Source organism: Flavobacterium sp., from assembly GCF_031423415.1.
Lineage (GTDB): Bacteria > Bacteroidota > Bacteroidia > Flavobacteriales > Flavobacteriaceae > Flavobacterium.
The window spans coordinates 1-57,671 of record NZ_JANPFL010000152.1; the positions used below are offsets into that span (position 1 = coordinate 1).

48 protein-coding genes and 1 tRNA gene (1 of these 49 running past the window's edge) are annotated in these 57,671 nt (G+C 35.3%); 15 read left to right on the forward strand and 34 right to left on the reverse strand.

Annotated features, from left to right (window positions below; genetic code table 11):
• The 3 genes from RMO83_RS13410 to RMO83_RS13420 all read right to left on the reverse strand — a co-directional run.
• Window positions 1–375 (reverse strand): hypothetical protein (locus tag RMO83_RS13410; RefSeq protein WP_310560209.1); only part of this gene is annotated, 375 nt, incomplete at its 3' end.
• 408 nt (window positions 376–783) lie between these two features.
• Window positions 784–2,292: a family 16 glycosylhydrolase gene (locus tag RMO83_RS13415; RefSeq protein WP_310560210.1), complete on the reverse strand. Its 1,509-nt coding sequence runs from the start codon at window positions 2,290–2,292 to the stop codon at window positions 784–786.
• 315 nt (window positions 2,293–2,607) lie between these two features.
• Window positions 2,608–3,888 (reverse strand): family 16 glycosylhydrolase, encoded by a 1,281-nt coding sequence (locus RMO83_RS13420; RefSeq protein ID WP_310560211.1) that lies wholly within the window; start codon window positions 3,886–3,888, stop codon window positions 2,608–2,610.
• 840 nt (window positions 3,889–4,728) lie between these two features.
• On the opposite strand from RMO83_RS13420, the gene RMO83_RS13425 reads away from it, so the two are divergent.
• The 4 genes from RMO83_RS13425 (at window position 4,729) to RMO83_RS13440 (ending at window position 10,629) form a co-directional block, all read left to right on the forward strand.
• Window positions 4,729–7,410, forward strand: coding sequence for a T9SS type A sorting domain-containing protein (locus RMO83_RS13425; RefSeq protein WP_310560212.1), 2,682 nt, complete (start codon window positions 4,729–4,731; stop codon window positions 7,408–7,410).
• A gap of 380 nt (window positions 7,411–7,790) precedes the next feature.
• Window positions 7,791–8,969 carry an acyl-CoA dehydrogenase family protein gene (locus RMO83_RS13430; RefSeq protein ID WP_310560213.1) on the forward strand — a complete coding sequence of 393 codons (1,179 nt, stop codon included), beginning with the start codon at window positions 7,791–7,793 and terminating at the stop codon, window positions 8,967–8,969.
• 91 nt (window positions 8,970–9,060) lie between these two features.
• Entirely contained in the window at window positions 9,061–9,843 is a 783-nt protein-coding gene (locus RMO83_RS13435; protein WP_310560214.1) for a DUF3050 domain-containing protein, read from the forward strand.
• A 42-nt stretch (window positions 9,844–9,885) separates the two neighbouring features.
• Complete coding sequence (locus RMO83_RS13440; RefSeq protein WP_310560215.1) at window positions 9,886–10,629, forward strand: SGNH/GDSL hydrolase family protein; 744 nt, start codon at window positions 9,886–9,888, stop codon at window positions 10,627–10,629.
• A 23-nt stretch (window positions 10,630–10,652) separates the two neighbouring features.
• On the opposite strand, the gene RMO83_RS13445 is transcribed toward RMO83_RS13440, so the two are convergent.
• From RMO83_RS13445 to RMO83_RS13515, 15 genes are all read right to left on the reverse strand, one after another.
• Window positions 10,653–10,979 (reverse strand): 2Fe-2S iron-sulfur cluster-binding protein, encoded by a 327-nt coding sequence (locus RMO83_RS13445; protein WP_310560216.1) that lies wholly within the window; start codon window positions 10,977–10,979, stop codon window positions 10,653–10,655.
• A gap of 112 nt (window positions 10,980–11,091) precedes the next feature.
• Window positions 11,092–11,331: a NifU family protein gene (locus RMO83_RS13450; RefSeq protein ID WP_310560217.1), complete on the reverse strand. Its 240-nt coding sequence runs from the start codon at window positions 11,329–11,331 to the stop codon at window positions 11,092–11,094.
• A gap of 38 nt (window positions 11,332–11,369) precedes the next feature.
• Window positions 11,370–12,497: an Mrp/NBP35 family ATP-binding protein gene (locus RMO83_RS13455; protein ID WP_310560218.1), complete on the reverse strand. Its 1,128-nt coding sequence runs from the start codon at window positions 12,495–12,497 to the stop codon at window positions 11,370–11,372.
• Between the two features lie 188 nt (window positions 12,498–12,685).
• Window positions 12,686–13,018, reverse strand: a complete 333-nt coding sequence (locus tag RMO83_RS13460; protein WP_310560219.1) for an MGMT family protein — start codon at window positions 13,016–13,018, stop codon at window positions 12,686–12,688.
• A gap of 5 nt (window positions 13,019–13,023) precedes the next feature.
• On the reverse strand, window positions 13,024–13,656 hold the full coding sequence (locus tag RMO83_RS13465) for a LysE family transporter (RefSeq protein ID WP_310560220.1): 633 nt from the start codon (window positions 13,654–13,656) through the stop codon (window positions 13,024–13,026).
• Window positions 13,657–13,682: 26 nt separating this feature from the next.
• On the reverse strand, window positions 13,683–14,360 hold the full coding sequence (gene trmB, locus RMO83_RS13470; RefSeq protein WP_310560221.1) for a tRNA (guanosine(46)-N7)-methyltransferase TrmB: 678 nt from the start codon (window positions 14,358–14,360) through the stop codon (window positions 13,683–13,685).
• Between the two features lie 756 nt (window positions 14,361–15,116).
• Window positions 15,117–15,590, reverse strand: coding sequence for a hypothetical protein (locus RMO83_RS13475; RefSeq protein ID WP_310560222.1), 474 nt, complete (start codon window positions 15,588–15,590; stop codon window positions 15,117–15,119).
• A 143-nt stretch (window positions 15,591–15,733) separates the two neighbouring features.
• On the reverse strand, window positions 15,734–17,386 hold the full coding sequence (locus RMO83_RS13480) for a T9SS type A sorting domain-containing protein (RefSeq protein WP_310560223.1): 1,653 nt from the start codon (window positions 17,384–17,386) through the stop codon (window positions 15,734–15,736).
• Between the two features lie 21 nt (window positions 17,387–17,407).
• Window positions 17,408–17,968, reverse strand: coding sequence for an outer membrane beta-barrel protein (locus RMO83_RS13485; RefSeq protein ID WP_310560224.1), 561 nt, complete (start codon window positions 17,966–17,968; stop codon window positions 17,408–17,410).
• Between the two features lie 33 nt (window positions 17,969–18,001).
• Window positions 18,002–18,574 (reverse strand): outer membrane beta-barrel protein, encoded by a 573-nt coding sequence (locus tag RMO83_RS13490; protein ID WP_310560225.1) that lies wholly within the window; start codon window positions 18,572–18,574, stop codon window positions 18,002–18,004.
• A gap of 921 nt (window positions 18,575–19,495) precedes the next feature.
• Window positions 19,496–21,613, reverse strand: a complete 2,118-nt coding sequence (locus RMO83_RS13495) for a prolyl oligopeptidase family serine peptidase (RefSeq protein ID WP_310560226.1) — start codon at window positions 21,611–21,613, stop codon at window positions 19,496–19,498.
• Between the two features lie 207 nt (window positions 21,614–21,820).
• Window positions 21,821–22,822, reverse strand: a complete 1,002-nt coding sequence (locus tag RMO83_RS13500; protein WP_310560227.1) for a family 43 glycosylhydrolase — start codon at window positions 22,820–22,822, stop codon at window positions 21,821–21,823.
• Window positions 22,823–23,053: 231 nt separating this feature from the next.
• The gene (locus tag RMO83_RS13505) at window positions 23,054–23,302 is read right to left on the reverse strand and encodes a GIY-YIG nuclease family protein (protein WP_310560228.1); all 249 of its coding nucleotides are present in this window, start codon (window positions 23,300–23,302) and stop codon (window positions 23,054–23,056) included.
• Window positions 23,303–23,345: 43 nt separating this feature from the next.
• Window positions 23,346–23,419 (reverse strand) — tRNA-Ala (locus RMO83_RS13510).
• Window positions 23,410–23,577 carry a hypothetical protein gene (locus tag RMO83_RS13515; protein WP_310560229.1) on the reverse strand — a complete coding sequence of 56 codons (168 nt, stop codon included), beginning with the start codon at window positions 23,575–23,577 and terminating at the stop codon, window positions 23,410–23,412. Before RMO83_RS13515 ends, RMO83_RS13510 begins: the two co-directional genes overlap by 10 nt.
• A gap of 82 nt (window positions 23,578–23,659) precedes the next feature.
• Between RMO83_RS13515 and RMO83_RS13520 the strand changes: the two genes are divergently transcribed.
• Genes RMO83_RS13520 through RMO83_RS13530 form a run of 3 tightly spaced genes read left to right on the forward strand, consistent with a single transcriptional unit; the run spans window position 23,660 to window position 25,721 of the window.
• Window positions 23,660–24,427 carry an enoyl-CoA hydratase/isomerase family protein gene (locus tag RMO83_RS13520; RefSeq protein WP_310560230.1) on the forward strand — a complete coding sequence of 256 codons (768 nt, stop codon included), beginning with the start codon at window positions 23,660–23,662 and terminating at the stop codon, window positions 24,425–24,427.
• A gap of 50 nt (window positions 24,428–24,477) precedes the next feature.
• On the forward strand, window positions 24,478–24,930 hold the full coding sequence (locus RMO83_RS13525; protein WP_310560231.1) for a 6-carboxytetrahydropterin synthase: 453 nt from the start codon (window positions 24,478–24,480) through the stop codon (window positions 24,928–24,930).
• 23 nt (window positions 24,931–24,953) lie between these two features.
• On the forward strand, window positions 24,954–25,721 hold the full coding sequence (locus RMO83_RS13530) for a UDP-2,3-diacylglucosamine diphosphatase (protein WP_310560232.1): 768 nt from the start codon (window positions 24,954–24,956) through the stop codon (window positions 25,719–25,721).
• A gap of 10 nt (window positions 25,722–25,731) precedes the next feature.
• On the opposite strand, the gene RMO83_RS13535 is transcribed toward RMO83_RS13530, so the two are convergent.
• From RMO83_RS13535 to recJ, 4 genes are read right to left on the reverse strand one after another with little or no spacing between them, the layout of a single operon-like run.
• Entirely contained in the window at window positions 25,732–26,199 is a 468-nt protein-coding gene (locus tag RMO83_RS13535; protein ID WP_310560233.1) for a DUF2062 domain-containing protein, read from the reverse strand.
• Window positions 26,200–27,468 carry an MFS transporter gene (locus tag RMO83_RS13540; protein WP_310560234.1) on the reverse strand — a complete coding sequence of 423 codons (1,269 nt, stop codon included), beginning with the start codon at window positions 27,466–27,468 and terminating at the stop codon, window positions 26,200–26,202.
• A 19-nt stretch (window positions 27,469–27,487) separates the two neighbouring features.
• Window positions 27,488–28,717 (reverse strand): cytochrome c3 family protein, encoded by a 1,230-nt coding sequence (locus RMO83_RS13545; RefSeq protein WP_310560235.1) that lies wholly within the window; start codon window positions 28,715–28,717, stop codon window positions 27,488–27,490.
• Window positions 28,718–28,726: 9 nt separating this feature from the next.
• Entirely contained in the window at window positions 28,727–30,415 is a 1,689-nt protein-coding gene (gene recJ / locus RMO83_RS13550) for a single-stranded-DNA-specific exonuclease RecJ (RefSeq protein WP_310560236.1), read from the reverse strand.
• Window positions 30,416–30,562: 147 nt separating this feature from the next.
• Here recJ and ade point away from each other — a divergent pair, with 147 nt between their 5' ends.
• A complete protein-coding gene (gene ade, locus RMO83_RS13555) occupies window positions 30,563–32,188 on the forward strand; it encodes an adenine deaminase (protein WP_310560237.1) in 1,626 nt (541 codons plus the stop codon).
• 66 nt (window positions 32,189–32,254) lie between these two features.
• Here the strand turns inward: ade and RMO83_RS13560 are convergent, their stop codons facing one another.
• Entirely contained in the window at window positions 32,255–36,130 is a 3,876-nt protein-coding gene (locus RMO83_RS13560; protein WP_310560238.1) for a PA14 domain-containing protein, read from the reverse strand.
• A gap of 298 nt (window positions 36,131–36,428) precedes the next feature.
• On the opposite strand from RMO83_RS13560, the gene RMO83_RS13565 reads away from it, so the two are divergent.
• On the forward strand, window positions 36,429–36,902 hold the full coding sequence (locus RMO83_RS13565; RefSeq protein ID WP_310560239.1) for a regulatory protein RecX: 474 nt from the start codon (window positions 36,429–36,431) through the stop codon (window positions 36,900–36,902).
• 69 nt (window positions 36,903–36,971) lie between these two features.
• Here RMO83_RS13565 and RMO83_RS13570 read toward each other — a convergent pair whose 3' ends face one another.
• The 4 genes from RMO83_RS13570 to RMO83_RS13585 all read right to left on the reverse strand — a co-directional run bounded on the left by RMO83_RS13570 (window position 36,972) and on the right by RMO83_RS13585 (window position 44,583).
• Entirely contained in the window at window positions 36,972–42,002 is a 5,031-nt protein-coding gene (locus RMO83_RS13570) for a T9SS sorting signal type C domain-containing protein (RefSeq protein WP_310560240.1), read from the reverse strand.
• A gap of 500 nt (window positions 42,003–42,502) precedes the next feature.
• Window positions 42,503–42,850, reverse strand: a complete 348-nt coding sequence (locus tag RMO83_RS13575) for a HopJ type III effector protein (RefSeq protein WP_310560241.1) — start codon at window positions 42,848–42,850, stop codon at window positions 42,503–42,505.
• Between the two features lie 2 nt (window positions 42,851–42,852).
• Entirely contained in the window at window positions 42,853–43,557 is a 705-nt protein-coding gene (gene rsmI, locus RMO83_RS13580; RefSeq protein ID WP_310560242.1) for a 16S rRNA (cytidine(1402)-2'-O)-methyltransferase, read from the reverse strand.
• A complete protein-coding gene (locus RMO83_RS13585) occupies window positions 43,558–44,583 on the reverse strand; it encodes a hypothetical protein (RefSeq protein WP_310560243.1) in 1,026 nt (341 codons plus the stop codon).
• 248 nt (window positions 44,584–44,831) lie between these two features.
• Between RMO83_RS13585 and RMO83_RS13590 the strand changes: the two genes are divergently transcribed.
• The 6 genes from RMO83_RS13590 to RMO83_RS13615 all read left to right on the forward strand — a co-directional run bounded on the left by RMO83_RS13590 (window position 44,832) and on the right by RMO83_RS13615 (window position 52,380).
• Window positions 44,832–45,422 carry a thymidine kinase gene (locus tag RMO83_RS13590; RefSeq protein ID WP_310560244.1) on the forward strand — a complete coding sequence of 197 codons (591 nt, stop codon included), beginning with the start codon at window positions 44,832–44,834 and terminating at the stop codon, window positions 45,420–45,422.
• Between the two features lie 187 nt (window positions 45,423–45,609).
• A complete protein-coding gene (locus RMO83_RS13595) occupies window positions 45,610–48,039 on the forward strand; it encodes a bifunctional UDP-N-acetylmuramoyl-tripeptide:D-alanyl-D-alanine ligase/alanine racemase (protein WP_310560245.1) in 2,430 nt (809 codons plus the stop codon).
• Window positions 48,040–48,124: 85 nt separating this feature from the next.
• Window positions 48,125–48,541, forward strand: a complete 417-nt coding sequence (gene mscL / locus RMO83_RS13600) for a large conductance mechanosensitive channel protein MscL (protein WP_310560246.1) — start codon at window positions 48,125–48,127, stop codon at window positions 48,539–48,541.
• 307 nt (window positions 48,542–48,848) lie between these two features.
• Complete coding sequence (locus tag RMO83_RS13605) at window positions 48,849–49,838, forward strand: aspartate-semialdehyde dehydrogenase (RefSeq protein WP_310560247.1); 990 nt, start codon at window positions 48,849–48,851, stop codon at window positions 49,836–49,838.
• A gap of 91 nt (window positions 49,839–49,929) precedes the next feature.
• Entirely contained in the window at window positions 49,930–50,280 is a 351-nt protein-coding gene (locus RMO83_RS13610; protein ID WP_310560248.1) for a hypothetical protein, read from the forward strand.
• A 129-nt stretch (window positions 50,281–50,409) separates the two neighbouring features.
• Window positions 50,410–52,380 (forward strand): TonB-dependent receptor plug domain-containing protein, encoded by a 1,971-nt coding sequence (locus tag RMO83_RS13615; RefSeq protein WP_409025014.1) that lies wholly within the window; start codon window positions 50,410–50,412, stop codon window positions 52,378–52,380.
• Window positions 52,381–52,483: 103 nt separating this feature from the next.
• Here RMO83_RS13615 and mtgA read toward each other — a convergent pair whose 3' ends face one another.
• The 7 genes from mtgA to pdxA form a co-directional block, all read right to left on the reverse strand.
• Window positions 52,484–53,224, reverse strand: a complete 741-nt coding sequence (gene mtgA, locus RMO83_RS13620; RefSeq protein WP_310560250.1) for a monofunctional biosynthetic peptidoglycan transglycosylase — start codon at window positions 53,222–53,224, stop codon at window positions 52,484–52,486.
• 126 nt (window positions 53,225–53,350) lie between these two features.
• Window positions 53,351–54,697 (reverse strand): acetyl-CoA carboxylase biotin carboxylase subunit, encoded by a 1,347-nt coding sequence (gene accC, locus RMO83_RS13625; protein ID WP_310560251.1) that lies wholly within the window; start codon window positions 54,695–54,697, stop codon window positions 53,351–53,353.
• A 104-nt stretch (window positions 54,698–54,801) separates the two neighbouring features.
• Window positions 54,802–55,284, reverse strand: coding sequence for an acetyl-CoA carboxylase biotin carboxyl carrier protein (gene accB, locus RMO83_RS13630; protein WP_310560252.1), 483 nt, complete (start codon window positions 55,282–55,284; stop codon window positions 54,802–54,804).
• A 23-nt stretch (window positions 55,285–55,307) separates the two neighbouring features.
• The gene (locus RMO83_RS13635) at window positions 55,308–56,306 is read right to left on the reverse strand and encodes a beta-ketoacyl-ACP synthase III (RefSeq protein ID WP_310560253.1); all 999 of its coding nucleotides are present in this window, start codon (window positions 56,304–56,306) and stop codon (window positions 55,308–55,310) included.
• A gap of 173 nt (window positions 56,307–56,479) precedes the next feature.
• Window positions 56,480–56,674 carry a 50S ribosomal protein L32 gene (gene rpmF, locus RMO83_RS13640; protein WP_007137315.1) on the reverse strand — a complete coding sequence of 65 codons (195 nt, stop codon included), beginning with the start codon at window positions 56,672–56,674 and terminating at the stop codon, window positions 56,480–56,482.
• 9 nt (window positions 56,675–56,683) lie between these two features.
• Window positions 56,684–57,235 (reverse strand): DUF177 domain-containing protein, encoded by a 552-nt coding sequence (locus tag RMO83_RS13645; protein WP_310560254.1) that lies wholly within the window; start codon window positions 57,233–57,235, stop codon window positions 56,684–56,686.
• An 84-nt stretch (window positions 57,236–57,319) separates the two neighbouring features.
• A protein-coding gene (pdxA, locus tag RMO83_RS13650; protein WP_310560255.1) for a 4-hydroxythreonine-4-phosphate dehydrogenase PdxA crosses the window boundary here: on the reverse strand, window positions 57,320–57,671 show its 3' portion. Its footprint extends 698 nt past the window's final position; only the last 352 of its 1,050 coding nucleotides appear in the window; its start codon lies off the right edge, out of view — the gene reads right to left on this strand; it ends in the stop codon at window positions 57,320–57,322.

The window sequence follows — 57,671 nt, forward strand, 5'->3', positions numbered from 1 at the left end:
GCTCGATTTCAATGGTGCAGTAGAAGTTAATTCTATATAACCGCCTTCATTAATAGCTACATTTCCACCAGCTCCTGCCAAAGATTGAGCAGTAAGACTTGCCATACCTATCGAAAGGCTTCCTGTGCCTAAATTAATGTCGCCATTGGCAATAACCGTAATCGCTGCATTATTGAGTTGCAAAGACAAATTAATGGCTATTCCAGAATCGATTGTGCCGCTGGAAGGAACACTATTGGTCGCTGAGTTTTTCCAATTTGCCTCGTCAAAAAAATCATTGTTGGCAGCACTACCTGTCCAAACTATATCTTGTGCATTAGCAAAACATCCTACTAACAAAAATAACATTGTTCCTAAATGTACTGTTCTCTTCATAACAATTTGTTGTTTATTTTTTAAAACCGTATTTTTTTTTGATTATACCATTTATGAAAGTAAATCAAAATGAATTAATTTACAAATTTAAATATCTAAATAAAAACTAACGGGGGTAAATGTGTCAATTACTAGGTGTATTAAGTCGCAACAGCATAATTCAAATTAACTATCCGATAAAGCGGCTAAATTTTAAACACAAATCTTTACTAAAAAACTAGTGGCAAATTAGCTGTTTTTTCCGAGTTTTTCAAACATAAAAAATGGATTAGCACCAATTATTTGCCTAATTCGTGGCTGAAATAATTAACGAATAAGATAATAAGATAAACTGGATAGTGAAACAACTCAAAACCGTTAGGTAAAAACAGCTATTGTTTAAATCGAATACTAAAATTGGTTCGAATATTATTCCTTAATGATTTTTATTGATTTTAAATCTTCAACCTGAACAAAATAAACTCCAGAACTTAATTTATTAACATCCACTTTTAAACCATTGCCCGAAAGCAAAAGTTTACCTGAAACATCATACAACTTGTATTTTGGATTGCTAGTTGGGTAGTCAATGTTCAAAACATTTTTTACAGGATTAGGATAAACTTTCGAAACTTCTTGCTTGTCAGCAGCATTCACTGACAAATTAGCATTGTATTGAAAAACTCGCACATAATCAACTATATATTGAGTTGGAAATGTTAAATTGGCAACACTTCCTCCCGCTGTTCCTCCCAAAGCAAGGTTCAATAACAAATATTGTTCTCTTCTAAATGGATTTATACCTTTGCAATTATAACTACCATTGATTGTCGTATTTAAGTCAACTTCATTAATTAAAGTACCATCAACATAGATGCTCATTCTGTTGTAATCCCAATCTAATGTCCAAGTATGAAATTTAGATAGCCACGTTGCATCTTTTTTAACAAAATCTGATACAGGCACTTTAGCAGAATCCCATTTTGGACTATATCGTGTACCCGTACCCCAGGCAAAATTACCTAAAATACCGCCGCCATAATTTTCCATAATATCTATTTCACCATTAGAAGGCCATTCACAACTTTCTCCTAAAGTCCAAATAGCCGGCCAGGTCCCAGTAAGATTTGTAACTTTGGCACGAATTTCGAACCTTCCATAAAGCCAAGATATCTTTTTCGAAGTGTTGATACTTGACGAAGTATAATCTATCCAATACGTGTAGGTTTGAAAATTAGGTGAGCCGGCAATAAAATTCGGATTGACGCGAGTTTTTGCTGGCACTTTTCTGGCTTCAATAATTAAATTTCCATCTTTTTGAAAAGCATTTTCTGGCTGATACCATTGCACTTCATTATTTCTTTTAAACCCAATTTCGTGAGTCCAGTTAAATTCATCTACGGGACCATCTCCGTTAAATTCATCTGACCACACTAATTCATACGGATTTTCATCAGTTTTTACCAACGAAAAATTATCTGCTGTCATTTGGTTGGTTCCACCTGCTGGATTGAAGCAATAGATAACGGCCGATGTACTTACAAAACCGGTTGTGAATTTTAGAGATGCTTGGGAATAGGATGTTGAAGTCTTTTGTGCTACTAATTCATTTCCACCATATAGTTTTACACCAAGTTGAACCGGAGCAGTAGTACTCGATTTTAACCAACAAGTCAATTGATAAGTTGTAAAAGGAAGTAAGTTTGTAACAGTTTGAGTAGCTCCACTATTATCCGCAGCACTTACAGCAGCATTGCCAGATTGAGCATCGGACATTACTATTGCTGCGCCAGTAGTAAATTTCCAAACCGATGAAGTATTTTCGAAACTTGGATTGACAGCAAGATTTGTTTGTGAATACAAATTACAAGTTGCAAGTGTTATTATCGTAGTTGCAAATAAATATTTAATTTGACTTTTAAAGTTGATTTTGTTCATTTTTATAAGTATTATTCGTTGGAAAAAGATTACTTGTAATAAATACGAAGGTTTCCATATTCTGGTTTTTAACCGAAAAATTTCACATTCAAAAAACCAAAGATAAATAAGGTATAAAAAAAATAAAGGGTGATATCGGTTAATATAAAGGTTTAATAAGCCTATTTTGCCAAAAATATATCCAATTGACTTTAATGCAAGTGTATTTAAACAAAATGCTTTAACAATTATGTGAAACTTAACCTTTAAAACTTAAAATAGTAACCGGGTTCAGATTTATTTAAACAGGTTGGTGTAGATGGATATTATGTACAATTATTGGGCGTCCAATTGATATACTCGCACATAATCGATTATGTATTGTGTGGGAAAGGCGAGGTTTGTAACGCTTCCGCCTTGACCGCCCAACGCAAGATTAAGTAATAAATACTGTTTCTTTCGGAAAGGATTATCCCCTAAACAATTAGCAGTCCCGTTGATGGTTTTGCTCAAATCAATTTCATTAATTAATTTATCATCTAAATAAATACTCATTTTATTCACATCCCAATCTAATGTCCAAATATGAAATTTAGAGATCCAGTCAGGGTCTTTCTTAACAAAATTACTAATTGTATTTAACTTAACTGAATCCCATTTAGGGTTTGATCTGGCATTGGTTCCCCAAGCAAAATTGGCTAATATGTTGCCCCCATAATTTTCCATAATATCTACTTCGCCATTGGAAGGCCATTCACAATTGTTACCTAAAGTCCAAATAGCAGGCCAAGTGCCAGTTTGGTTAGTAATTTTTGCACGAATCTCAAACCTCCCGTACAACCAAGATTGTTTCCCATCTGTTTTTATACTCGAAGAGCTGTAATTAATATATTTACGCGATTTTCTCCAGTCAGTAGATCCTGCAGCATAATTAGGATTGGGTCTTGCATTAAATGGATTTTCTTTTCGACCTTCTATAATCAAATTACCATCTTGTTGGATTGCATTTTCAGTCTGATACCACTGTATTTCCTCATTCCTAGCAAAACCATTTTCAAAACTCCAATTTGCAGTATCTACAACTCCATTCCCATTAAATTCATCCGACCAAACTAACTTATAGGGGTTTTCATTACTGTAAGCTACAGATAATTCATCAACATTCATTAAGTTGCTTCCGCCTCTAGGATTAAACCCATATATTACCGCTGTCGTGCTTGCTGATCCTGTTGTAAATTTAATCGATAATAGAGTATAAGTGGTTGAAGAGGTTTGTAAGGTCAGTTCATTACCACCATACCATTTAACGCCCAGTTGCACAGGAGCATTTTTATTCGATTTTAGCCATCCCGAAAGCACATAAGTAGTATTTGGTGATAAGCCCGTGATGTTTTGGTTGACACCACCATTATCTACAGCACGAACGGCAAAGCTACCCGATTGTGCATCAGACGAAACCCTTGTGGCTCCTTGACTAATGTCCCAAACTGCTGCTCCGTGTTCAAAACCTGAATCGGCAACGAGGTTGGTTTGTGGATACATATATACTGAAAAAAGTAGTAGCGGTAAAAAAATTACAAAATTCTTGACTAAATTTTTAAAGGTGTTGTTCGTCATTTTAATGTATTACGATAGTTTAAGAAGTATTTAAGTTTTATAACAAATAATTAAAAAATGGTCTTTAGTAAATAAACTTGCTAGTTAAAATTGTTTTTGAATTCTTTATTTACATTTTGATTCAGTTGTCTTAACTCACGTATCAAACTCGAAACAAATTAAACTCCGCCTGAAATTTCTGCATAATTGTTTTCCTAAAATAAATATATTTCACTATTTAATTAACTTTACTATACGTGTCATCTAAATAAAAAACCAGGTTTTGTAACTAAACAAATGTATTAAAATCAAAAAAAGCCTAAGGGGTTATATCTGTCAATTACGGGGTGCTATGAGTCTATATAAAAACCCAATTGATGAATCAAACACAACTTTTAATAAAATAACAATTAACCGCTGGGTGTAATTAACCCTACTATAGCTGATAAAATAGAATGAAGGTGGTGTTTTTAGATAAAGCCTTTGATAAATATTTTCCTGAACGAACGCTTTATCTGTAACGATATTGTTTCTAAATCACTGTGATTTCTGACTCAAATCAAACTTAAATAGTCTATAATAACTGTTTTGATTGATTTACCCCCTCTAATTGGTTGATTTGACATTTTTGAATTTCTATAATTTAGCTACTTTTGGTAAAAGCTAAAAAGATACTATTATTAATTATCACTGCTCAAAAACAAAATTGCAATTAAATAGCATTTCGAAATAATAAAATAAACCAAAAAAGAAACTGTACTATTATAAAGATATTCCTTCCTGTTGGAGAAAACCATATCAAAAACATTGAGAAAATTCCTCAATATTATTTTAACTAAACTATTTTAACAATTAAACATTATGAAAAAAAACTATTTTGCTGAAAATTTAAACAAGAGTTTTCTAACTCTTAGCGTAATTTTTTGTGCACTTTTTGCAAATCCAAGTTTTGCACAAAAAAACATTGGGTGGACAGGTGCTACCAACAACAATTGGTCTACTCCAACAAACTGGAATTATCCAGCGATTACATCGGTTGGAACCTTCGGTAATAACAAGCCAACAATAACTTTAACAGAGGCAAACACTGATATAGCTGTGGGCGATAAAGTGTCAGGCTACGGTATTCCTGCCGGAGCTACTGTTACAGAAATCGATGCAACACAAACAATAATTACAATAAGCGCCAATACCTGGTCCGGCGTTGGAACACCCGGAACTAATGTTTGCTTTACATTTGCCACTCCTAAAATGGCGACAGGTGCACCAACCATTGTTGATATTGCGTTAATTGGAAATGGCGGCAATCCTACGCTTGCGCCAGGTTCTTATTATCTGGGCGGACTAACTATTAGCAACGAAAAAGGAGCAATAACAGGATCTACTTTGACTATCGGACCTGATGTGGAAGTTTTCATTGAAACCCTAACAAACGAGGGAATTTTGTTAAAAGGTGGAAATATTGTAAATAACGGTTTATTAGATGTTAAAAGTTCTCTACTTGGAGGAACTACTAGTAGTGCTAGTGCCTACGGGATGTCATTTGCAATACCATCTGTTGTTCCTACTGTGCCTACAGAATATACTTATTCAGGAAACGGAACTTTAAAAATCGATACATCAGCAGGTAACTTTACTAGTGGTGGTATTTTCTTTGTCACATCTAGTGAAGCGAATGCTGCTAATGCCACCTACAAAGTACTTTTTGACGGTACTCTTTCCTTATTGCTTTCTACTGCAAAAGCAGCAAACGGAAATGCAAATACTCCCTTTATTAAAACCGGAGGAGTTGGTTTGCCAGGTTGCAAATTAATACTTGGAGGTGCAGGTTTTGATTTGGGGGACTCCTTTACAGGAAGTCTCAATGGCTTGATAGGAATATCAGGAGGCGGAGTTGATGTTACTGTAGCTCAAGGAACAACAATCAATGTGTACGGTAGTGCTAATAGTCCAATGGGTACGATCGGAATGTATGTTTATGGATCTTCTACAGCTACTTTATCTAGCTCTTTCACAAATAAAGGAACTATTAATATACTGGGAACAATGTTAAGAAACCCGATTGGAGCAAGTGCTCAAAATTATGGTGTTGTTAATTTAATAAATGATGGAACCTTTAACATCGATGTAAAAAGTATTGCATCATCAACTGCTATATCCATTAATAATAATCAAGGTGCTACACAGCCAGCCGAAGTTAATATAATTAACAATGGTACGTTTTCAATAAAGATCTTATTGAATGGTCGTACGTGGGGTTCTCCAATAGTGATGACAACTTTCTCTGGAGCTCCTAACTTACATGTTGATAATAGAGGAACATTTAATTTTATTGGTTCAAATTACCTTTTTGGAGCAAAAGTTTTTAATCCTAGTCTTAATCCACCTCCTGTTACTGATCCTCCTACAGCAGCGCAGACAGGTGCCTCAAGAATAACTAACTCTGGAACCATCAATACAAATCAAGAGTTTAGAGCATTTTATACCGTAAATACAAGTACGGGCAAAATAAATTTTGCTAGTACTGCAGATAGCCCGCTCAAAATAGCCACTTTCACCGTTGCAGCTACTGTAGCTGCTGCTGCTGGAACTACTTATACGGATTCCAACTCAAATGTATACACTGTAGTAGTAGATAAAATTGGTGGAACAGGAACATCACTTATCACTAACGTTACATCAAACGCCGTAAATCCTCCTACAATAGCAGCATCAGTTGGACCACCAGTAGTAGCTGCATCAGCGCTTACTAAAACTGGATTAGGTTCAGGAGATTCCTCAATAATATACACATTTCTTGTAACTAATAATTTCAATGCTTCGTTTGCCCCATTATTGAATAGTGGTGTTTTAAATACTAATGCTGGAACCACCCTATTGACTGGTATTACTGGATTTACTTCTCCAGATGCAACAAGCGTACTATCACCTGGTGGAAATACAAAAAACGGCATTGTAAGTTTTGCTGAAGTAACAGGCGATTCTTTAACACTTCGTGGTACATTAAAAATAGGGGCTAACGGTAGTACAACTCCAGGTATTGATTTTGATCAACTGAAAATGACTGGTGGACTTGACATCATAGACATTTCAGCAGCAACGCTTGACTTAACTGGAATTTACATACCAACAACTATAACCACATTAGACATTATAACAACTAATACTACTCTTGATTTTGAAGGCGCTGTAGTTGGAGAATTTGCCTCTGAAGTAGGAGTACCAAAAGGGTGGAAAGTTATGTATGCACCTGGTTTAGGAAGTAAAGTACAATTATACTTTGACCCAGCATTATCTGCACCTCAGTTTGCTGATGCTAAATTTAGCTATTACCCAAATCCAACTAGAAGTCAATTGAACATAACTGCTGCAAAAAACATTAGCAAGGTAGAGCTTTTCAATCTTTTGGGACAAAAAGTACAAAGCAACACAGTAAATGCTAGTCAAAAACAACTTGACATTTCTAGTTTACAAAATGGCGTTTACCTTATGGAAGTAACCATTGATAAAGCCAAACAGTCATTTAAAGTTGTAAAACAATAATCTTTTAAAATAGAATAATTTAAAATCCCGCAAATTCGAATTTGAATTTGCGGGATTTTTTTGAAATAGAAAACGGTTGATAAAGAAAAATATGAATAGAACTACACCATTAATATAATAGCTATTAGCGATATATAAGAGTCCAATAATCCCGAAGCTTCGGGAGTACTCAATATATTGTTTTTAGGCATTATCTCCCGAATTCGTCGGGATAAAGTTTTAAAATGGATTAGACCATTTTAAAATTACAATTGGTATTAATTCTCCAATCTCTTTGATTTCTCTGTGTGTAAACAACTGTGAAAAATTTAATAATATAACTATTTGCCTTTGTTTTGTTATATTTCTTTGTGTAAATTTGTGACATAAACTTTCGAACTATGAAACCAGACTTATTTCAAGCTCCAGATTATTACAACCTTGACGAATTATTGACGGACGAACATAAATTAGTACGTGATTCAGCACGAGAATGGGTAAAACGTGAAGTTTCTCCCATAATCGAAGATTTTGCGCAACGTGCAGAATTTCCAAAACAAATTATCAAAGGTTTGGCTGATATTGGTGCTTTTGGCCCCTATATCCCAGAGGAGTATGGCGGTGCTGGTTTAGATCATATTTCGTATGGTTTGATTATGCAGGAGATTGAAAGAGGCGATTCAGGAGTTCGTTCCACGGCTTCAGTTCAATCGTCGTTGGTGATGTATCCCATATGGAAATATGGAAACGAAGAACAACGAATGAAATATTTACCCAAACTGGCTTCGGGAGAATTTATGGGTTGCTTTGGTTTGACCGAACCAAATTATGGTTCTGATCCCGGAAGTATGATTACTAATTTCAAAGATATGGGTGACCATTATTTATTGAATGGTGCCAAAATGTGGATTTCAAATGCGCCGTTTGCTGATATTGCGGTAGTTTGGGCAAAAAATGAAGAAGGAAGAATTCACGGTTTGATTATAGAACGCGGAATGCCAGGATTTACAACTCCAGAAACACATAATAAATGGTCGCTTCGTGCATCGGCAACGGGAGAATTGATTTTTGATAATGTGAAGGTGCCGAAAGAAAATATATTACCAAACAAATCAGGACTTGGAGCACCACTTGGTTGTTTAGATTCTGCACGTTATGGTATTGCTTGGGGAGCAATTGGAGCTGCAATGGATTGTTACGACACCGCTTTGCGTTATGCGAAAGAAAGAATCCAATTTGATAAACCTATTGCTGGAACACAATTGCAACAGAAAAAATTAGCCGAAATGATTACCGAAATCACGAAAGCACAATTGCTGACTTGGCGATTGGGAGTTTTGAGAAATGAAGGAAAAGCAACCACAGCACAAATTTCGATGGCGAAAAGAAATAACGTAGATATGGCAATTCATATTGCTCGTGAAGCCAGACAAATGCTTGGCGGAATGGGAATCACTGGCGAATATTCGATTATGCGACACATGATGAATTTAGAGTCTGTAATTACTTATGAAGGAACACACGATATTCATCTATTAATTACAGGAATGGATATTACTGGGATTTCAGCTTTTAAATAGCCGTAAACAACTATTAAACTATTCATAAAATAGATAGGAAAAGCTTCGTGGAAACAGGAAGCTTTTTTACTTTTACAATAAAAAATTATCTATGAATATTGCAACAATAAACCATAAAATCGAACCCCAAAAGGAACTTTTATTACAACATTCTTTATATCAAAAAGTTAAAACAATAGAGGATTTAAACTGCTTTTTAGAAAATCATGTTTATGCTGTTTGGGATTTCATGTCTCTATTAAAGGCTTTACAAGCCAAGTTAACTTGTACAACAACGCCTTGGTTTCCAACCAAAAATTTAGAAACTAGGTATTTAATTAATGAAATTGTACTGGCAGAAGAATCAGATTTGACAATTGATGGCCGACGTCAAAGTCATTTTGAAATGTATCTTGAAGCTATGAAATCTTGTGGCGCAACTACTAACCGTATTGAACATTTTTTATCCGAGGTACATTCGATTTGCAATATATTTGTAGCTATTAAAAAAAGTGATCTTCATCCTAATATTAAAGCCTTTTTGGACTTTACTTTTAGAGTTATTGAGGAAGGCAAATCACACGAAATCGCGGCGGCATTTACCTTTGGAAGAGAAGATTTAATCCCAAGTATGTTTACAGTTATATTGAAAAATTTTCAAGTTAATTTTCCAAATACTGATTTAAGTAAACTAATTTACTATTTTGAAAGACATATTGAGTTAGATGCCGATGAACACGGTCCAATGGCAATGAAAATGATAACTGAACTTTGTGGTACGGATCAACAAAAATGGACGGAAGTTGAAGAAATATCAGTTTTAGCATTAGAAAAACGAATTGGATTATGGGATGCCATTGAAGAACAAATTGTCATGAAGATGGAATTTGCATAGTTCCTAATAAAATAGATACTTAAATTTAATACTTATTTGGAAATGAAGAAGATATTTTTCGTAGTATTTGGTTTTTTATTCATTTTTGGGTTTTACAGTTGTACTGATAGTGATACATTAACAGCAAGGACTCCTACAAATACAACGCCGCCAATTGTTACGGTAAATTTGCCAAAACAATTCAATTATTTGGCTCTTGGCGACAGTTATACGATTGGTCAAAGTGTTTGTGAAACTTGTAGATTTCCAGAACAATTACGAAAAAAACTGGCAGATTTAGATCCAAAGAATACCTACAATTCAAAAATTATTGCAACTACTGGATGGACAACTACCAATTTAATTTCGGCAATCAACGTCACAAATCCAACTTCAAATTATGACCTGGTAACGTTACTAATTGGTGTTAACAACCAATATCAAAGTAAACCGTTTTCTATATACGAAAATGAATTTCCTGAGTTAGTAAACAAAGCTATTGCCCTAGCAAGAGGAGACAAATCAAATGTAATTGTAGTTTCTATTCCTGATTATGCATTCACCCCTTTTGGTAAGCAATCTTCAAATCCTGCAAAAATATCAGCTGAAATCGACAATTATAATGCTTTTGCGCAAAAATATTGTTTAGAACAAAACATAGAATTTGTATCCATTACAGATATTACAAGGCAAGGTTTTGAGAATCCTTTACTAGTAGCCAATGATGGACTTCACCCATCGGAACTGGCTTATTCACTTTTTGTGGAACGAATTTTACCAAAAGCTTCTACAGCTATTCATAATTGAAGCTAAGAAATGGAATAAATTTTCTAGAACAACGGCGCTATTTCTATTTCTAGTCCTTCCAATCCAACAGTAACAAGAATCTGACAACTCAAACGGCTATTAGTTTTACTATTGGGCAATCTCGAAAGAGTAGCTAATTCTGCTTCTCCTTTTTCGGGCAAATTAACATCATTTAGAGCAAAGCATTGACAGGTGTGGCACAATGCAATTCCGCCACATAACCCTATAGTTCCAGCTGCTTCCAGTATGTAGACACGAATAACTTGCATTAAATTTAATGCCATATCTGTGGGAGCTTTTACTTTGTGGAGTTGCCCTTTTCGATCTTTTATTTTAATTGTAATATCCATTACCGAGTTGGGCAAATTAAAATTAATTCGGAAAGCAGAACTTTAGCGTGCATTATAAAACATAGAACAACCGAGCTTTATATGTAGTATAAAGCTGGTCGCACTACATTATTTATCCTACATTGACCACAGTCTCTATTTGTGGCGCATATCTCTTAATAGTAGTTTCAATTCCGGCTCGCATCGTCATGTGACTTACACTGCAATTGGTGCAAGCGCCTTGCAGCCGTACAGTCACATTTTTACCATCTTCGATAGCAACTAGTTCAATGTCTCCTCCATCCGAATTTAAAAAAGGCCGAACTTCTTCGAGCGCCTTCAAAACATTTGTTGTTAATTCTTCTGTAGTCATTTTTGATAGATTAACTTCCCGTCGAAACGAGTTTTGGATTATTTTTTAACTGCTGAACAACCCGCCATGGTAGTAATCTTAACAGCTTCGGTAGCTGGCAAGTTTTCATTTCTACTGACTACTTCTTGCACAACATTTCTTGTGATTTCGTCAAAAACAGTCTCAATTATCGAACCCGTTTGCATAGCTGCAGGACGTCCATAATCTCCTGCTTCGCGAATAGATTGTACAATTGGGACTTCGCCCAAAAATGGAACTTTTAATTCATCAGCAAGGTTTTTTGCGCCTTCTTTGCCGAAAATGTAATACTTATTATTAGGCAATTCTTCTGGTGTAAAATAAGCCATATTTTCAATAATTCCAAGAACAGGAACATTGATTGCATCTGACATAAACATAGAAACTCCTTTTTTAGCATCGGCAAGAGCCACAGCTTGAGGTGTACTTACCACCACCACACCAGTGATCGGCAAAGCTTGAACAATCGAAAGATGAATGTCTCCGGTTCCTGGTGGTAAATCAAGAAGTAAAAAATCTAAATCACCCCAATCAGCGTCAAAAATCATCTGATTCAATGCTTTTGAAGCCATTGGCCCACGCCAAATAACAGCCTGACTTGGAGAGGTAAAAAATCCGATAGAAAGAAGTTGCACACCATAATTTTCTATTGGTTTCATTTTTGATTTTCCATCAACTTGTACTGAAAGCGGTTTTGCATTTGCAACATCAAACATTATGGGCATAGATGGCCCATATATATCTGCATCCAAAATCCCTACTGAAAAACCCATTTTTGCAAGCGAAACTGCCAAATTTGCTGTAACAGTAGACTTTCCAACTCCTCCTTTTCCGGAAGCAACTGCAATTATATTTTTGATTCCAGGTATAGATTTATCAGGAGCGATACTTTTTTCTGGAGTTTCAACTTTGACATTAATTTTGATCTGGGCATTTTGTGAAACTTTCTCTAAAATAGTTTTTTTGATATCGTCTTCGGCACGTTTTCTAATGTGTAATGCTGGAACACGCAAAATCAAATCAATAATAATTTCGTCTCCAAAGGTTACTATATTAGCAATGGCACCACTTTCTACCATATTTTTTCCTTCGCCAGCAATAGTAATCGTTTCTAATGCTTTAAGAATTTCTTTTCTATCTAATTTCATTTGTTGCTATTTATTGTTTTCAACTGATGTTACTTCTATTGAAATCTTATGTTTATTTAAACTAATTCTATTGTAAATTAGCGAATACAAATATACCAAGAAAAGTTCTTATTCAAGCCGTTTTAATGGGGATTTATTGCTAATAAAAACGTCAGATTTTAGTAATGTCTATTAAGAATTAATACAATCTACACACTCATTTCCGGTTCCCAAAAATGCATTTCGAAATCAATAATTTGATTATTGACTACAACCATTCCTTCGCTTTCAAGCAGTTGTTGCATTAAATTAGTACCATCAAAATGGTGTTTACCCGTAAGTAATCCTTTTCTATTCACCACACGATGCGCTGGAACATCTTCAAGATTATGTGCTGCATTCATTGCCCAACCTACCATTCTGGCTGACCGAGCCGTTCCTAGTGCTTTGGCAATGGCGCCATAGGAAGTCACTTTGCCAAAAGGAATTTGTTTTGCAATAGCATAGACTTTTTCGAAAAAATTGTCGTTTGACTTGACCATCTCTATTAACAATAATAATTTATGATATTGATTAAAGTAATTATTGAAATCAACCCTGTAATACTTCCAATAATAGTATTCATATTTTTCATTATAAAATCTCTTTTATTTTCTATACTATTAAAGAAGGAAATATAAAAATAAAAGACAAGAAAGGATCCTAGCAAAACGCCTGTTATGAATATCAAAATAGACTCAGCATCAAACGAGAAAAACTTATATGACGCCAATGAAATACTGATAAAAACATAATAAGGAATAGGAAAAAAATTGAGTGCTGAGAGTAATATTCCAAGAAAAAATCGCCCGGTTTTACTGTTTTTCTTCAGTTTTTTCGGCTTGCCTTTTGGTGTTTTAGCAATCCATAAAAAATAAATTGTCAAAGCCGTAAAAATACAAAATCCAATCTCGCGTAATAAAATGACTAAATCTGGGCGCCGATTGATAATCTTTGCAAATAAAACGGCAAAAAAGACTTGGACACCAATAACAAGTATCGCACCAAATACAAACCATAAAGCGTTTCGCTTTCCTTCTTTATGATTTACTTTTGCGGCAGTCATATTGATTAATCCTGGCGGAATAACACCTATAAAAGCACTAATAAAACCGAAAAATAATGGCGTTATATAATTCATCTATATTATTTCTGCATTGTAAATTGCTACTGCTTAATTTTAAATCGAATGTACGTAATGGCTTTGTTAATTTCTAAATATTGTTTTTCATAAAACGTCTGAAAAGCAGTAACTTCCTCTGGACTTCCTTCGTTTACATATACATTATGATTGGCATACAAAACCTCGTGACCTTCGCCGTGAAGTAGTCCAAGCGTGTAACCGTGCATAAATTCGCTATCGGTTTTTAGGTTTACAATACCGTCTTTTTTGAGGATTTTTTTATACAATTGCAAAAACTCTGAATTGGTCATTCGGTGCTTGGTGCGTTTGTATTTTATTTGTGGATCGGGAAAAGTAATCCAAATTTCATCCACTTCATTTTCGGCAAAAATATGATTGATTAATTCGATTTGCGTACGAATGAAAGCCACATTGTGCAATCCTGTTTCTACAGCAGTCTTTGCACCTCGCCAAAAACGTGCTCCTTTGATGTCAATTCCAACGAAGTTTTTATCAGGATATTTTTCGGCCAGCCCAACAGAATATTCTCCTTTGCCACAGCCCAATTCAATAACAATTGGATTATCATTTTTGAAAAAATCGGCGTTCCATTTGCCTCTTAACGGAAACAAATCGCCTACAACTTCTTCTCTAGTAGGTTGAAAAACATTGTTGAATGTTTCGTTTTCCTTGAATCTTTTTAACTTGTTTTTACTTCCCACTTTTTATAAAATGTTTTACCTCTTGCAATTTTACTTATTCGTTGGCAAAATTAGGGAATTTATCAAATGAAATTGCGTGGATTTTTAAATACTATCTGAATAACTAAGATTTTGCGGACTTAAGTTTATTAAGTGGGGAATCTTTCAGGAATTAATGCTAGTAAATGTGAGGTTGCTTATTTCTATAAATCCTAACTAAAAACCTTAAAAATCATAGCTTTTGTAATTTTTTTAAGATGATACTTTGTTAATTGTATTACCAAAAAAAAAGGAACAGATAATAGTGATTTCAATTGCTATAAATTGTTTCTTGTGCACAAATTAACGAAAATACGTTTAATCAGTGATCAATTTTTCAATGATTTGTCTGCTTGCTTACGAGTTGATAAATTGTAATGAATAAATCTAATTTAGGAATCAATTTTAATCCATCCTGTCTTTTTTTTGACGGCGAAGCCTTAATTATAAAGGAAATTGACCAAATTTAAGAGAAAATAGTCTGAATTTCGAGGGTTTTCTCTGAATTCAGAGGAATTCCTCTGTTTTGAGATAAAAACCTATCTCATTCACAATATTTTCTCTGAATTCAGATAATTTTTACCTCAATCAGAGAAAATGATGTGAATTAAACTAGAAACCCTCTGATTTAGATAAAAATTTTACGAATTTATTAATTCGGGCTCTTATGGATTAAAACGCAAAAGGCTATCAAACTGTAGTAGTCCGATAGCCAATTGTTGTGATTTAATATTTAAACTAGCTAATTTTTTTTCTTTTTGTTCCAGGAAAACGTTGCTTCAAATCTTCGTAAATTGTTTTTGCACTAGCCACTCCATTTTTTGCATTTAATTGTACCGATCCATAATACATCAAGGCTGGAATCAAAGCCTCGTTGCCGCACAACATGATAGAATCTTGCAAATCAGTACTAATTTGGCTCACGCTTTTTAATATTGGCGATAGCGTTTTTACTGCATCAACATCTACATTAAAGTCAACAAGATTGATACTTTGTTGCAATACAAACTCAGGATTAGATACTGTATAATCTCGAACTTTATCTACAAAAGCAACGGTTTTGTCGCCCATTTTTGCTATAGACTTGATTTCTTCTGTTGTCAGAGCAACAATGTATGGTGCTAAAGCTTCTTTGAGCTGAACAACTAAGGGATTGATTGCAGCTAGCTCTGTTTCTGGGATGACTACATTAATTTGATTTTTTTGGGACATAATTTTTTGTTTTTAATTGGTAACTATTTATTTGTTTAAGGTTTTAAAATAGAATTATTAATTATAGTAAATTTATAAAGCAAAACCAATTATTTTAAAAAAAAACTTAAATTTTGCTTATGGTTTTTACTTTACTAGAAGTTCTATTGTACCAAGAGTATTGTTCTTAATTGTTCTCCTGCATTGGTTGTAACATTCAAAACGTATGTTCCTTGTTTTAAATTTAAGTTATTCAAAGACATTACATCCGATTTAAACGTAGCTGAATGCTTTAGATCGCCATTAAAATCATAGATTTTAACTTGGTTATCAATAGTTTTAGAAAATAATTTTGTATTATACTTTCCTAGATCATTTTGCTGTATAGTGTTTACGGTAACTTCAAGTGTACTCAAATTTGTAAGTGGATTTGGAAAAACAGTGATAGTCGATGCGCTTGTTAATGACGACGATCTTGCTAATGGATTTGAAACATTTACAAATAGAAAAGCTGTATCCCTAAGGTTGCACGCAGTTGAAGTTGTTGCCGTAACTTCTACTACAATTGTGCCAAGATTAGAACCTGTTTCCAATGCTATAGAAGAAGTACCCTGACCCGATACAATATAAGCACCACCTGCAGGCAGCTCTAAACCGTTTGGTCCATCATTTAGACCACCATAAATAAACCAGTAATAGTTAATATTAGGATCAGAAAGAGCAGCACCACTGTATGTATAATTTAAGGTTTCATTAAAATTTACTGCGGGCGCACCACTGACAAGACCTGTAGAAATAATATTAGTTCCTACATTAATTGATTTTGTCCGAGTTATCGATCTGCCGCAACTATCTCCTGCCGTTAACGAAAGAGTAATTTGACCTGAAGCATTTGGCAACTTGGTTAGGGTAGCGCATGATGTACCGTTGCCAGTCAAGCTTACAAGGTTTGCACCTGATGTAACTGCCCAAGCAAAAGTAGTTGCACCAGCGACAGATGCGCAATATTGTGCTGATGTACAAATTACGTCTGAGCCCGTTATAGATCCGACGGTTGTAAATGCTTGTCTAGTTACAGTACAAGTTTTTGTTGGCTGTGCTATACCGTTAAGGATTGGAGTAACAGAAATTGGTGAAGGCAAGATAGACCCTGAAGTTGGCACAAACGTGCGAGAAGTTGCGGTGGAACCTACCTGAGTCCAGCCGGGAGCGCTCCATTGATAAGTAGGAATTACACCCGCAGGTATATTAGTACCCGTGACTGTAAATGTTCTTGCGGCTGTGTCGCCACAAGCAAGACTTAAACTTGATGGTGACAGTGTGAAACTAGGCGGGGGTGTTTTAGTTATTTGAAAAGTACAAGCTGAAGTGTATTCTGTGCCTGAAGGCGACACAAATGTCACCAGTAAAGTGCTGCCTGTCGAGTTAAAATCAGCTGCATTTATGAAAAAACTAATAGTCGGATTGTAGGATATAGAAGTTGTCGAAGATCCTTGTCCTATCCAATTCACTGATGGAATTGTTTTAATGTACTTTTGTATTCTCACAGCGTTGGGGGATATTTTACTGTAGACATACAATTTACTTTCGCTATTATTAATTACAGACCTAACGGTACTAATATTGACTATCATTTCTATCAAGGTGCTAGTACTAGACTTTAAATCTATAACTCCACAGCCGCTAACAAAAGACTTCGGCTGACCATTATTAGTGTATTCTACGTTTGAAGGAGTCACTGATACTTGCTGAGCAGAAAGACTCAAAGAAAATAACAATACTGCTAAATATTTTATAAAATGTATTTTGTTTATCATTTTGTTTGTTTTTAAAATTTTTTATTCTTTTTCTAAATGTATTTGTAATCCGATTCCAGTTGTGAAGTTATCATACTGATTATTATTAAAAATTTTTATAGACGAATTATATTCAATTGTAAATTCAACAGCAACACTACTGTTTAAAAAAAAGGCCGTCCCTCCTTTAAGTTTGTATTCAGACGATTTATTATAACCTCCTGATTGCCTCTTACCGCTATAAAAACCATAACTTGCTTGAAGGAAAGGGTTAATAATCTTATCCGATTTTCTGAAATAGTATCTAACAAAAGGCGCCAAACCAAAACCCAAGCTATTATTATCAGGTCCAGAGGGGTTTCCAAAAGAAAAACCGACAACGCTCCCTATTGAAAAATTGTCAACAACAAAATAACCTACATTTGGCGATAAATCAAGGTAAGAACTAGTATAAGTTGTTTCAGTAGTATTGTCTTGATATGTGTTTTTGTAGTTTGTAAAGCTACCACTTCCTCCTACCATCCAATTTCCTGTGGTAATTTGAGCATTTGAAGCTATTGCGCATAAAATTGTTGCAGTAAGAACCAGTTTAATTTTTTTCATAATGTTTTAATTTTTGATTTTAATTTTTAATTTTTAATTTTTTTCTAAAAATATTTGAAAACCTATTTTAAATTGAATATTATTTTCTGTAGTATCAGTTAGAACTCTGGTTTTCGTAGATGAATAATTGAGACCCAATTCCATTGCAACGGAACTATTAAAGAAAATTGTAGGACCTAGACTAAACGAATAACCATCTTTACGATCTTTATATTCACCATTTGAATAAGCATTGTTTGTAGAAAAATATTCCCCATCTATGTAAATATTAACAAGTTTTTCTGGTTTCAAAAAATAATACCTTGAATACGCACCATATTTTACCCAGTACCTATCAGCATCCATACTGACTCCATTCTTAAATTTATAATCTTCGTATCCAAATCGTACACCTGCTTGTAGTTTATCAATTATAAAATAACCAATATTTGCACTTATAGACAGTTCGGACGTTTTTGCCCCGTCATTTTTGAAGCTATTATTATACAATTCTTTGTTAGAAAAACTACCATTTCCCCCAACCATCCAATTCCCTTTTGTAATTTGAGAACTGACAGAAATAGTAAATAAAATGGTTGCAATAAAGAATAAAGGCAGAGTTTTCATAGTGTTTGGAGTATTAAGTTTTTAATTTTTCATATTTTTGTCGAGTTAAATTAAACTTTAGTGAGATACAGTTCTATTTTAACGTTGAGAGTCGTTGCATCCCGCAACGGCTTTCTCTTTTTTTTGGTTACTAATTCATAGGATTATATTTAAAGATGTGGTGTCCAGAAAACTTTAATAATTTTACAAAAAAAAAAAATGATTAATGCTAATTTATTGTGATAAAATTATATTTTTTTTAACAATCTTTTTACGTTCCTTTTTTTTAGAGGAATTTTACGATAGGATATTGTATAAAACGCAATCGTTGCTATTTTAAAAAAGAGTGTGTGCCTATAACATCGATAGAAATTATAAAGAAAACAATCCTCTATTTTGTACTATAAATGCGACTACTTGATGATAATTTTTATTGTAGCCACCGCTACCGCACTAATCCTTTCGTGTAGTAGTTTTTTTGTAAAATCTAATTTTGTAGTTATAAAACAGGGGGTGATCGATTTTATTGGTTTTTTAGGAGCTTATGTTCCCCCACGAAAGGATTTGTGCGGTCAATGGCATTAAGTTAAGGAAAAATAGACTCAGTTTTGTCATTTCGACGCAAGAGAAATCGCATAAAATAAGCAACTAAAGTGAGATTCTTCCTTCGTCAGAATGACAAATAAAGGGTAACTTAATGACATTGTTTGTGCGGTAGCTGGGGTTAGCAAAATTAGGGAATTTATTAAATGAAATTGCCTACATTTTTAAATACTCTTTGCAAAATTCAAAGTTTGACGACAGAAGTGTATACAGTTGGGAATCTTTCAGGAATTAATAGTACGAGAAGTACATTACTTGCTTTTTAAAATAATTACTAAAAAACCCTGCGAATCCTAAAATTCGCAAGGTTTGTATCAGTTAAATTATTCTGAAAATTTTCTACTTTGGCAATGCTGAAAAACCCATACTAAATAAAGTAAAAGCCTGAATATCCGCGCTTTCCTGAATAATTGCCGCTACTGATTTTCCTGCACCGTGACCTGCATTGACATCAATACGAATAAGCACTGGATTGTTTCCAGTTTGTTTTTCTTGCAATTCGGCAGCAAATTTAAAACTATGCGCTGGAACCACTCGGTCATCGTGATCACCTGTTGTGACCATTGTAGCAGGATAATGCGTTCCCTTTTTTACATTATTTACAGGAGAATATCCTTTGATGTATTCAAACATTTCTTTGCTATCTTGAGAAGTACCATAATCAAAAGCCCAACCTGCACCAGAAGTAAAAGTATGGTAACGCAACATATCCATTACTCCAACCTCTGGCAAGGCTACTTTCATCAAATCGGGACGTTGCGTCATTGTCGCTCCTACCAAAAGTCCTCCATTGGAGCCACCACGAATGGCAAGAAAATCGGAAGATGTATATTTTTTTGCAATTAAGTATTCGGCAGCGGCAATAAAATCATCAAAAACATTTTGCTTTTGCATTTTGATTCCTGCATCGTGCCATTTTTTACCATATTCACCACCGCCTCTTAAATTGGCTACAGCAAAAACTCCTCCGTTTTCCATCCAAATGGCATTTGAAATACTAAACCATGGCGTTAAACTAATGTTGAATCCACCATATCCATAAAGAATTGTTGGGTTTTTTCCGTTTAATTTTAATCCTTTTTTATGAGTAATAACCATTGGAATCTTTGTCCCATCTTTCGAAGCATAAAAAACTTGCGTTGAAACATAATCCTCGCCTTTAAAGTCAACTTTTGGTTTTTGATATACCTCAGATTTTCCTACTTTAGGTTCAAATGCAAAAATAGAACCTGGAGTAGTATAATTGGTAAAAGAATAATACACCGTTTTTTCTTCTTTTTTACCGCTAAATCCTCCTGCGGTTCCAACGCCAGGTAATTGAATTTCACGAACTAATTTTCCTGAATAATCGTACTGTTTGATTACTGAAATAGCGTCTTTCATATAATTAGCAAAAAAATAACCTCCACCAGTTGTTGTCGAAAGTACATTTTCACTTTCGGGTATAAAATCTTTCCAGTTTTCTGGTTTCGGGTTGTTTACATCAACAGTAACAATACGTTTGTTGGGTGCATTTAAGTCCGTGTCGATGAATAATTTTTCGCCCTCATTTTCGATTATATTGTTATCGCTATCAAAATTATCTACAATAGTAATAATTGGCGCATTTGGTTTTGTCAAATCTTGAATATACAACTCGTTTCCATAAGTAGAATTGGCAGCTGTAATTACTAAAAACCGATTGTCTTCAGTAACACTTCCGCCAACATATCTCCTTTTTTGGTTCAAACCAAAAACAACAACATCTTCTTTTTGAGGCGTTCCTAATTTATGGAAATACAGTTTGTGTTGATCCGTCTTTGCCGACAACTCACTTCCTTTGGGTTTGTCATAACTGGAATAATAAAACCCTTCATTTCCTCTCCAAGAAATGCCACTAAATTTCACATCAACTAATGTATCTTCAAGAATTTTGCGGGATTCGGCATCCATTAAGATTACTTTTCTCCAGTCGCTTCCTCCTTCTGAAATAGAATAAGCGACTTTTGATCCATCTTTAGAAAAATCAACTCCACCGAGGGAAGTGGTGCCTTTTTTAGAAAAGGTATTAGGGTCTAAAAATACGGTTTCAATGCCTTTAGCATCTTTTCGATACATCACCGATTGGTTTTGCAAGCCATTGTTTTTGTAGTAATAAGTGTAATTTCCTTCTTTAGTTGGTGCACCAATTTTTTCGTAATTCCACAGCTTTTCCATTCTTGCTTTTAAAGCATCTCTAAAAGGAATTTTTGATAAATAATCATAAGTTACCTCGTTTTGAGCTTTTACCCAAGAAGCGGTTTCGGCCGATTTATCATCTTCAAGCCAGCGATAAGGATCGGCCACTTTGGTATCGAAATAAACATCAACTACTGCTCCTTTTTTGGTTGTTAGATATTTTATTGGACTTCCTTTTTGGCTTTGACCAAATGAAACTATTGATGCAGATAGAACCATTATTAAAATTATTTTTTTCATTAAAGATGTATTAAGTTCCAACAAAAATAAGTAAATATTTCCCATATAATAGGGTTGAAAACTTAAAATTTAGTAACTAAAAAACCCTTTTGAATTTCTAGATTCAAAAGGGTTTTTTGTAATTTTAGTTATACCGACGGGAATATCGTACCGAGCCGAACACCTCTTTTCTATTAGGGAAGCTGTAGCCAAATAATCTAACTCGCTTTATTGTTTTTTGAAAAATGATAAATTCCATCTTTCAATCCAGTTGATAGCCATTTTTCCTTCTTTAAACTCAATTGGCAACCAGATATATCTTCCTTCAATTGGCATCGTTGGTTTCCAAATATCAAACATAGCGATGAAGGCGTTTTCTAATCCTACGACCGGAATGATGAAAGAAGATTGACCCCCAAAAGTTTTTTCGGAGCCCATATTGTCAATAGTATTATGGCCGTGAGTAGGATTTTCGTGTCGTGTCCAACTGCCTAAAAGATCGGTAGTAGTGTAGTATCTGGCTTCGTTGGGCTTCCATCCTGATGATCCTGAACTTAGCATGTGGTAGACATCGTTTACTTTAATAATGGCGGGAGCTTCGGTGTGATATTCAATCCCTTGACAAATTTTATATTCTTCAGCCGGAAGTAAATAATCATCTCTCATTTTACCAATAATAAAAGTTTTGTCTGGTTTTCGCACCGCCAAATGATATAAATCGCCATTGGTATCAACAAACATAGTGAAGTCTCCAGATCCTTTAGGAGAACCGCCTAGAAATTTGTGACTGTAGTGAAAAGGACCATTAGGACTGTCAGCAACAGCAACGCCTACATAGGCAACTTCATAGCCGTTACCCTTTGGATAAAATTTAAAAAAAGCAATAAATTTTCTTGTTTTTTTGTTGTACACTACTTTTGGACGCTCAATCAAACAGCCATATTCTATGTCGCTAGTAGTACTTTTAGAATAATCAACACTCATTACAACTCCTGAATTAGTCCAATTGATCAAGTCTTTAGAGGTGTAACAGTGAATACCTCCATCAGCAAAATCCGCTTCTGATTTACCCGCAATTTGATGTTCACCATACCAATAATAAAGACCATTATGAAATAAAACTCCACCTCCGTGTGCATTAATCGGCGTGCCTTTATTATCCAACCATGGTTTTGCAGGTTCAAAATCTGGTTTGTCTACAATCTTGTTTTGAGCATATACTAGATTCAAACTATTAATTAAAAAGACAAGAAACAATGAAAGAATTTGCTTCTTTGAAAGTTCAAAAATAATGATGTTTAAAAAGGTCTTTAGTGACGACATAAATAGATCTTGATTTTTTGAGTAATCTTTTAGTTATGTTTTAAAAAAATGGCAACTAAACACAAATTGAAAATTTTGGTTTTTACTTAGAAACTTCACTTTTTGATTGCGTTGATGAATAATTAGGCCTTTAAGGGTTTATTTCTTATTTTCAATCAAACTTTCGATATATTTTCTACTTTTCATTTTTTTGATTTGCATTTCACTTTGATAGGCTTCAGATCTAGAAAAGTAAGTTTCAAGGTGCTTTAATTCCCAATCTTTGGCTTTTTTTGTGTATTTACTTCTACTATTCAAGTGACCATTTAGTCGTTCTTGTATATCTTGACAAGAGCCAACATAATATTTATCAATAGATTTAGAGTAAATGATGTATGTATAAAACATAAGCTAGAAATAAAAAAGACCCAAACAATGTTTGAGTCTTTTGTGGAGAATACCGGAATCGAACCGGTTACCTCTTGCCTGCCAGGCAAGCGCTCTAGCCAAGTGAGCTAATCCCCCAATATTTTTTCTGCACTATCACCATCCCGACTCAATCGGGACGCTCTTGCCAAATCAGCTAATCCCACAATATTTTTCTGAACACCACCTTCCCGACTCAATCGGGACGCTCTAGCCAAATGAGCTAATTCCCCAATTGTAGGGGGCAAATATAACATTTATTGTGCAGCACAAAGCAAATTTCGAAAAAAAATATCTTGCTTCCCTTAATATTTTTAACTTTACAACAAAATCTGTGATATGACATCTCAAAACTCAAACGGTTTCCTGCGCACCACTATCGAAAATAAAATTGCGACTCTCGAATTTGGGCATCCTGCGAGCAATTCTTTTCCAAGTGATTTGCTTGAACGTTTGAAAAATGAACTGAATGATTTAAGTAACAATTCAGAAGTTTCTGTGATTGTTTTGAAAAGTAGTGGTTCGGGAGCGTTTTGTGCTGGCGCTTCTTTTGATGAACTTTTGGCAGTTTCAAATCAGGAAGAAGCTACTAAATTCTTTTCGGGTTTTGCCAATGTGTTGAATGCCATGCGCAATTGTTCGAAAATAATTATTGGTAGAATTCACGGAAAAGCCGTTGGCGGCGGAGTTGGGATTAGTGCCGCTTGCGATTATGCTTTGGCAACGACTGAAAGTGCCATAAAATTGTCGGAATTAGCCATCGGAATTGGACCTTTCGTTATAGAACCAGCCGTGAGCCGAAAAATTGGAACAACTGCGATGGCTGAAATGACTTTGGATACGGAATGGAAATCGGCAACTTGGGCAAACCAAAAAGGATTGTATGCCAAAATATTTGAAACCTCAGCCGAATTAGATACTGAAATCAAGGCTTTCTCCATTAAATTAGGGAGTTACAACCCAGAAGCGTTAGCCGAAATGAAAAAAGTGTTTTGGGAAGGAACTGAAAACTGGAGCACTTTATTATATGAAAGAGCTGAAATTTCAGGAAAATTAGTGCTATCAGATTTTTCTAAAAATGCTTTAAATCAGTTAAAAAATAGATAGGGAAATAAAGAAGAATAGATTCACTAAATTTGCACCCAAATAAAAATAGAATGAGCAAAATCAGGATTACTAAGCAATTTGGTTTCGAAACCGGTCACGCCCTTTACGGCTATGACGGCAAATGCAAAAACGTACACGGACATAGTTATAAATTATCGGTTACTGTAATTGGAGTGCCCATAAATGACATCAATAATGTAAAAAATGGGATGGTGATTGATTTTACCGACCTAAAAAAGATTGTAAAAGAAGAAATTGTAGACCAGTTTGATCACGCTACCGTTTTCAATCAAAATACCCCTCATATCGAATTAGCAAAAGAATTAGAATCTCGTGGACATCACGTAATTTTAGTTGATTACCAGCCCACAAGCGAAAATATGGTAGTCGATTTTTCGAAAAGAATCATTGCAAGATTGCCTGAAAACATAAAACTTTTTTCCCTAAAATTACAAGAAACAGAATCTTCGTTTGCAGAATGGTTTGCTAGTGATAATTTGTAATTCAAAAACCTTATTTTTACCTTATGCAAATCGCGCCGAACAAAAAAATATATTTTGCCTCCGACCAACATTTTGGCGCACCAACTCCTGAATTGAGTTTTCCAAGAGAACAAAAATTCGTGGCTTGGCTTGACGAAGTCAAAAAAGATGCGGAAGCGATTTTCTTGTTAGGCGATTTATTTGATTTTTGGTTTGAATACAAGACAGTTGTTCCTAAAGGGTTTGTTCGTATTTTAGGTAAATTGGCCGAAATTCGCGACAGCGGAATTCCTATTTATTTCTTTGTTGGCAACCACGATTTATGGATGAATGATTATTTTCAAAAAGAGTTGAACATTCCTGTTTTTCGGGACAATCAAGAATATACTTTCAACGGAAAAACTTTTCTTATAGGTCACGGCGACGGAAAAGGTCCCGGAGACAAAGGTTACAAACGGATGAAAAAAGTATTTATACATCCAGTCTCCAAATGGCTGTATCGCTGGCTACATCCTGATATTGGAATGAAACTAGCGCAATATCTTTCGGTAAAAAATAAACTCATTTCAGGCGATGAAGACGTAAAATTCCTTGGCGAAGAAAACGAGTGGCTGATTTTGTATTCCAAAAGAAAACTAGAAACCAAACACTACAATTACCTCGTTTTTGGCCACCGTCATTTGCCTATGAAAGTCACCGTTGGAGCCAACTCTGAGTATGTAAATTTGGGTGATTGGATTGGCTATTTTACTTATGGTGTTTTTGATGGCGAGACTTTTGAATTGAAGAAGTTTGAACCAAAAACTCCTTAACTATATAAGGTTATTTAGACAGATTTACACGTTTTTTTTCTTTCAAGAACAAAAGCGATACCCAATAAGCCCCAATAGCAATAGGAACTGCGGTCAGTAACCACCCTCCCAAACCACAAAGCAATTCAATAGAAAGGCGACTCAATGTCCCAAAAAAACTGCTTTGAAAAGAACCAATAATTTCTTCGACCGTATGTGGATTTCGAGGAACGGAAAAAATAAATTCGCCCAGTCGAATAAAAGGAATTATCAATAAAATCTGAATTGGCCACATCAAATAACTTAGCGAAATCATTAACGGAAAATTCAATTTTCGTTTCAATGAAATCGTAGTAATCATAAATGTGCTGACTCCAAGAATCGGAATAGTCGAAATCAATCCCGACACAATAATGCTTTGGCACAGTTCCTTTGAAGTTAAACCTTGATTTAAAAGCGTTGTGATTTTTGCTCTTACTTTCTTGAATCTCTCTTTCAATTATTTATGATTTTCATGTTCTTCTAAATCTTTTTGTAAATCCAGATTTCTAAATCCCGGCAATTTAATTCCGGTAAAAACTACGATTAAAAGGGTCATACTTCCGCCAAAAACTACTGCCGAAACTGTTCCCATCAATTTGGCTGTTAATCCACTTTCGAAAGCACCCAATTCATTAGACGAACCCACAAAAATCGAATTTACTGCAGCCACACGACCACGCATGGAATCAGGTGTTTTGAGCTGCAAAATCGTTTGACGAATCACCACCGAAATGCCATCGGTAACACCACTCATAAACAAAGCCAAAACCGATAACCAAAACCAAGTGGAAAGTCCGAAAACAATGATACATACACCAAAACCAAAAATAGCTGCCAAAAGCTTAATCCCTGCATTTTTATAAAAAGGCAAATGCGCCGATACAAACATCGTTAACAAAGCACCAACTGCTGGAGCTGCTCTTAAAATTCCAAAACCTTCAGGTCCTACTTTCAAAATATCTTGAGCAAAAATAGGTAAAAGCGCCACCGCTCCTCCAAAAAGAACCGCTACCATGTCGAGTGTTAAGGCTCCCAAAATAGATTTATTGGTATAAACGAATTTCAGTCCTTCTTTCAAGCTTTCCATTATGGGTTCGCCAATTTTTGGATTCAAGATAGGCTTCTTAGAAATTTGAGTCAACAGCAATAAAGCAAAAAATGAACAAGCAACAATAGTACACATCGACCAATGTACACCAATTAAAGTAATCGAAAATCCGGCAACTGCTGGCCCAACAACAGCTCCAATTTGCCAAACTGAACTACTCCAAGTAGCTGCGTTGGGATATACTTTTTTAGGGACAATTAAAGACATCAAAGAAAAGATCGTTGGTCCCAAAAACGAACGGACCAATCCTCCTAAAAAGACCATAAAATAAATAGAATACAAAATAGTATCCGTTGACCAATCAGTTACTATTCTAGGCCAAGTCAATAAAAATAGTCCAAAACTAATCATAGAAAACCCTAAAATACATTTCAATAGCATTCCCTTTTTTTCTTTTTGATCCACAATATGTCCTGCAAACAATGCCATTGTAATTGCCGGAATTACCTCCATTAATCCAATCATTCCTAACGAAAGAGCACTTTTAGTTAAGCTATACACTTCCCATTCAATGATAATAAACTGCATCGACCAGGCAAAAACCATAACAAATCGCAGCAATAAAAATAGATTGAATTCTTTATAACGCAAGGCTGCGTAGGGATCTTTAGCTTTCATATATAACGATTATTATCTTCTATTTCTTTTTAGAAACCTTTAAGTTTTCCTCTTGATATATTCCTATTCTGTGAGTTCGCAACAAATAAGGTGACATTTCAGACTTTCCTGAAAGGTAAAATCCAATGACTCCCGATGCCTTTTTTGGCATATGACAATCAATACAATTGTCTTTTAATGAAACTCCGTGCGAAACTTTGGTAGTGCAAAAATTTTTCTTGACTTCACTATGGCAACTAAGGCATTTTTCTGATTGTTTTGACAGACTTTCTATTGTATTATTATGAGAATCATGACAAGTGGTACAATCCATAGTTTTACTTGCTACAAAACATTTACTTTGAGCAAGCAAACCATATTGGTTTCCGTGAACATCTGAATTAGCGTCGGAATTTAAAGCATATTCGTTATAAAAATCAGCTATTGAATTTCCTGGAACAAATTTAAACCGAGACTGTAGATTTTGAGCGGCCGAATGACAAATAACACATCCTGCTAACTTTTGTTGGGTGTTCAGTGATTTGTTGGTTACAATATACTTTGCCAATTTTAATCCTGGATTTCTTTTGTGATAATCTACGTGATCTTTTGCTGGTCCGTGGCATCGTTCGCAGTCAATACCAAAAACCAATGATTCTTTTTTCATTGTTTCTGGAGTCATTCCAGTTCCAAAATAATCTTCTGTATTTGTGTTTTTGTGTTTGCGTTCCAAGTTTGAACTATGGCATTCAAAACAATCAATTGAAATCAATCTGTCAAAATGGGGCTGATTGGGCGGATAACTTGGACTTGTACCCCAATTATTTACTGAAATGTAGTACGACAGAGGCAACTCATATACATTATCTTTATCCCAAAACAATGAGGTTTGTGCCTTTTTTGCTCCCATTATAATATCAAAAGGATAAGCCTTCACTTCTTTTCCGTTTTTGTAATATACCTGAAATAGATTGTTATTTCTATTTTCCATTACAATTTTGGTGTCTTTGTTATAAATATAGGTGTTGTGACCAGTCCTAAAATTCCCTAGAACATTTTTGATGGAAGCTGAAGCCGACGCCTTATAATGGGAACTATTCAGCGCCTCATTATAAATTTTCGGATGGCATTCCATACAGCTTTCTGAGCCTGCATAAGTTGTACCTCTTGGGTCAACATAATCCTTGTCTTTGTTCGCACAATTTGATAATAAAAAAAGGTAAAGAACGGATATTAAAACCGTGAACGAAGATTTGATATTTTTTTTCATTATTGTAATTTACTTAATATCTTTCAATCGCAATTGAACAGAAGTTTTGCCATTCCATTCGTTCTCATCTATACAATACAAAGCTTCAAACGGCTTTTTATTCGTTGTTAATTCTATTTTATTTCCTAACCCAAAACCAATTGCCGCCATTCCTTCGGAGTTATTTTGTCGTACAAAAAGTTTTAAATGTTCTTCATCTGCGCCTAATTTTTGAGCATAACCAGTGTCTTTTGCATTCTTAGTTAGAAAAACTGGTGTCATATTTTGAGGTCCAAAAGGTTCGAATTGTTTTAAAATCCGAGTCAACTTTGGAGTAATATCCGATAAATTAATTTCGGCATCAATCGAAATTTCTGGTGTTAATGAATCAGGGTGAATGGTTTCTTTGACCACTTTTTCGAACGTATCTTTAAAAAGTTGATAATTTTCTTCCAATAAAGTCATTCCCGCAGCATACATATGTCCGCCAAATTGCTCCAAATGCTCCGAACAAGCTTCCAAAGCATTATAAACGTCAAAACCTTTTACCGAACGTGCCGAAGCCGCATATTTATCGCCGCTTTTAGTAAAAACCAAGGTCGGTCTGTAGTAAGTTTCTATCAATCTAGAAGCCACAATTCCAATTACGCCTTTGTGCCAATTTTCTTGAAAAACTACTGTCGTGAAACGCTCTTTTTCATTATTTTCTATAATTTGGCTTAACGCTTCTTTGGTAATTTGCTTGTCTAAATCTTTCCTTTCGGAATTATACGCTTCAATTTCTGACGCAAATTGTTGTGCTTGTTCAAAATCAAACTCCGATAATAATTCCACTGCGTGATTTCCGTGTTTGATTCTTCCTGCCGCATTGATTCTGGGTGCAATGATAAAAACCACATCGGTAATATCTAAAGTTTTCTTTTTTATTTGATAAATTAGGGCTTTGATTCCAGGTCTTGGATCTGAGTTGATAACTTGCAAACCGAAATAAGCCAAAATCCTATTTTCACCCGTCATCGGAACAATGTCGGCAGCAATTGCAGTGGCAACCAAATCCAGATAAGAAGTCAAATCCTCGATGGTTTGATTCCGGTTTTCACCCAATGCCTGAATGAGTTTAAAACCAATGCCACAACCACACAATTCGTCATAAGGATAAGTACAATCATCTCGTTTTGGATCTAAAACTGCCACCGCTTCTGGCAACGAATTTCCCGGTCGGTGGTGATCGCAAATGATGAAATCAATATTTTTTTCTTTGGCATACCCCACGTGATTAATAGATTTTATACCGCAATCCAAGGCAATAATTAGCGAAAAACCATTGTCATCGGCAAAATCAATTCCTTTAAACGAAATGCCATAACCCTCGTCATAACGATCGGGAATATAAGTAGCAACATTCGGATGATAGGTTTTTAAATAAGAGGAAACCAAGGAAACAGCCGTTGTTCCATCGACATCATAATCACCAAAAACAAGAATGTTTTCCCCGTTTTCAATCGCCAGTTCAATGCGTTCAACCGCTTTGTCCATATCTTTCATCAGATAAGGATTGTATAAATCTTCTAAAGTCGGACGAAAAAATTGTCTGGCTTCTTCGTACGTTTCAATACCACGTTGTACGAGAAGCGTTGCAACGAATTCCTCTACGTTCAAAGCGTCAGCAAGTACTTTTACTTTTTCGATCGAAGGTTTTGGTTTGATAGTCCAGCGCATTTAAGTTTTGGGGTTTATGGTTTGTGGTTTGACGAAAACTTTAAATCTAAAACAATATTAATCAATTTTATTTTTAAATATTTAGAAACGGTATAAAATAACTACAAAATGATATACTTTTGAATATATCTTTTTAAAATCAGAAAAATGCAAATTAAAGGACAAATTGTCGACATCGAAAATAGGTGCATTTATACAGGCGAAATCACTGTCGAAAACGGAAAAATCAGTTCGATAATCGAAAAAAATCATGATGTGCAACATTACATTATGCCCGGATTTATCGATTCCCACATTCACATTGAAAGTTCAATGCTTGTTCCTTCTGAATTTGCAAAAATTGCCGTGCTTCACGGAACGGTTGCCACAATTTCTGACCCACACGAAATTGCCAATGTTCTAGGAACCGCAGGTGTTTATTATATGATTGAAAATGGTAAAAAAGTACCTTTTAAATTTCATTTTGGCGCACCTTCTTGTGTACCTGCGACAACTTTCGAAAGTGCGGGAGCTATTATAGATTCCGAAGGAATCAAAGAACTAATGGCTTCTCCTGATATTTATTATTTAGCGGAAATGATGAATTATCCAGGAGTTTTATTCGATGATGAAGAAGTTCTAAAAAAAATCGAATGGGCAAAACATTTTAACAAACCTATCGATGGTCACGCTCCAGGATTACGCGGTGAATCTGTAAAAAAATACATTTCGGCAGGAATTTCTACCGACCACGAATGCTTCACTTTTGAAGAAGCCGAGGAAAAATTGTCGTTGGGTATGAAAATCCTCATTCGAGAAGGAAGTGCTGCCAAAAACTTTGAAGCGCTCATTGATTTACTTCCTGAAAATTACGAGAATATGATGTTTTGCTCAGACGACAAACATCCTGACGATTTGATTGTGGGGCACATTAATTTGCTTTGTGCGCGCGCTGTTGCCAAAGGAATTGACGTTTTCAAAATCTTACAAGCCGCCTGCGTAAATCCCGTAAATCATTATAAAATGAATGTCGGCCTACTAAAAGAAAACGATGCTGCCGATTTTATCGTAGTCGAAGATTTAATTGATTTTAAAGTAAAGCAAACCTATATTAACGGCGAATTAGTTGCGGCAAATGGCGAATCTTTTGTAAAACACATTCTGTTCGAAACGCCAAATAATTTCAACATTACTTCCAAAAAAATTGAAGACTTCGAAGTTTCAGGTTCAGGTTCGAAAATTAGAGTTATTGAAGCTTTAGAAGGGCAATTGATTACTAATGAAATTCATCATAAATCACTTATCCTTGATGGGCAACTAGTTTCTGACACGGAAAATGACATCTTGAAAATGGCTGTTGTTAATCGGTATCAAAATACCAAACCCGCAATTGCTTTCATCAAGAATTTTGGATTGAAAAAGGGTGCGATTGCCAGTTCTGTAGCGCATGATTGCCATAATATTGTTGTAGTTGGAACTTCTGATGCTGAAATTTGCAATGCCGTGAATCTTATCATCGAAAACAGAGGCGGAGTTTGCGCCGTGAATGGTACTGAAAACAAAATGTTGGCTTTGCCAGTTGCTGGAATTATGAGCGACAAAAACGGCCAGGAAACTGGGAAATTATATCAGGAAATTGATGCTATGGCTAAGGAATTAGGCAGTAATTTTAAAGCGCCTTTTATGACGCTTTCATTTATGGCTTTACTCGTTATTCCCGATTTGAAACTATCTGATAAGGGATTGTTTAGCGGAAATACTTTTTCGTTTGTGGATTTGGAAGTGAAAAATTAGTAGAAAAATAATAATTTACTTCAGCTTTAAACGAAGAAAACTACACGTTTATTAAACATTCGTTTTTTATTTTATAATTATTTTTTTACTGAATTCCCCTTCGGTTGTTTTAATTTTAACGATATAAATTTCCGAGGATACTTTTTTTATTGGAATTAGAATATTGCTTTGTTCCTTGTCTTCTACATTCCAATTTGCTACTTTTTGACCTACTAAATTAAAAAGAGTTACACTATCTACCGCCACATCCTTCAGGTTGTTTCTAATAATTAATGATTGATTGCTATTTGAGTATAGAGCAATAATTCCATTGTTTTCCTCAACATTATCGTCTACACGTAAAGTCTTGTCTGTAAAACGCAATACAAAACGATCATTGAATGTTCCTGCTGCAGTAGTAAAAACATATTTTCCACTCTTTAAGTTGAATACTGTATTGGTCAATTTATCCTCAAGAAAAACGTCTCGATTAGATAGCAGACCATCGGTTTCGTTTATTTTGATTGTAAAAGTCCCTTCCATAGCGATTCTATATCCTAAAGGTATTATATCATTTTCATCAAATGGCAACGCCCGTCCTTGAATGGTTAAATTTGTATCTTCGTTGATACTATAAAAATCAAGGAAGTCATTCCCATCAAAACTTTCTCCATCATATAAAGCATCCCAAGTATTGGTAGCGCCAGTTATGTATCCCACCAAAGTTTGCTTGAAAGCGCCTTCTTTATTTGTTAAGTTTAACCAAATACGGTTTTTTTCAATAGTACCAACTGCTTTATTTTTCGGACTTTTAGTTTTATAAAAATTAGAATTACTCAAAGGATTTCCAGAACCATCTACTCGCATTGTATTAGTAAATGTGACTGTGCCACCTGAGGCAGTACTTGTCGTAAAAAAACTTTGTCCTGCAGCAATAAAACCTGTCGGTCTAGTACCACCGCTTGTTGCAAAAGTACCTGAGCCCGTACCAACTCCTCCGGTAAGGCTATACGCAGCATAATCATTTCCGGAATATGCCCAACCTCCAGTGCCTGGATCAGGAGTTCCAATGGCAATTGGGGTGTTGTGCGTCCAAAAATAAATAGTTCCTTCTATTGCAGTTTGATTATCAAAAATAAATTGATCGGCAGATATTGCTGATGGATAAGGATTTCCAATAAGATTAGATTTAATACCACTCGATACTGTAATGGGTATGCTACCATTATTAGGCATCCCTGTAAAAGTGGCGGTACCAAAACCTGGTGGAATTGCTGGAAAACCTGGTGGTGGAATTCCTCTAATTATGTATCCTTTCGCAGGAGTCATGGTGGTGGTTGATGCATCTAATTGCAGCCAATTTTCTGCAATATCATCAAAAGAGAAAAACTTATCCAATTTAGTCGATGGCGAAAGGGCAAGTAAGTTTTGCGCAGCAACTGGTGATGACCAATACGTATAATCTGTCTCTCCTCCTGTATAATTTCGCTTGTAAATAATGTTACCTACATTCGTTCCAGTAAATCCCGTTTGAATCAAACTGGCATTGTTTTCGAAAGTTAAAGTTCCTGCTGCATTTACAGTTAATAGCCCTCCTAATTTTAAATAATTCCCTGCCAGAATAGTCACTACTGCTCCAGAATTTACAGTACAAGAACAAGCGTTAATATCTGCAGCTTGAGCATAAATCGCTGTAAATTGGATGTCTTGATGCTCTGTCGGAGCACCAGTTGGGGTCCAAGTTGTACCATTCCAAATTTTAAGTGTAGGATTTATAACAGCATTAGCTGATTCAGGTGAAGAGCAACCAGTATCAGGACTAAGGGCAGATGCTGGAATTATTACCTCAGATTGACTTGCACTACTCCAAAACAGGCGGGCTGTAATACTTTGGTTGTCTTGATAATACTCTAAAACAATGCTATACTTCACACCAGCTGTAAGTGCTATAGTACCAGTATCAATGGTATTTGCATGTGTGGTCCAATTATCAATGATTTGTACCCCATTGACCCACAACCTAATACCATCATTACTTATTGTTTTAAAAGTGTATGTCTGGCTATAAAGAGGTTCTACAAATCCTGTCCACCTTGCAGAATACTGATCCCTATTGAAAGTCGGCATCGAAGGATTAGGAGATTGAGTAGTATTTAAACTAAAATCAATTGTTGAGTCTATTCGCGTGAATGTAGGTGCACCTGAAAGAGTCCTATTGCCACTAAAGTATTCTCCTTTTAAACCTTTATTTACTACTGAAAATGTGTATGTTCCTGAAGCAAGTCCAGAAACGGTTGCTGTAGTTCCCGATCCTAAAGTTTTAACTGCTCCTGGACTCCTAGTTAATTCCCAAGCTCCCGCTGGCAAACTACTTAAAGAAACGGTTCCTGTTGGCAGTGTACAAATAGGTTGAATTATTGAAGCTATTGTTGGCGCATTTGGTGTACTGTTTACTGTTAGGGTTACTGCATTGCTGTTTGTAGTTCCACAAGAATTTGTAGCGAAGTATCTTACTCTTTTCCCAGTATCAGCGAGTAAGGCTGTATAAGGCACCGGCAAACTTACATACGAACCACTACCAAATGCAGTTTCTAACTGCCATCCTTGTGCTGTTACTGCAGCTCCATTGGAGGTTACTGTTGGTGCTGTTGGATTCCACGAACTTGCTGAACACAATGCCGTTGGAGTAGTAAGTGCAGATATAGTCGGCGATGCATTGACCGTTACCGTTGCCGATGCGCTATTTGCAGACGCACACCCACTGCGTGTTACAACTGCTCTATAAGATGTAGTTACTGTTAGGTTGGTTGCTGTTAATGTTGTTGTGGTATTGGCAATTGTTGTACCTGCTGTCGCAAAATTATTCAATGATGATTCCCAACGAGTGACAGTTCCTGTGTGTCCGCTTAAAGTTAATACCGTACTATTTGTTCCTGTACAAACTGAGGTAGCTCCTGAAACTGTTCCTCCAACCGAAGGACTAACTGTTATTGTAACAGGAGTAGTATAAGCAGAATAAAAAGTATATATACCATTTACTGAAACAGTTCGTCGTTGGTAACTAGTCGTGGCCGTTAATGCTGGTGGAGAATAAGTTGAGTTTGTTGCACCCGAAATAGTAACATAACTGCCAGATGCATTGGTTTGCCATTCGTAAGATATTGTTCCTGACCCTGTACCAGCCGTTGTAGAAGTCAAAGTAGATGGAATGGCACCACTACAAATAGTTTGCGAGGTTCCTATTGTTCCTGTTGTAACAATATTTACACCTCCGGATGTCTCAATTTCGCTAAATAAATAGGGAGCGCCTCCGCCTGTGCAAACAGCGTATTGAGTACTACCTACAAAAATCTCATCATTATTGTTGCAACTTCCCCCCAAACTGTTTGAACCATTTTGAAGATACAAAGCAACATTTGATGGAAGTCTAATTTCAGATTTATCAAAACTAATATTTCCGCTTGGAGCAGTAACAACTATTAATGATGAATTAACTGTACTAACTGAATTAAAAGGAAGACTCAATGTTCCAGAAATTGTAATACTATTTACGGTAACTGGAGTTGTATTGAGAACCACCGTATTTCCTGCTGGGATTACGACGTCATCAGCAGCAGTAGGGACAATCTTTGCCGTATAAGTTTGCGAACTAACTGCAACAGCAGCATTTGCAACCAGCTGTAAGGTTGTGTTATTACTAATCGATGCAACAACTCCAATTAGTGTGGTTCCGTCATTTCTGTATATCATACTACCTGCAACAAACTGGCTAGTAAACTGAGTTCCAACACCTGTTATCGTAGTTGAAGATGTTGATGACGATATTGTACCTGTTCTAGTTATTGAACTCCACGTTGATGGTGCCGACCAATTTCCTGCCACAACTGTACTAGTAATCGTCGCTCCGAAAACACCAGCTTGAAATAAAAATACAAAAAATACAAAAAATATTTTCTTAATCATTTTCTAAATATTATATGCTCTAAAATATATTTTTAATTGATATAACTTAAAAATTACTTTAATTAAGAAGCAAAGTAAAAGCAACGATTTAATTGCACAAAAAATTTTCGTTCAAATGCATATATATCAGTTATACAGCTCTTTTACAATCAAAATAAGGGTCAGGTGTGGAAAATTTTGGAAAATATAGCAACTTGAAATTCTCTAGTTCACGCTAAGAAACATCTAAAAAATTACCTATTTTTACAGCTAGCAATACACTAAAGAATCGATAGAAAAATAAATTTAACTAACCATTATGAATCCCATTTCATCCCTAAAAGAGGCCATGCAAAAAATAGAACATTTCTGTGCCTATCAGGAGCGTTGCCACGATGAAGTGGTTTCGAAATTGCATTCAATGAAAATGGATTTGGATGAAATTGACCAAATAATGGTTTATCTTATCGCTGAAAACTTCATCAACGAAGAACGTTTTGCGTGCAGTTTTGCTAGAGGAAAACATCGCATCAAACAGTGGGGGAGAATTAGAATTATTAACGAATTGAAATTCAAAAAAATTTCGCAAACACTGATTAATACTGCGCTCAAAGAAATCTCACTAGAAGAATATTTAGACACTTTTCAGACAATAGCACAAAGACATTGGGAAACTATCCGAGAAACAAATACTTTAAAAAAACGAAAAAAGTTTTGTGATTATTTGCTTCGCCGCGGTTTCGAAAGTAATTTGGTTTACGATAAAGTTAAGGAATTAGAGATTGATCTTTGATTCGCTTTTTTACGTTTAGCCGTAATCAAAAAGGGCTGATAATCAACCCTTTTTGAACACATTACCCTATTAATATATAATTTTATTAGTTATTGTTTTGCCGTTTTGTAAGTTTGTTTTTACTATTAAAGTCTGGCGACTGGGAACAAAATTTGATACGGTGAATTCGTTATTATTTATGTTTTCTTTTTGATAAATTTGTCTTCCAAGTAAGTCATAGATTATCACTTTATCTATCGTTTCGGCAAAAGAATTAATTTTTATTTGCTTGTTTTTTATGGATAATAAGACTTTGTTTTCATTTCCATCAAAATTTTTGGTTCCCAAAGTACCATCTGTGTAACGCAAAACGAAACGGTCATCGAATGTCCCAGCTTCAGATGCGAATACATAAGGATCTGATTTTAAATCATAAATCACATTTAATAATTTGTCTTCCAGATAAATTCCTTGACTATCAAGAAAAAGCCCATCAACACTATTTATAGCTATAGTCACATTATCCGCTATTTTTGTGTAGTATCCAATTTGAACGGTATCTGAATTTACAAATGGTAAAGCTCTACCTTGAATCGACAAATTAATTGTTCCAAGTCTACTGTATATTAACAATGGTTTTGTATCATCAAATAAATAACTATCGTAACCCGATTCATAATTATTGGTTGCGCTCTGAACATATCCCACCAGCATTTGGTTTCCTGTAGTTTTAGCACTGTCAGTTATATTTAACCAAATTCTATGTTTTTCGAGTTCTGCACTTTTTTTGGTGTTTTTAGTTTTATAAAAATTAGTATTGTTTTTTAATTCTCTCATTGAATTATTGAACTTTAAATTACCTGCGATTTCATTTTCTACGAAAAACCCCTGGCCAGAAGCAATAAAACCCGTTGGTATTGTATTGTTTCCTGTTCCAAAGTTAGCAAAACCGGTTGCTCCTGATAAATTACAGGTAAAATAATCATCTCCAGTAAAATTAAGCCCGTTCACGCTAGTATTATGGCTCCATAAATAATAGGTTCCATTCAAAACATTTGTAGGATTTAATATAGCATCATACAGATTTTCGTTGATAAAGTCTTCTGCATTTAAAGCTGAAGGATAAGGGTTTCCTATCAAGCTTATTCCTATATCAGCTGGTGGAGTGGAAAGTGGTATTGTAAATGATCCGTTATTAGGTACTCCAACAAATTGATATGGAACTATTGTAGGCACCGTTATGGGGGTATCAGAAGGACAGCGAATAGAATATCCTATTCCTTTTCGGAAAACTGTAGTGGTTGGATTTTCATCAATCCAAACATCATTCACACTATCATAACTGTTAAAACGATTAAAAGTCGTAAGTGGAGAAAAATCATATAAAGTTTGCGTTCCAGTTGTTGGCGAACACCAGTACGTGGCATCAAATTTAACAACTGGTGTTGTGTTTCTTTGTATAATTACATTGCCATTATTAGCCCCAGTATAAGTAGTTTGGAGTAAAGTGGCATTATTTTCTATAGTCAATGTTGCAGGATTTACGACCGTTAAAGCATCATCAACCGATAAGGTAAATCCATCTTTTAGTGTTACAGCACCATTAGTTATGTTTAATGTACTGGCCACATCAATATCACTTGACATAGTATAAACACCACTTGCTCCTGAAAACAAAAGTTTAAAATAATTACCAGAAGTAACTGTTTGTGTCGTTCCATAATACTCAACAGTACCAGAAGCAAAGGGAACTCCATTCGTAACTCCTGAAAAACGAACAGTACCATCCATTGATGGAACTGAAGTACAGGTTAACGTTCCTGCCCTCATATTTAAAACTGAATTGGGTGCCAAAACATTTAATGCATTGGTTGTTAAATTAAATCCATTCATATCAAAAAGTGGAGTTCCACCATTATTAATATTCAATTGCCCTCCTGTTACTATATTACCTGATGCAGTTTGTGTTCCAGAAGTATTGTCTAACTCTAAAGAAGGTGTTCCATTATAGGTTCCTGCCACAATGCTTTGTCCTCCAGTAACATTAAAATAAGTTACGAGACAAGTCCAAGTCTTAGCTGATGGAATTGGCAAGATAGATGTATTTGAAGTTTTCAATTGTCCTACCCCAATATTCGAAAAAGTTCCACCGTCGGTTAATGCAAAAGTTCCCATGTCCAACACAGATGCACTATTAGTTATATTCAAACTATTTTTTACTGTAATAGCTCTAGAGGCAGAAACAAGGTCAGATATATTTGCATTGGTCAAATTATTGAATGTAGTTACACTTGACCCTCCAATTGTTTGAGCCAAAGTTCCACTAAAAACAACCGTACTTGTGTTGGAAGTAAAAGTTCCGCTGTTCGTCCAATTTCCTCTTACTGTAAGTGTATTCGATCCTGAAATAGTTAAAGTCGCCCCTGTTGAAATAGTAATATCACGGCAAATACCTCCTGAAGCGCCTACAAAAGGTTGGTTAGTGGTTGTTCCAATTGTAACATTACTCGAAGCTGTTGGAATACTTCCTCCACACCAATTCGTTCCCGTATTCCAATCGGTGTTTGTTCTTCCCAGCCAGGTTCCCGAAATACAAGCTGTAATTACATTAATAATTCCAGTGGTTGTCGAGCCAAACCAAGTTCCGTTTTTATTAGTTGCCGCTGAGCCTGTTCCTCCATATGACCCTAAGGTCGTTTGAAGAACACCTCCTAAAGTTAATGTTCCTGATGTGGAAGTAGTGCCATTTAGCAATAACGCAACTGCTGTTCCGCTAATTCCTAAATCTCCAGCAATTGTAGTTGCTCCCGCAAATGTTTTATTACCAGAACCGCTTAAAAGTAAAATTCCATAACTTTGTACTGCTACTGTTTGAGCAGTTCCACTGTAATTTACTGTACTATTTGTTGCCAAAGTTGTGGTTGTAAATGCCGGAAAAATACTTACGCCTGTAAGTTGCAGTGTTCCCGTACTGGCAACTGTAAGAGTAGAGCCTCCCGAAATAGAAAAACCACCATTGTTCAAAGTGGCTCCAGTACCAATGTTTAATGGAACAGTAGCATTGAAAACCTTAATTGCATTTGCGGTAATAGTTCCTATGCCAATAGTACTTAAGCCTCCTGTTGCAACAAATGGAGTTATCCATTCAACACCAGCTACTTGAGCAAGCGTTCTATTATATTGTAATGTGGCAGCAGCACCGTAATTTGGAGCCACTGATACTGTTGAAGTACCTTCCATAGAAAGAATTCCGTTTACTGTTGGTACTGCAGTAAGTGTTTTTAAACCCGAATTAGAAAACGTTAAATTATTGAATACAGTTGAAGCTGCGTTCAATGTTTGCGCAACACCACCAAAATTCACGGTTCCAGTACCTCTTGCAAAAAGAGTTCCATTACCTGCCCAAGCTGTACCTGTAAAATTCACTCTCAAGATACTCGATCCAGCGTTTAAAGTTCCGGTTGTTAAAGTCACAGCGCCTGTCAAAGTATGAGTAGCAGCGCCTAAATCCAAAGTTCCTCCCGCTCCATTAATAGTAAATCCTGCTCCGTTTACATTTCCACCAAAGGTAGCGGTACCAGCAGTTTTTGTCATTGAAACTAATCCTGTTGTAGTAAAACCTGCAATACTTTGAGTCGCCATTGTATTGGTAATAACGATTGGAGAACTTCCAGCGGTAAAGGTTCCACCAGTATTTATAAAATCGCCACCGAGCGTTAAACTAAGATTCGCTGTTGCTAACTTTGCCCCAGAATTTATCGTTAATGGAATACCAACATTGAAGACCTTTGCAACGTTCATTGTTGTAGTTTGAATACCACTGATAACTACTCCGCCAACAGCTGCAAAAGGCGTAACCCATTCTGCTCCAATGGTTCGAGCTACCAAAATATTATATCTTAAAGTTGCAGAAGCAGCAGTATAAGTTGGAGCGGCCGAAGCTGTTGCTGTACCTTCCATAGAAAGAACCCTATTTATAATGGTTGTAGCAGTTGTTATCGTTTTTGTTCCAGATCCAGAAAGCGTCATATTATTATATGTTAAAGCCGCGATAGTTTGATTTCCAGCTCTATAATACTCTACTGTTCCGGTTCCAGCATTAAAAGTTCCTCCTGTGCCTGAAATACTCAACCCTATTTTTAACAAACTCGAACCGCAATTCAAGGTTCCGTTCGTTCTTGTCCAAGTTCCGTTAAAGGTATGTGTCCCTGAGACTAGATCTAATGTTCCTCCAAGTCCGTTAAGCGTTAATCCACCCGCAGTTGCGTTACCTGTCAGCGTTGCTGTCCCTCCAGTTTTAATCATACTAACTGTTCCAGTTGTTGTAAAAGCAGGAATCGACTGATTGGCTGCTCCTGTAAATTGAACTTGTGCTGAGCCCAAAGTAAAAGTACCAGAATACGTAAAAGCACCACCCAATCTTAAAAACCCTGCTCCACTATAGACCAATGAATTTGTACTGGAAAAATTGCCCGTTGTAACGTTTATTTGACCAGTAGTTAAGGAAAAAGTTCCGCTATTCGTAAAATTACCAACTGGATTTACTTGTCCCGTCGTTCCTGTCACGGTTCCACTGTTGCTAAAAAAGCCATTTATAGCAATCGTTCTAGTCAAAAAACTCAACGTAGCTAAAGTGTTAACTGTCAAGTCAGCAACTAATGTGTTCGCTCCGACAGTTACTGTATTAGCACTAATCCCATTTCCAATAATAACATTTGGGCGAGTTCCAGTTGGCGTTAAACTGCCAAATGTTGCAGTTCCAGTAAACATGATTGTCCCTGGTCCGTTGACTCCGTTAGTGGTTGTTCCGCTATTTGTAAACGTTCCTGTAACAGTAAGCGTTTGCGAACTATTTATAATTAATTTACTTGTAGTATTACTTAATATAAGATTAGTAATACTTGCAGAAACTGTGACTGTAACAGTATGTCCAGCCGCAATAGTAACATTATCAGCAACTGACGGAACAACTCCTCCTGGCCATGGTGCATTAACCACAGTTGAGTTCCAATTACCGCTTCCTGTGCTTGTAATATTTGCTGCGTTCGCAAATGAAAATGTCAATAACAATAAAAGTAATGACCAAGTGCTTTTGTACGTAGAGAGTAAATTTAATTTCATATGTTCTGTAAATAGTGTTTTTTAATATTAACTGTAGTTGCTTGGCCGCTATGCTCAAGCTACAAATCTTTGTTAATGTTTGTCACAGCCTTAATTTTTGTGTTATGGAAATAGATGCCTTTCAATTGTAACCAATAATCGATTATGCAAATTTCATAACTTATTGATTTATAGCGTTTTTTAAACTTTCAAAATGCAAATATAGAAATTTAGGAATAATCTATCAAAATAATAATAAAAATAAATCGTATAAAATTCAGATAATACGGTTTTTTGATAAAAATTATGCCGTATAAAGTGTTTTTGTTGAGAAATTAGAGGCAAAACCTTGAAGAAATAATAAAAAAGACATCGAATTTACCGATTAAAGAATACAGATTTGGTATAGCTCAATCGAAATTTTTTGCCTTATGTGTTTTATAAAAAATTGGTGATGATTGAAAATTGCCATTACCGTTAGTAAATGAATAAAATATTCTTTTGACTTCATTACGAACTATTTATGGTCTGAAAGTCAAAACTTCTCCTTCAAAATGAATTCCATCCCATCCTGATTTTATAAAATTACGAATGTTTTGGTGGTTTGTACCTTCTGGATCGCCTAATACTTCTTCAAAATAATAGGCTCCAAAACAAGCTAATGTCTCTGCTTCAGACAAGTTTTGAGATTTTGCAAAAGCAAATAATTTGCAAGAACCAGAGTTTTGTCCTGCGTCATTGAGTTGTGTTCCATTACTGAAAGTGGTTGGAGTAAAATCGTAATTTTCTTCAATTATTGCAATGGTTTCTGGAAAGGTAATTGCGTCTGGTGTTTGTTTTAATTTTCCTAAAAAAGAAGTGATGGTCATTGTTATTCTTCTGTGTGTTTTTTATTCTCTTTCACTATTAGTTTTCCGCCAACCACAATCACAATTTCTCCTTTTGGTGGTTTATTTTCAAAATGGGTTAAAACCTCACGAACAGTTCCTCGAACATTTTCTTCGTGTAATTTTGACAATTCCCTTGAAACACAAATGGGTCGGTCTTCACCAAAAAAAGTAATGAATTCAGCCAAAGTTTTAACTAATTTATGAGGAGATACATACAAAATCATCGTGCGGGTTTCTTCGGCGAGTGCTAAATAGCGGGTTTGCCTTCCTTTTTTATCGGGCAAAAATCCTTCGAAGACAAATTTGTCATTAGGTAAACCGCTATTGACCAAAGCGGGAACAAAAGCAGTCGCACCAGGCAAACATTCCACATCTATTTTGTTTTCGACACAAGCACGAGTGAGCAAAAATCCAGGATCAGAAATAGCTGGTGTTCCTGCATCAGAAATTAATGCAATGGTTTCTCCTGCTTTCAAACGGGAAATTAAATTCTCGACTGTTTTATGTTCGTTGTGCATGTGATGGCTGTGCATATGCGTACCAATCTCGAAATGTTTCAGCAGTTTTCCGCTAGTTCGCGTATCCTCGGCCAGAATCAGATCGACTTCTTGAAGAATCCGAATCGCTCGAAACGTCATGTCCTCGAGATTGCCAATGGGCGTTGGAACAATATATAATTTACCCATTTAAGCGAATTTTTTCTCAATAATTTCTATAAACCGTTGTTCGTATTCTTCTTTCCCTTGCCAGTCATTATAATCTGGTTTTACCATATCATTGATAAAATTTTGAACTTCTTCAAAACTATCAAAAGTTATTAATTGGTTCATCACCCGATTATAATCCTCATCGCTATTGCCAAAAAGATGCTTTACAAACGCAATTCTATCATTCAAACCAATGCTTATTACACTTGCAATTTTTTCAATTGAAACAGCATTTTTAGGTTCGATATCCTCTGGAATTGTTTGGATATCGTCCAAAAGGTCTTCTATTTCTTCCTGAGTGCTTGCTACTTTAGGAAGCTCAAAATCTAAGGGATTCTCTAGGGTTTTGTTGTCTTCTACTCTCACAAAATGAGTTTGTGTATAATCTGTTCCCAACAACTCTTCAAATGAAATTTGAATAGACTCCAATTTTCTAGGGGCTTCTGGTTCGGCTTCAGATTCTACATCTAATTCAAAAGCCGGTAAAAAACCGAAATCCTCTAATTTTACTGGTTCGTCCGCAATTATGTCTTCACCTTCTTCGTCAGGTTCCGTTTCGTTAAATTCATTTTCGACCTCCAGAGCAATTTCTTCCTCTACAATTTCGCCTTTTTCGTCAGGTTCAGTTTCGTTGAATTCAACTTCGACATCCGGAGTACTTTCTTCCTCTGCAATTTCATCTTCTTCTGTTTCTTGGTCAACAACTTCTTCTTCGAGAACTTCTTCCTGAACAACATTATCAGCAACTATTTCCACCTTTGAAGTCGCTGGCTTCGATTCTGTTAAATGATTTTCTTCAAAAAATTGTTTCATTTTTGCAACCACTTCAGCTTGACCAATGGTGGGTTTTGCACCATCAAAATGTTCTTCAACAAATTGTAAAATCGCCAATTTTTCATACAATCTCCTCGTTTCAATACACAATTGATTGATGTTGGATTTGTTTTTCATTTGCAATACTCGGTGTGCAATGCTCATTAGGTCGGCTTCTAATTTTTTCTTCATAACTTTTAAAATTATAGTGAGTAAGGTGTGTCTTTTTTAATAAATGTCTTCTTAATTTTATATTTAGCCTAAGGAAGAAGTACCTTTTATTCACAATATTATTATTTTGCAAATAAGTGTTCGTGAATCTTCGATTTGATAAAAATTTTCTACTTTTGAATCGGCGTAAAATTAGAAATTTTTTATGTCGGTTTGTTTCGTTACAAAGTAATAAAAACTAATCCTTTTTTAAGGCAGAAAAATAGAAAATGTTTCTCGAAAATACAGTAAATCATAAAGAACAATTTGGTTGGATCGAAGTTATTTGCGGTTCGATGTTTTCAGGCAAAACCGAAGAACTTATTCGCAGACTTAAACGCGCGCAATTTGCTAAACAAAAAGTAGAAATCTTCAAACCCGCTATTGACACTCGTTATCACGACGAAATGGTGGTGTCTCATGATTCCAATGAAATTCGTTCCACGCCAGTTCCTGCTGCAGCCAATATTGCTATTTTGGCACAAGGTTGTGATGTCGTTGGCATTGACGAAGCGCAGTTTTTTGATGACGAAATCGTGAAAATTTGCAATGATTTGGCGAACCAAGGCATCCGTGTCATCGTCGCCGGATTGGATATGGATTTCAAAGGCAATCCTTTTGGACCAATGCCTGCCTTAATGGCCACTGCCGAATATGTAACCAAAGTCCATGCCGTTTGTACTCGAACTGGGAATTTAGCCAATTACAGTTTTAGAAAAACGGACAGCGATAAACTCGTTATGCTCGGCGAAACCGAAGAATACGAACCTTTGAGTCGAGCAGCTTATTTTTATGCTATGAAAAAAGATGAGGAGAAATAGACTTTTTAGAGCCCTATAATTTTTAGACTCTGAAGTTATATTTTTTTATAAAAGGCTATTTACTATTTGTTGTAAGACTTTTTTCGTATTTTTATACGTGCAAATAAGTCGTGTTGATAACCGTTTTTTTTAATTTCTTAAACTCTGAAATTCTAGAAATAATACCAACCGAATTTTTAGTTTTACTATGAAAAACCTTGAAAAAATCCTTCACGCCAAAAAGTTTGGAGATAGTAACGGTCCTATCGACAATGTCTCCATCGATAGTCGTTCTTTACAAAACAATAAAAACACGCTGTTTTTTGCAATTGTTGGTCCCAATAACGATGCACATATTTATATTTCATCTCTAATCGAAAAAGGCGTTCAAAACTTTGTCGTTACAAAAATCCCTGAAGAATTGGCCAACAAAGCTATTTTTTGGCTAGTAGAAAACACCTTAGATGCACTGCAAAAATTTGCAGCGCATCATCGTAGTCTTTTTAAATTTCCGGTTTTTGGATTGACTGGAAGCAACGGAAAAACTATCGTCAAGGAATGGTTGAATTTTCTTTTAAGCCCAGATTTCAACATCATTCGAAGTCCAAAAAGCTATAATTCGCAAGTGGGTGTTCCGCTTTCTGTAATTTCTATTAACGATAAACACAATCTGGGCATTTTTGAAGCAGGAATTTCGAAAATGAACGAGATGGAAAAACTGGAAGTCATTATCCAACCAAGTATTGGAATTATTACCAATATTGGCTCAGCACATGATGAAGGCTTTGACAATTTGGAAAAAAAAGTTACCGAAAAACTTAAACTTTTCAAACATTCGAAACTTATAATTTATCAAAAAAACCGTGTTGTCGATTCGATTCTAGACGCTAAAATAAAAGCATTTTCCTGGAGTTACAGTGATGAAACTGCAGATGTTTTTGTCACCACAAAAGCTTTTGAAGACAAAACGATTTTGACTATTCGTTACGGCAAAGATAATTTTGATATACAAATTCCTTTTCAGGACAGGGCATCCGTTGACAATGCCGTTAGTTGTTTGATGGTTTTATTAAGCTTCAAATACAACAAAACTACCATTCAAAACCGTATGCGATGGTTATACCCCGTTGAAATGCGTTTGAAAGTCAAAAACGGAATCAATAACACGACACTGATTGACGACAGTTACAGTTCAGATTTTCAGTCGTTGAAAATTGCTTTGGATTTTCTGGAAAGTCAAACACAATATAAAAATAAAACGCTAATCTTATCGGATATTTTTCAAAGCGGATTGTCCGACGAAGAATTGTATTCTAAAGTATCACAGCTAATAACCTCTAATAATATCAATCGGGTTATTGGCATCGGGGAAACCATTTCGGCATTCAAACACAAATTCAAAAATTGTATCACTTTTGCAACTACTGCCGACTTCTTTTTAAATTTAAACTTTTTAAATTTCAACAATGAAACGATTCTGATTAAAGGAGCGCGACATTTTCAATTTGAAGAAATCGTTGCGGCATTAGAGGAGAAAACACACGAAACAGTTCTGGAAATCAACCTGAATTCCATCAGCCACAACCTGAGTTTCTATAAATCTAAACTCAAACCAACCACCAAAATGATGGTAATGGTAAAAGCTTTTGGTTATGGAAGTGGTGGATTTGAAATTGCCAAATTGCTTCAACATCATAAAGTAGATTATTTGGGCGTGGCCTTCGCCGATGAAGGAATTTCGTTGAAAAATGCTGGAATTACTTTGCCAATAATGGTTTTGAATCCTGAAACCACGAGTTTTTCGGCAATTATACAATACAAATTAGAACCTGAAATTTACAGTTTGAAAGGATTAAACGCTTTCCTTCAACTTGCCGAAAATCGAAAACTAAAACACTTCCCCATTCACATCAAACTCGACACAGGAATGCATCGTTTGGGTTTTGAAGAAGGAAATTTAGACGAATTAATTGCAGTTTTAAAAGACAATAAATTCGTAATCGTAAAAAGTATTCTATCTCATATGGCCACAAGTGATGATTTACAACATCAAGAATTTGCAAATTCACAGATTGCTTTATTTGAAAAATTATCATCTAAATTAATTACGGAATTACAAATTAAACCCATTCGTCATATATTAAACACTTCGGGAATTAGTAATTTTCCTCTAGCTCAATATGATATGGTTCGTCTAGGCATTGGGCTGTATGGCGTTTCTAACGATCTTGAAGAACAAAAATATTTAGAAAAGGTAGGCACTTTAAAATCAATAATTTCGCAAATTAGAACGATTCAAGTAGGCGAAAGCGTGGGTTATGGAAGACGTTTTATTGCTAATAAACCCACAAAAATTGCTACAATCCCAATTGGTTACGCCGATGGAATTTCGAGACATTGGGGTAATAGCGTTGGTTTTGTAACCATAAATAATCAAAAAGCAACCATTGTTGGTAGCATTTGTATGGATATGTTGATGGTTGACATTTCTGAAATCAATTGCAAAGAAGGAGATTCAATGATTATTTTTGGCGAAAGCCCGACAGTAACTTTTATGGCAAATCAATTGCAAACTATTCCTTATGAAATTCTGACCAGTATTTCCCAAAGAGTGAAACGTGTTTTTTATAGAGAATAATTATAAAATTATGTTAAGGTAATTAAAAAAACTATTAACTTCGTTTTACGATTAAAAAAAAATTTTAACTAAAAATTTAATAATTATGGGATTTTTTGCAGATTTTAAAGCTTCTTTAATGAAAGGAGATGTAGTGAGTTTAGCAACTGCGGTTGTTATTGGTGGTGCATTTGGCAAAATTGTTGGCTCCGCAGTCGACGATGTCATTATGCCGGTCGTTGGATTAATTACTGGAGGAATAGATTTTACTCAAAAATTTATTGCCCTTGATGGAAACAGTTATGCTGACTTAGCTGCTGCGAAAACTGCTGGAGCAGCCGTTATGACATACGGGAATTTAGTGCAAGCTATTATTAACTTTGTTATTATTGCTTTCTTTATTTTTGTTATTTTAAGAGCTGCTGAAAAAGCCAAAAAGAAAGAAGAGGTTGCTGCCGCTGCACCAGCTGGTCCAACTCAAGAAGAATTACTTACACAAATCAGGGATTTGTTGAAAAAATAAATTTCCGCTACGTTATATATTCTAACTAAACCATTCGTTGCGGCGAATGGTTCTTTTTTTGTAATTGTTACAAATGCAACAATTTGTTATTTTTTGTGAACACATTTGTTTTCGTTTGATAATTCCTTACTTTTGCATCTCAAAATTAGAACTGAAATTTAAAATAATAATATGAAATGAGCGCAGCTGATATTTGGTCGTAAACACCAATGATTATATGCGGCTCGAGCGAAGCGAACAGGTGAAGCAATTGCACCTGCCTGTCGGCAGACAGGTATGACCAATAAAAATCAATAAATATACACATATGAAACTTGCAGTTGTAGGTGCCACTGGAATGGTTGGCGAAATAATGTTAAAAGTAATAGAAGAAACAAATTTTCCTTACACAGAATTAATCTTGGTTGCTTCTGAAAGATCAGTTGGAAAAGTAATCGAATTTAAAGGACAAAAACACACCGTTGTAGGATTGCAGACTGCTGTTGAGATGAAAGCAGATATTGCCGTTTTTTCAGCTGGAGGTCAAACATCATTGGATTGGGCTCCAAAATTTGCAGCCGCTGGAACTACCGTTATAGACAACTCTTCGGCTTGGAGAATGGATCCAACTAAAAAATTGATTGTTCCTGAAATCAATGCAAACGAATTGACCAAAGAAGATAAAATCATTGCTAATCCAAACTGTTCTACAATTCAAATGGTTTTGGCCTTAGCACCATTGCACAAAAAATACAATATCAAACGTGTAGTAGTTTCTACTTATCAATCCATCACTGGAACGGGCGTAAAAGCGGTACAACAATTCGAAAATGAATGTGCAGGAATAGAAGGCGATATGGTTTATAAATACAAAATCAACCGCAACTGTATTCCACAATGCGATAGTTTTGAAGATAATGGCTATACCAAAGAGGAAATGAAACTAGTAAAAGAAACCAAAAAAATATTAAGTGATGACTCTATCAAAGTTACTGCTACAGCGGTTCGTGTTCCTGTAGTTGGTGGTCATAGTGAAGCTGTTAATGTCGAATTTAGCAATGATTTTGACGTAAACGAAGTAAGAACTATTTTAAGTCAAACCGATGGTATTGTAGTTCAGGACAATCTAGAAACTTTTACCTATCCAATGCCGCGATATTCTGAAGGTAAAAATGACGTTTTTGTAGGTAGAATTCGTCGCGACGAAAGCCAAGCAAATACTTTAAATATGTGGATTGTAGCCGATAATTTGAGAAAAGGAGCTGCAACAAATACCATTCAAATTGCCCAATATTTAGTAGCTCATAATTTGGTTTAAACCATTTTAATACTTTATAAAATCCAGTTGACTTTAAATAAATTAAAAAGTTAGCTGGATTTTTTATTTGCTATTTCTATATTTGCAGCAAATGAAAAAGAAATTTGTCATAATAAACGCTTTCCTGGCATTTGCAGTATTATTTGCAATGCTGTTTCAATTTGTGCATAGTTATGAACATCTGGCGAAACAACTTTCTGAAAAAGAATGTCACCACAAATACGCTTCAAGCCACGAAATTACGCATCAGCACCACGATTTTGATCACTGTTTTGTGTGTCATTTTTCGGTCAGTACTTTTTTAGCTTCAGATATTCATTACTTTGAATTCAAAAACACAACCATTTCTTCAGGATATTCCTTTTGTAAATCCAAAAGGATTACCCAATTCTTTAAAGGAAGCCTTTTTGCGCTTCGTGCTCCCCCGATTTTTATTGTTTAAACTGAAAATAATTACTTTCTATCAAGCCAAACTGATTTTCAAAACCTGTTAGGTTTGAGCTTCCGTACAACAATAAAATCATTTCAAATGAAAAAATTCATATTTACCCTATTCATAGGTTTTTCGGCTATGCTTCAAGCACAAGAAACCACAGAAAAAAAACTAGATACTGTTCATAAAATCAAACCTTTTGTTTTGGACGAGGTTATTGTTTCAACGGCTTTCAATAAAATTCAATCACAAAACGTGATGAAAGTCGAACACGCAACTATCAAAGAATTACAGCAACGAGGAACCGCTACCTTAATAGAAGGATTGGCAACAATTCCTGGAGTTTCGCAGATTTCGACAGGAACTTCTATTGGCAAACCGGTTATTCGTGGGTTAAGTGCCAACAGGGTTTTAGTGTACTCGCAAGGAGTTCGAATCGAAAATCAGCAGTTTGGCGATGAACACGGTTTGGGATTGAACGATGCTGGAGTCGAAAGTGTTGAAGTTATTAAAGGGCCAGCTTCCTTACTCTATGGATCGGATGCATTGGGTGGGGTTTTATATTTTAACCCTGAAAAATTTGCCAACTCAGGTACTTTAAAAACAGATTTCAGTCAGAAATTTTTCTCCAATACATTGGGAAGCAATTCGTCATTTGGAATAAAAACATCGACCGAAAATTGGAAATTCTTGGCACGAGGAACCTACAACACCCATTCTGATTATAAAGTTCCATTTGGAGACCAAGTCACTAATACACGTTATAATGAAACCGATTTCAAAACAGGAATTGGCTACAGCAACTCGAAGTTTTCAACTGTTTTCCGTTATAATTTAAATAAACTAGATTTAGGAATTACTGAAAATGGCATTTCCGAACAATCAAGTAGCAAAAAAACTATGTTTCCGAGTCAGGCTATTGACAATAATCTATTGAGCTTGAATAGTATTTTCTTCTTCAAAAATTCGAAATTAGATGTCGATTTAGGATACATTGATAATAATCGTAGCGAATTAGAAGAAGGTAATATTGCTGTTTTGCGTATGAAACTCAAAACGTTCAATTACAATGCAAAATACCATCTGCCAAAGTTTGGGAAACTAGAATCTATCTTTGGAATTCAAGGAATGCATCAAACCAATAATAATTCAGGTGAAGAATACTTGATTCCTGATGCCACAACTAATGATTTTGGAGTCTTTGGAACTGGAAATTACGAATGGAAATCGAATGTATTGCAAGGTGGTTTGCGTTTCGACAATAGACAAATTGTAACTCTAGCACAGGGAATTTCTGGTGACGAAGGATCTTTTGAAGCTATTGACAAATCGTACGATAGTTTTAATGCTTCTTTAGGTTACAAAACTAATTTGGCTAAAGACTTTATTCTAAGGGCTAATTTAGCTTCTGGATTTCGAGCGCCAAATTTGGCTGAATTAACATCAAACGGCGTTCACGAAGGAACGAATCGTTATGAAGTAGGAAACTCCGATTTGAAAACCGAACAAAATGTTCAAACCGACTTGAATTTAGAATACAAAAGCAGCCATTTCGAGTTTTTTGTCAATGGATTTTATAACAATATCAACAATTATATTTATACCTCGCCAAGAGGAGATGTAATTGCAAACAACGATGTTTTTGCCTATACACAAGATAATGCAAAACTTTATGGTGGTGAAATCGGACTTCATTTTCATCCTCATCCGTTAGATTGGTTGCATTATGAAACCAGTTTTGAAACTGTTACTGGCAAAAAAAAGAATGGGGATTACTTGCCATTAATTCCGGCCAACAACTGGAATAACACTATTCGAACTGAATTCAAGAATAAAAACTGGTTGGAAGAGGGATTTGCCACCTTGAATGTTTCCTCAACTTTCAATCAAAATAATGTGAGCGGTTTTGAAACAAAGACGAATGGTTACACTTTATTAAATCTTGGTTTTGGAGGAAAAATAAAATTAGGAAAAACTGCATTTGATGTCAATTTAAACGGTAATAATCTGTTCGACAAAACCTATATTGCTCATCTTTCGCGTTTGAAAACAGACGGCATTCCAAACATTGGAAGAAATATTGTTTTGGGATTGAATTTTAATTTATAATTTATTTTACCGCAAATTGCTTCGCCTGTTCGACCTTTGGTCTCGGGTCACAAATTATAAAATTTTTACCACCTAAAACAATTTGTGAATTTGCGGTAAATTTTTAATATTTAATCGTGCCAATATGTCCCATTATCCGAACAATTTTGGATTTTCTGTTATTGATGTAAGAAGAAGAACTTGTTGCAGAATATTTCCTTGGATTTGGCAAAATGGCAGCAATTCCTGCAGCTTGCATTTTTGTAAGACTTGTGACGTCTTTCCTGTACCAGTGTTGAGTTGCGGCTTCAGCTCCATAAACCCCATTACCCATTTCAATACTGTTGAGATAGACTTCCATAATGCGTTCTTTTCCCCAAATAAATTCAATTAAAACCGTGAAATAAGCTTCCAGCCCTTTTCGAAGATAACTTCTTCCTTGCCAAAGAAAAACATTTTTGGCTGTTTGTTGCGAAATCGTGCTTCCTCCTTTTATTCTCCGTCCTCTTTCGTTGTTTTTGTATGCTTTTTGCATTGCAGTAAAATCGAAACCGTTATGAACAAGGAAAGTTCCGTCTTCGCTAGCAATAACCGCTTTTTGTAAATTGGGAGAAATATTTTCAATAGGTTCCCAATCGTGGCTGAAATAAATTTCTTTGCCCGCCAATTTATTTTCTACAACTCGAATAGCCATCAATGGAGTGAATGGCACTGGGACAAATTTGTATAACACTACAAAAAAAATAGACAGTCCAAAAAACCAAAGCATTGCCTTAAATAAAAACCGTTTGACTTTACTGATGAAAGTTCCTGAGTCTTTTTTTGCGGGTTGTTTTGGTTTTTTTGCTGTTATTTTTGCTGCCATTACCTTGTCTCTATATTTTCTATAAAAGTAAAAATTTAATTTTGGTTACAAAATTAGGATATACACTTAATAAAAAAACAGCTGAAAATTAGTATTACAGCTGTTATAAATTTGGAATACATTTTATTATTCCGGATCATTCATTTTAAAAGTATCCATAAAAGCGGTGGTGTAATCCCCAGAAATATAACGGGGATCATCCATCAATTGTCTATGGAAAGGAATGGTTGTTTTTATTCCTTCTATAACAAATTCATCCAAAGCCCTTCTCATTTTACTAATTGCTTCTTCACGGGTTTGAGCCGTTGTAATCAATTTGGCAATCATAGAATCATAATTGGGTGGAATCGTGTAGCCTGAGTAAACGTGTGTGTCTAAACGAACTCCGTGACCTCCCGGCATATGAAGTGTCGTTATTTTTCCTGGTGATGGTCTAAAGTCATTAAATGGATCTTCTGCATTGATACGACATTCAATAGCATGGAGTTGTGGTAAATAATTTTTACCAGAAATTGGCACACCTGCAGCAACTAAAATTTGTTCTCGAATTAAATCATAATCAATAACTTGCTCGGTAATTGGATGCTCTACTTGAATACGAGTATTCATTTCCATAAAGTAGAAATTGCGGTGTTTATCAACCAAAAACTCAACAGTTCCAGCACCTTCATACTTAATATATTCTGCGGCTTTTACTGCTGCTGCACCCATTTTTTTGCGCAATTCATCGGTCATAAATGGCGAAGGAGTTTCTTCGGTCAATTTTTGATGACGCCTTTGTACTGAACAATCTCTTTCAGACAAATGGCACGCTTTTCCGTAAGCATCACCCACAACTTGAATTTCGATATGTCTTGGTTCTTCAATCAGTTTCTCTAAATACATTCCGTCATTCCCAAATGCTGCAGCTGATTCTTGACGGGCACTTTCCCAAGCTTTAAGCAACTCTTCTTCTTTCCAAACGGCACGCATTCCTTTTCCTCCACCTCCAGCAGTTGCTTTCAGCATTACTGGATAACCCATTTTTTTGGAAAGTTTTTGGGCTTGTTCATATGATTCTAATAATCCCTCAGAACCAGGAACACAAGGTACACCAGCGGCTTTCATTGTGGCTTTGGCCGAAGCTTTATCACCCATTCTATCAATCATTTCAGGTGTTGCCCCAATGAATTTTATGTGATGTTCTTGACATATTTTAGAAAATTTTGAATTTTCAGAAAGAAATCCATAACCTGGATGTATTGCATCTGCGTTTGTAATTTCGGCAGCAGCAATAATATTTGACATTTTAAGATAAGACAAGTTGCTTGGAGGTGGACCAATACAAACTGCTTCATCTGCAAACTTAACGTGCAAACTTTCGGCATCGGCTGTTGAATAAACGGCTACCGTTTTGATTCCCATTTCCTTGCATGTTCTAATGATGCGAAGTGCTATTTCTCCTCTATTTGCAATTAATATTTTTTTAAACATACTCTTTTAATTAGATAATTAGACAAGGGTTCATTAGGCATTAAGTTATGAAGCAAAGCATAAAACTTGTGACTTCTAACTTCTCACTTCTAACTTCTAACTTTTTATGATGGATCTACTAAGAATAATGGTTGATCGTATTCTACGGGTGACATATCATCCACTAAAATTTTAACGATTTTTCCAGAAACTTCTGATTCTATTTCATTAAATAATTTCATTGCTTCAATAACACAAAGAACATTCCCTTTTGCAACTGTGCTTCCTACTTCAACAAATAAAGGTTTGTCTGGTGATGGTTTTCTATAGAAGGTACCAATCATTGGAGATTTAATGGTAATATAATTAGCATTTTCAGCTACGGGAGCTGCTGCTTGTAATGGTGCTGGGGCAGGTGAAATTTGTTGAGGTACGACAGCTGGCTGCAGTGCTGGCTGAGCCGGCATTTGTACATAAGTGGCTTCGGATACATTTCCTTCTAATGTAGTTCTAATGGTGATTTTTACATCATCCATCTCTAATTTAACTTCGGCCACTCCCGAATTTGCTACAAATTTGATTAGATTTTGAATTTCTTTTAAATCCATAATTACTTGTTTTTAATTTAATTTTAATTTTTGTCGTAAGCCCATTTGAGATAAATAGATCCCCAAGAAAATCCTCCTCCAAAAGCGGCAAATATAATGATATCTCCTTTTTTAAATAAATGCTCAAAATCACTAAGAACCAAAGGAAGCGTTGCCGAAGTGGTGTTTCCGTATCTTTCTATGTTCATTAATACTTTTGAATCTTCTAAATCCATTCTATTGGCGGTTGCATCAATAATTCTTTTATTTGCCTGATGAGGAACTAACCAAGCAATCTCATCGTGGGTCAAATTATTTCTCTTCATAATCATCTCACAAGCATCGGCCATATAAGTTACTGCATATTTAAAAACCGATTTTCCGTCTTGCATTATGTTATGCAAATTATCAACAACCGTTTGTTCTGAGGCTGGCAAAAGGGAACCTCCGGCTGTCATTTTTAAAAAATCTCTTCCGTCACCATCAGTTCTTAAGTACTCGTCTTGCAAACCTAAACCTTCGAAATTTGGTTCAAATAAAACTGCTCCTGCTCCATCCCCGAAAATTATACAAGTTGTTCTGTCGGTATAATCAACTATAGAGGACATTTTGTCGGCTCCAATTAATAATACTTTTTTATATCTTCCTGATTCTATGTAGGCTGCAGCTGTTGACATTCCGAACAAAAAACTGGAACAAGCGGATTGTAAATCGTAAGCAAAAGCATTTGTAGCTCCGATTTCGGTGGCAACATAAGCTCCCGTAGAGGCAACTGGCATGTCTGCAGTTGCTGTTGCCATTAACAACAAATCTATTTCAAGAGGATCAATATTTGCTTTTTTTATTAAGTCTAATGCAGCATTTATGGCCAAAAATGATGTCCCTTTACTGTCATCTTTAAGAATTCTTCTCTCTTTTATTCCAGTTCGTGAAGTTATCCACTCGTCATTTGTGTCGACTAATGTTTCTAGAATCTTATTTGTAAGCACGTAGTCTGGAACATAAGCTCCAACAGCAGTGATTGCGGCTGTGATTTTATTCATTCTATTCTGTTATTTCTAGCAAAATGTTGCCGTTTGAAAAATTTCTAAAGGAGCCGAAAATTACAAAAAATTTTCTAATCCTTATCGTTTTAATAATTCTTATTTAATGAAAATTATAAACAACAAAAAAACTCTCACATAGTGAGAGTTCAAATATCATTTAGAAAAATGTATTAAGCAACCGCTACAGATTTATCTATAACAACTTGCCCTCTGTAATACATTTTACCTTCATGCCAATAGGCTCTGTGATATAAATGCGCTTCGCCAGTGATTGGACAAGTAGCGATTTGTGCTACAGTAGCTTTGTAATGTGTTCTTCTCTTATCTCTTCTTGTTTTGGAGATTTTTCTTTTAGGATGTGCCATTTTACTATATTATTTATCCGTTAATAGTTGCTTTAATTTGTCCCAACGTGGGTCAATATTTTCTTCTTTTTGTTCTTCTTTATGCTCTTTTTTCAGTTCTTTAATGGTCAACTCTTTTAGTTTTGTCAAAGCTTCAGTATTTAAACTTCCGTCTTTTATGCCTGGATGAATTCGTCTTAGAGGAACTGAAAGTACAATCATTTCATATATATATTGTGCAATATCTATTTGAAATTCTCCGTGTGGCAAAATAAGCAACTCTTCGTTGTCATTATTAAAAACCTCTCCAAAACGCACAATCAATTTCATTTTACCTTTTATTGGCAAATCAAATTCTTCGTTTGTCATATCACAAGGAACATTAACCGTTCCTTTGTGCTTAAAAGCCAACTCCATTATGGTGCTTTTTTTCTCTAAAACTACATTTACTTTGATGTCTGAATTATTAAATTCGTGATAATCAAAGATTTCAAAGAACGCATTACTTATTTGATATTCAAAATGATGTTTCCCTACCTTTAATCCTATAAATGGAATTAAATATTCTTTAGTTTTGTTCATTTCAACAACAATTTGCCCTAAACTTCGGGAGTGCAAAGATATAAAATTATTGGAAATCTAATAATCTTATTTATCTTTTTTTATTTATATCTGTTTTTCTTTTGTTTTTAGCGGTTTTTTGCTGATTTCCGCATATTGATTTCTCGAATTATAGACATCTATTGCCAAATAAACCGCCTCTTTGAACGAGTTATAATCCGCAATTCCTTTTCCAGCTATGTCATAAGCCGTGCCGTGATCGGGTGATGTTCTAATTTTATTCAAGCCCGCAGTATAATTTACGCCATTCCCAAACGACAATGTTTTGAACGGAATTAATCCTTGATCGTGATAAGTTGCAATAACTGCATCGTATTTGTCGTATTGATTGCTTCCAAAAAAACCATCAGCGGCAAAAGGTCCAAAAACTAATATTCCTTTCTCAAATAGTTTTTTT

Excerpts from the sequence above, each read along its gene's own strand:
- RMO83_RS13415 (WP_310560210.1), bottom strand. The coding sequence starts at position 2,292 with ATGAACAAAATCAACTTTAAAAGTCAAATTAAATATTTATTTGCAACT.
- RMO83_RS13420 (WP_310560211.1), bottom strand. The coding sequence starts at position 3,888 with ATGACGAACAACACCTTTAAAAATTTAGTCAAGAATTTTGTAATTTTT.
- RMO83_RS13425 (WP_310560212.1), top strand. The coding sequence starts at position 4,729 with ATGAAAAAAAACTATTTTGCTGAAAATTTAAACAAGAGTTTTCTAACT.
- RMO83_RS13430 (WP_310560213.1), top strand. The coding sequence starts at position 7,791 with ATGAAACCAGACTTATTTCAAGCTCCAGATTATTACAACCTTGACGAA.
- RMO83_RS13435 (WP_310560214.1), top strand. The coding sequence starts at position 9,061 with ATGAATATTGCAACAATAAACCATAAAATCGAACCCCAAAAGGAACTT.
- RMO83_RS13440 (WP_310560215.1), top strand. The coding sequence starts at position 9,886 with ATGAAGAAGATATTTTTCGTAGTATTTGGTTTTTTATTCATTTTTGGG.
- RMO83_RS13445 (WP_310560216.1), bottom strand. The coding sequence starts at position 10,979 with ATGGATATTACAATTAAAATAAAAGATCGAAAAGGGCAACTCCACAAA.
- RMO83_RS13450 (WP_310560217.1), bottom strand. The coding sequence starts at position 11,331 with ATGACTACAGAAGAATTAACAACAAATGTTTTGAAGGCGCTCGAAGAA.
- RMO83_RS13455 (WP_310560218.1), bottom strand. The coding sequence starts at position 12,497 with ATGAAATTAGATAGAAAAGAAATTCTTAAAGCATTAGAAACGATTACT.
- RMO83_RS13460 (WP_310560219.1), bottom strand. The coding sequence starts at position 13,018 with ATGGTCAAGTCAAACGACAATTTTTTCGAAAAAGTCTATGCTATTGCA.
- RMO83_RS13465 (WP_310560220.1), bottom strand. The coding sequence starts at position 13,656 with ATGAATTATATAACGCCATTATTTTTCGGTTTTATTAGTGCTTTTATA.
- RMO83_RS13475 (WP_310560222.1), bottom strand. The coding sequence starts at position 15,590 with ATGTCCCAAAAAAATCAAATTAATGTAGTCATCCCAGAAACAGAGCTA.
- RMO83_RS13480 (WP_310560223.1), bottom strand. The coding sequence starts at position 17,386 with ATGATAAACAAAATACATTTTATAAAATATTTAGCAGTATTGTTATTT.
- RMO83_RS13485 (WP_310560224.1), bottom strand. The coding sequence starts at position 17,968 with ATGAAAAAAATTAAACTGGTTCTTACTGCAACAATTTTATGCGCAATA.
- RMO83_RS13490 (WP_310560225.1), bottom strand. The coding sequence starts at position 18,574 with ATGAAAACTCTGCCTTTATTCTTTATTGCAACCATTTTATTTACTATT.
- RMO83_RS13495 (WP_310560226.1), bottom strand. The coding sequence starts at position 21,613 with ATGAAAAAAATAATTTTAATAATGGTTCTATCTGCATCAATAGTTTCA.
- RMO83_RS13505 (WP_310560228.1), bottom strand. The coding sequence starts at position 23,302 with ATGTTTTATACATACATCATTTACTCTAAATCTATTGATAAATATTAT.
- RMO83_RS13515 (WP_310560229.1), bottom strand. The coding sequence starts at position 23,577 with ATGTTATATTTGCCCCCTACAATTGGGGAATTAGCTCATTTGGCTAGA.
- RMO83_RS13520 (WP_310560230.1), top strand. The coding sequence starts at position 23,660 with ATGACATCTCAAAACTCAAACGGTTTCCTGCGCACCACTATCGAAAAT.
- RMO83_RS13525 (WP_310560231.1), top strand. The coding sequence starts at position 24,478 with ATGAGCAAAATCAGGATTACTAAGCAATTTGGTTTCGAAACCGGTCAC.
- RMO83_RS13530 (WP_310560232.1), top strand. The coding sequence starts at position 24,954 with ATGCAAATCGCGCCGAACAAAAAAATATATTTTGCCTCCGACCAACAT.
- RMO83_RS13540 (WP_310560234.1), bottom strand. The coding sequence starts at position 27,468 with ATGAAAGCTAAAGATCCCTACGCAGCCTTGCGTTATAAAGAATTCAAT.
- RMO83_RS13545 (WP_310560235.1), bottom strand. The coding sequence starts at position 28,717 with ATGAAAAAAAATATCAAATCTTCGTTCACGGTTTTAATATCCGTTCTT.
- recJ (WP_310560236.1), bottom strand. The coding sequence starts at position 30,415 with ATGCGCTGGACTATCAAACCAAAACCTTCGATCGAAAAAGTAAAAGTA.
- ade (WP_310560237.1), top strand. The coding sequence starts at position 30,563 with ATGCAAATTAAAGGACAAATTGTCGACATCGAAAATAGGTGCATTTAT.
- RMO83_RS13560 (WP_310560238.1), bottom strand. The coding sequence starts at position 36,130 with ATGATTAAGAAAATATTTTTTGTATTTTTTGTATTTTTATTTCAAGCT.
- RMO83_RS13565 (WP_310560239.1), top strand. The coding sequence starts at position 36,429 with ATGAATCCCATTTCATCCCTAAAAGAGGCCATGCAAAAAATAGAACAT.
- RMO83_RS13570 (WP_310560240.1), bottom strand. The coding sequence starts at position 42,002 with ATGAAATTAAATTTACTCTCTACGTACAAAAGCACTTGGTCATTACTT.
- RMO83_RS13575 (WP_310560241.1), bottom strand. The coding sequence starts at position 42,850 with ATGACCATCACTTCTTTTTTAGGAAAATTAAAACAAACACCAGACGCA.
- rsmI (WP_310560242.1), bottom strand. The coding sequence starts at position 43,557 with ATGGGTAAATTATATATTGTTCCAACGCCCATTGGCAATCTCGAGGAC.
- RMO83_RS13585 (WP_310560243.1), bottom strand. The coding sequence starts at position 44,583 with ATGAAGAAAAAATTAGAAGCCGACCTAATGAGCATTGCACACCGAGTA.
- RMO83_RS13590 (WP_310560244.1), top strand. The coding sequence starts at position 44,832 with ATGTTTCTCGAAAATACAGTAAATCATAAAGAACAATTTGGTTGGATC.
- RMO83_RS13595 (WP_310560245.1), top strand. The coding sequence starts at position 45,610 with ATGAAAAACCTTGAAAAAATCCTTCACGCCAAAAAGTTTGGAGATAGT.
- mscL (WP_310560246.1), top strand. The coding sequence starts at position 48,125 with ATGGGATTTTTTGCAGATTTTAAAGCTTCTTTAATGAAAGGAGATGTA.
- RMO83_RS13605 (WP_310560247.1), top strand. The coding sequence starts at position 48,849 with ATGAAACTTGCAGTTGTAGGTGCCACTGGAATGGTTGGCGAAATAATG.
- RMO83_RS13610 (WP_310560248.1), top strand. The coding sequence starts at position 49,930 with ATGAAAAAGAAATTTGTCATAATAAACGCTTTCCTGGCATTTGCAGTA.
- RMO83_RS13615 (WP_409025014.1), top strand. The coding sequence starts at position 50,410 with ATGCTTCAAGCACAAGAAACCACAGAAAAAAAACTAGATACTGTTCAT.
- mtgA (WP_310560250.1), bottom strand. The coding sequence starts at position 53,224 with ATGGCAGCAAAAATAACAGCAAAAAAACCAAAACAACCCGCAAAAAAA.
- accC (WP_310560251.1), bottom strand. The coding sequence starts at position 54,697 with ATGTTTAAAAAAATATTAATTGCAAATAGAGGAGAAATAGCACTTCGC.
- accB (WP_310560252.1), bottom strand. The coding sequence starts at position 55,284 with ATGGATTTAAAAGAAATTCAAAATCTAATCAAATTTGTAGCAAATTCG.
- RMO83_RS13635 (WP_310560253.1), bottom strand. The coding sequence starts at position 56,306 with ATGAATAAAATCACAGCCGCAATCACTGCTGTTGGAGCTTATGTTCCA.
- rpmF (WP_007137315.1), bottom strand. The coding sequence starts at position 56,674 with ATGGCACATCCTAAAAGAAAAATCTCCAAAACAAGAAGAGATAAGAGA.
- RMO83_RS13645 (WP_310560254.1), bottom strand. The coding sequence starts at position 57,235 with ATGAACAAAACTAAAGAATATTTAATTCCATTTATAGGATTAAAGGTA.